Source organism: Klebsiella sp. GG_Kp146 (assembly GCF_040061975.1).
In the GTDB taxonomy this organism is placed as follows: Bacteria; Pseudomonadota; Gammaproteobacteria; order Enterobacterales; family Enterobacteriaceae; genus Klebsiella; species Klebsiella quasipneumoniae.
In genome coordinates this window covers 112601-169703 of the sequence record NZ_JBEAHA010000009.1, presented here as the reverse complement: position 1 = coordinate 169703, position 57103 = coordinate 112601, and the positions used below count along the sequence as shown (strand labels likewise).

General features: G+C 43.1%; 50 protein-coding genes and 5 pseudogenes (1 of these 55 only partly in view). 29 read left to right on the top strand and 26 right to left on the bottom strand.

Annotation, left to right across the window (positions count from 1 at the left end; all coding sequences use genetic code 11):
• Positions 1-643: hypothetical protein (locus ABLU95_RS11385; RefSeq protein ID WP_335807710.1), on the bottom strand; the 643-nt coding region annotated here is incomplete at its 3' end.
• A 689-nt stretch (positions 644-1332) separates the two neighbouring features.
• On the opposite strand from ABLU95_RS11385, the pseudogene ABLU95_RS11380 reads away from it, so the two are divergent.
• The 7 genes and pseudogenes from ABLU95_RS11380 to ABLU95_RS11350 all read left to right on the top strand — a co-directional run.
• Positions 1333-1545, top strand: a pseudogene (locus ABLU95_RS11380) (DDE-type integrase/transposase/recombinase); the annotation flags it as partial.
• 10 nt (positions 1546-1555) lie between these two features.
• Positions 1556-2470 (top strand): annotated as a pseudogene (locus ABLU95_RS11375) (IS66 family transposase); the annotation flags it as partial.
• Between the two features lie 317 nt (positions 2471-2787).
• Positions 2788-3255, top strand: a complete 468-nt coding sequence (locus ABLU95_RS11370; protein ID WP_335272421.1) for a hypothetical protein — start codon at positions 2788-2790, stop codon at positions 3253-3255.
• The gene (locus ABLU95_RS11365; protein ID WP_348879586.1) at positions 3242-3715 is read left to right on the top strand and encodes a ProQ/FinO family protein; all 474 of its coding nucleotides are present in this window, start codon (positions 3242-3244) and stop codon (positions 3713-3715) included. The genes ABLU95_RS11370 and ABLU95_RS11365 overlap by 14 nt, the downstream gene beginning before the upstream one ends.
• An 18-nt stretch (positions 3716-3733) precedes the next feature.
• Positions 3734-3829, top strand: a pseudogene (locus tag ABLU95_RS11360) (IS3 family transposase); the annotation flags it as partial.
• 259 nt (positions 3830-4088) lie between these two features.
• The gene (locus ABLU95_RS11355) at positions 4089-5960 is read left to right on the top strand and encodes an AAA family ATPase (protein WP_335272423.1); all 1872 of its coding nucleotides are present in this window, start codon (positions 4089-4091) and stop codon (positions 5958-5960) included.
• Positions 5957-7684: an ATP-dependent helicase gene (locus ABLU95_RS11350; RefSeq protein ID WP_335272424.1), complete on the top strand. Its 1728-nt coding sequence runs from the start codon at positions 5957-5959 to the stop codon at positions 7682-7684. Before ABLU95_RS11355 ends, ABLU95_RS11350 begins: the two co-directional genes overlap by 4 nt.
• Before the next feature lie 675 nt (positions 7685-8359).
• Here ABLU95_RS11350 and ABLU95_RS11345 read toward each other — a convergent pair.
• Complete coding sequence (locus ABLU95_RS11345; protein WP_348879590.1) at positions 8360-8911, bottom strand: hypothetical protein; 552 nt, start codon at positions 8909-8911, stop codon at positions 8360-8362.
• 98 nt (positions 8912-9009) lie between these two features.
• On the opposite strand from ABLU95_RS11345, the gene ABLU95_RS11340 reads away from it, so the two are divergent.
• Together ABLU95_RS11340 and ABLU95_RS11335 are read left to right on the top strand one after the other, a co-directional pair.
• Positions 9010-9342 carry a helix-turn-helix transcriptional regulator gene (locus ABLU95_RS11340; protein ID WP_335272425.1) on the top strand — a complete coding sequence of 111 codons (333 nt, stop codon included), beginning with the start codon at positions 9010-9012 and terminating at the stop codon, positions 9340-9342.
• A complete protein-coding gene (locus ABLU95_RS11335) occupies positions 9272-9520 on the top strand; it encodes an MbcA/ParS/Xre antitoxin family protein (protein WP_348879583.1) in 249 nt (82 codons plus the stop codon). Before ABLU95_RS11340 ends, ABLU95_RS11335 begins: the two co-directional genes overlap by 71 nt.
• Before the next feature lie 363 nt (positions 9521-9883).
• Here ABLU95_RS11335 and ABLU95_RS11330 read toward each other — a convergent pair whose 3' ends face one another.
• From ABLU95_RS11330 to ABLU95_RS11310, 5 genes are all read right to left on the bottom strand, one after another.
• The gene (locus tag ABLU95_RS11330; protein ID WP_335272427.1) at positions 9884-10276 is read right to left on the bottom strand and encodes a hypothetical protein; all 393 of its coding nucleotides are present in this window, start codon (positions 10274-10276) and stop codon (positions 9884-9886) included.
• Positions 10277-10373: 97 nt separating this feature from the next.
• Positions 10374-11381 (bottom strand): NADP-dependent oxidoreductase, encoded by a 1008-nt coding sequence (locus tag ABLU95_RS11325; RefSeq protein ID WP_335272428.1) that lies wholly within the window; start codon positions 11379-11381, stop codon positions 10374-10376.
• A gap of 101 nt (positions 11382-11482) precedes the next feature.
• Complete coding sequence (locus ABLU95_RS11320) at positions 11483-12301, bottom strand: oxidoreductase (RefSeq protein ID WP_335272429.1); 819 nt, start codon at positions 12299-12301, stop codon at positions 11483-11485.
• A gap of 67 nt (positions 12302-12368) precedes the next feature.
• Positions 12369-13475: an NADH:flavin oxidoreductase gene (locus ABLU95_RS11315; RefSeq protein WP_335272430.1), complete on the bottom strand. Its 1107-nt coding sequence runs from the start codon at positions 13473-13475 to the stop codon at positions 12369-12371.
• Positions 13476-13548: 73 nt separating this feature from the next.
• Complete coding sequence (locus tag ABLU95_RS11310; RefSeq protein ID WP_335272431.1) at positions 13549-14343, bottom strand: SDR family oxidoreductase; 795 nt, start codon at positions 14341-14343, stop codon at positions 13549-13551.
• Positions 14344-14963: 620 nt separating this feature from the next.
• Between ABLU95_RS11310 and ABLU95_RS11305 the strand changes: the two genes are divergently transcribed.
• The gene (locus ABLU95_RS11305) at positions 14964-15563 is read left to right on the top strand and encodes a TetR/AcrR family transcriptional regulator (protein WP_335272432.1); all 600 of its coding nucleotides are present in this window, start codon (positions 14964-14966) and stop codon (positions 15561-15563) included.
• Positions 15564-16391: 828 nt separating this feature from the next.
• On the opposite strand, the gene ABLU95_RS11300 is transcribed toward ABLU95_RS11305, so the two are convergent.
• Both ABLU95_RS11300 and ABLU95_RS11295 read right to left on the bottom strand, forming a co-directional pair.
• A complete protein-coding gene (locus ABLU95_RS11300) occupies positions 16392-17669 on the bottom strand; it encodes an MFS transporter (RefSeq protein WP_348879580.1) in 1278 nt (425 codons plus the stop codon).
• Between the two features lie 79 nt (positions 17670-17748).
• Complete coding sequence (locus tag ABLU95_RS11295; RefSeq protein ID WP_335272434.1) at positions 17749-19056, bottom strand: alpha-glucosidase/alpha-galactosidase; 1308 nt, start codon at positions 19054-19056, stop codon at positions 17749-17751.
• A gap of 200 nt (positions 19057-19256) precedes the next feature.
• On the opposite strand from ABLU95_RS11295, the gene ABLU95_RS11290 reads away from it, so the two are divergent.
• Complete coding sequence (locus ABLU95_RS11290; protein WP_335272435.1) at positions 19257-20087, top strand: AraC family transcriptional regulator; 831 nt, start codon at positions 19257-19259, stop codon at positions 20085-20087.
• A gap of 331 nt (positions 20088-20418) precedes the next feature.
• Here ABLU95_RS11290 and ABLU95_RS11285 read toward each other — a convergent pair whose 3' ends face one another.
• The 9 genes and pseudogenes from ABLU95_RS11285 to ABLU95_RS11245 all read right to left on the bottom strand — a co-directional run bounded on the left by ABLU95_RS11285 (position 20419) and on the right by ABLU95_RS11245 (position 35728).
• On the bottom strand, positions 20419-21417 hold the full coding sequence (locus ABLU95_RS11285; protein ID WP_335272436.1) for a LacI family DNA-binding transcriptional regulator: 999 nt from the start codon (positions 21415-21417) through the stop codon (positions 20419-20421).
• Between the two features lie 352 nt (positions 21418-21769).
• A complete protein-coding gene (locus tag ABLU95_RS11280; protein ID WP_335272437.1) occupies positions 21770-23185 on the bottom strand; it encodes a carbohydrate porin in 1416 nt (471 codons plus the stop codon).
• Positions 23186-23461: 276 nt separating this feature from the next.
• Positions 23462-26215 carry a family 78 glycoside hydrolase catalytic domain gene (locus ABLU95_RS11275; protein WP_348879577.1) on the bottom strand — a complete coding sequence of 918 codons (2754 nt, stop codon included), beginning with the start codon at positions 26213-26215 and terminating at the stop codon, positions 23462-23464.
• 129 nt (positions 26216-26344) lie between these two features.
• Positions 26345-28222 (bottom strand): glucose PTS transporter subunit IIA, encoded by a 1878-nt coding sequence (locus tag ABLU95_RS11270; protein WP_348879575.1) that lies wholly within the window; start codon positions 28220-28222, stop codon positions 26345-26347.
• A gap of 772 nt (positions 28223-28994) precedes the next feature.
• Positions 28995-30092, bottom strand: a pseudogene (locus tag ABLU95_RS11265) (IS3 family transposase); the annotation flags it as partial.
• Positions 30093-30161: 69 nt separating this feature from the next.
• Positions 30162-30491: a hypothetical protein gene (locus tag ABLU95_RS11260; protein WP_114267532.1), complete on the bottom strand. Its 330-nt coding sequence runs from the start codon at positions 30489-30491 to the stop codon at positions 30162-30164.
• On the bottom strand, positions 30488-32440 hold the full coding sequence (locus ABLU95_RS11255) for a hypothetical protein (RefSeq protein WP_348879573.1): 1953 nt from the start codon (positions 32438-32440) through the stop codon (positions 30488-30490). Before ABLU95_RS11255 ends, ABLU95_RS11260 begins: the two co-directional genes overlap by 4 nt.
• Positions 32430-34307 carry a hypothetical protein gene (locus tag ABLU95_RS11250; protein ID WP_136527317.1) on the bottom strand — a complete coding sequence of 626 codons (1878 nt, stop codon included), beginning with the start codon at positions 34305-34307 and terminating at the stop codon, positions 32430-32432. Before ABLU95_RS11250 ends, ABLU95_RS11255 begins: the two co-directional genes overlap by 11 nt.
• Positions 34304-35728: a site-specific integrase gene (locus ABLU95_RS11245; protein WP_348879570.1), complete on the bottom strand. Its 1425-nt coding sequence runs from the start codon at positions 35726-35728 to the stop codon at positions 34304-34306. The genes ABLU95_RS11250 and ABLU95_RS11245 overlap by 4 nt, the downstream gene beginning before the upstream one ends.
• A gap of 76 nt (positions 35729-35804) precedes the next feature.
• On the opposite strand from ABLU95_RS11245, the pseudogene ABLU95_RS11240 reads away from it, so the two are divergent.
• Positions 35805-36089 (top strand): annotated as a pseudogene (locus ABLU95_RS11240) (DNA cytosine methyltransferase); the annotation flags it as partial.
• A gap of 92 nt (positions 36090-36181) precedes the next feature.
• Here ABLU95_RS11240 and ABLU95_RS11235 read toward each other — a convergent pair.
• The gene (locus ABLU95_RS11235) at positions 36182-37384 is read right to left on the bottom strand and encodes a type II restriction endonuclease (RefSeq protein ID WP_348879569.1); all 1203 of its coding nucleotides are present in this window, start codon (positions 37382-37384) and stop codon (positions 36182-36184) included.
• 569 nt (positions 37385-37953) lie between these two features.
• Between ABLU95_RS11235 and ABLU95_RS11230 the strand changes: the two genes are divergently transcribed.
• The gene (locus tag ABLU95_RS11230) at positions 37954-38202 is read left to right on the top strand and encodes a hypothetical protein (RefSeq protein ID WP_348879567.1); all 249 of its coding nucleotides are present in this window, start codon (positions 37954-37956) and stop codon (positions 38200-38202) included.
• A 28-nt stretch (positions 38203-38230) separates the two neighbouring features.
• Positions 38231-38548, top strand: a complete 318-nt coding sequence (locus ABLU95_RS11225; protein ID WP_348879565.1) for a DUF3846 domain-containing protein — start codon at positions 38231-38233, stop codon at positions 38546-38548.
• Positions 38549-38989: 441 nt separating this feature from the next.
• On the opposite strand, the gene ABLU95_RS11220 is transcribed toward ABLU95_RS11225, so the two are convergent.
• The 7 genes from ABLU95_RS11220 to yfaE all read right to left on the bottom strand — a co-directional run bounded on the left by ABLU95_RS11220 (position 38990) and on the right by yfaE (position 42048).
• Complete coding sequence (locus ABLU95_RS11220) at positions 38990-39289, bottom strand: hypothetical protein (RefSeq protein ID WP_348879563.1); 300 nt, start codon at positions 39287-39289, stop codon at positions 38990-38992.
• Positions 39290-39334: 45 nt separating this feature from the next.
• Positions 39335-40027 carry a hypothetical protein gene (locus ABLU95_RS11215; RefSeq protein ID WP_348879561.1) on the bottom strand — a complete coding sequence of 231 codons (693 nt, stop codon included), beginning with the start codon at positions 40025-40027 and terminating at the stop codon, positions 39335-39337.
• 151 nt (positions 40028-40178) lie between these two features.
• The gene (locus ABLU95_RS11210; RefSeq protein ID WP_348879559.1) at positions 40179-40487 is read right to left on the bottom strand and encodes a hypothetical protein; all 309 of its coding nucleotides are present in this window, start codon (positions 40485-40487) and stop codon (positions 40179-40181) included.
• Positions 40488-40502: 15 nt separating this feature from the next.
• Entirely contained in the window at positions 40503-40658 is a 156-nt protein-coding gene (locus ABLU95_RS11205; RefSeq protein ID WP_155765188.1) for a hypothetical protein, read from the bottom strand.
• 178 nt (positions 40659-40836) lie between these two features.
• Positions 40837-41451: an Eac protein gene (locus ABLU95_RS11200; protein ID WP_348879557.1), complete on the bottom strand. Its 615-nt coding sequence runs from the start codon at positions 41449-41451 to the stop codon at positions 40837-40839.
• 45 nt (positions 41452-41496) lie between these two features.
• Positions 41497-41730: a hypothetical protein gene (locus ABLU95_RS11195; RefSeq protein WP_064371307.1), complete on the bottom strand. Its 234-nt coding sequence runs from the start codon at positions 41728-41730 to the stop codon at positions 41497-41499.
• A 45-nt stretch (positions 41731-41775) separates the two neighbouring features.
• Complete coding sequence (gene yfaE / locus ABLU95_RS11190) at positions 41776-42048, bottom strand: class I ribonucleotide reductase maintenance protein YfaE (RefSeq protein WP_085551598.1); 273 nt, start codon at positions 42046-42048, stop codon at positions 41776-41778.
• Positions 42049-42320: 272 nt separating this feature from the next.
• On the opposite strand from yfaE, the gene ABLU95_RS11185 reads away from it, so the two are divergent.
• The 15 genes from ABLU95_RS11185 to ABLU95_RS11115 form a co-directional block, all read left to right on the top strand.
• Positions 42321-42632 (top strand): type II toxin-antitoxin system RelE/ParE family toxin, encoded by a 312-nt coding sequence (locus ABLU95_RS11185; protein WP_064371306.1) that lies wholly within the window; start codon positions 42321-42323, stop codon positions 42630-42632.
• Between the two features lie 9 nt (positions 42633-42641).
• Positions 42642-42962, top strand: a complete 321-nt coding sequence (locus ABLU95_RS11180) for a hypothetical protein (RefSeq protein WP_064371305.1) — start codon at positions 42642-42644, stop codon at positions 42960-42962.
• 30 nt (positions 42963-42992) lie between these two features.
• Entirely contained in the window at positions 42993-43370 is a 378-nt protein-coding gene (locus ABLU95_RS11175) for a hypothetical protein (RefSeq protein WP_085551599.1), read from the top strand.
• Between the two features lie 150 nt (positions 43371-43520).
• A complete protein-coding gene (locus tag ABLU95_RS11170) occupies positions 43521-44321 on the top strand; it encodes a hypothetical protein (RefSeq protein WP_348879554.1) in 801 nt (266 codons plus the stop codon).
• Positions 44322-44552: 231 nt separating this feature from the next.
• Complete coding sequence (locus ABLU95_RS11165; protein WP_348879552.1) at positions 44553-44879, top strand: hypothetical protein; 327 nt, start codon at positions 44553-44555, stop codon at positions 44877-44879.
• 30 nt (positions 44880-44909) lie between these two features.
• Positions 44910-45557 carry a hypothetical protein gene (locus ABLU95_RS11160; RefSeq protein WP_064371301.1) on the top strand — a complete coding sequence of 216 codons (648 nt, stop codon included), beginning with the start codon at positions 44910-44912 and terminating at the stop codon, positions 45555-45557.
• Between the two features lie 62 nt (positions 45558-45619).
• The gene (locus tag ABLU95_RS11155) at positions 45620-45826 is read left to right on the top strand and encodes a hypothetical protein (RefSeq protein WP_348879550.1); all 207 of its coding nucleotides are present in this window, start codon (positions 45620-45622) and stop codon (positions 45824-45826) included.
• A 259-nt stretch (positions 45827-46085) separates the two neighbouring features.
• The gene (locus ABLU95_RS11150) at positions 46086-47330 is read left to right on the top strand and encodes a DNA methyltransferase (RefSeq protein WP_348879549.1); all 1245 of its coding nucleotides are present in this window, start codon (positions 46086-46088) and stop codon (positions 47328-47330) included.
• Between the two features lie 72 nt (positions 47331-47402).
• Complete coding sequence (locus ABLU95_RS11145) at positions 47403-50783, top strand: hypothetical protein (RefSeq protein WP_348879548.1); 3381 nt, start codon at positions 47403-47405, stop codon at positions 50781-50783.
• A gap of 9 nt (positions 50784-50792) precedes the next feature.
• Positions 50793-51152 carry a hypothetical protein gene (locus ABLU95_RS11140; protein WP_348879546.1) on the top strand — a complete coding sequence of 120 codons (360 nt, stop codon included), beginning with the start codon at positions 50793-50795 and terminating at the stop codon, positions 51150-51152.
• Between the two features lie 109 nt (positions 51153-51261).
• Complete coding sequence (locus ABLU95_RS11135; protein ID WP_348879543.1) at positions 51262-52053, top strand: NgrC; 792 nt, start codon at positions 51262-51264, stop codon at positions 52051-52053.
• Positions 52054-53178: 1125 nt separating this feature from the next.
• On the top strand, positions 53179-54276 hold the full coding sequence (locus tag ABLU95_RS11130) for a RepB family plasmid replication initiator protein (protein WP_009654211.1): 1098 nt from the start codon (positions 53179-53181) through the stop codon (positions 54274-54276).
• Between the two features lie 1141 nt (positions 54277-55417).
• Complete coding sequence (locus ABLU95_RS11125; RefSeq protein ID WP_069476705.1) at positions 55418-55822, top strand: hypothetical protein; 405 nt, start codon at positions 55418-55420, stop codon at positions 55820-55822.
• Positions 55823-56498: 676 nt separating this feature from the next.
• Positions 56499-57029: a hypothetical protein gene (locus ABLU95_RS11120; RefSeq protein ID WP_348879540.1), complete on the top strand. Its 531-nt coding sequence runs from the start codon at positions 56499-56501 to the stop codon at positions 57027-57029.
• Positions 57030-57099: 70 nt separating this feature from the next.
• Positions 57100-57103, top strand: partial view of a hypothetical protein gene (locus ABLU95_RS11115; protein WP_009654220.1) — the beginning only. Its footprint extends 200 nt past the window's final position; 4 of the gene's 204 nt are visible here — the first part of the coding sequence; the start codon lies at positions 57100-57102; the stop codon falls past the right edge of the window.

Genomic DNA, 57103 nt, shown 5'->3' with positions numbered 1-57103 from the left:
CTACTGCTTCTACTGCTTCTACTGCTTCTACTGCTTCTACTGCTTCTACTGCTTCTACTGCTTCAGTATCTCCAACAGCCTTATGAATGAAAATGATGTGATCGATGAATGAGGGATTTTCTTTAGCATCATCATTTCGCCTATCCCCATGTAAATTATGAATATGTCCTATTTCATGCAAAACAAGAAATACAAACATTGCTTCCACTAACATATCAAATGCTTTTCTATGTGTTTGATCATGAATCCACCAATATTGATCATTCGCCCACTCGAATTCACCCCCATTTACCCATAGATGCACATTGTCGCGCCAAGGTTCGTAAAACATTTCATTAGGTTCATTCTGGCGACGCTCTGCTCCTAACATCATGGCTGAAGTACGAAAGATTAGTTCCAACATACCTTTGTAAACTAATACGCACTGATGTTTATGAATAGCACCTGCCTGAGCTTGAAAACTATCAATTAAGTAAAAACACGAATAAATGCCTACATATTTAAGGCACAAGTTCTTCCCAATGAAATCTAATTGCTGGTACAGGTAGTCTTCTTCAAATGAGAAGTCAAAAAAATTTTCGCCAGTCCTTGAAAAGATGTTTTGTTGAATATATTCCTCTACCGAACTTTTATGATTTTGCATTGGCAGTGTCCTTAATCACGAATATTGAGCATGATTTCTTACACTTCATCTCAATGTGTAAGTAAAATCATAAACAGCACTACATAACTAAATAGTTGGTCATAATACAGCAACCTTTTTAAAGCTATGTTTTCCTTTTGGCAACAGACTGACCCTTTTCATAATGTGACGAGCCTACTGTATACAGTTTTCACATTGTCTGGCAATGGTTATTTCGGGTTATGGCTGTCATGCAGCGCCTGCCACCGACGTTCAATATGGTCATATAACTTTCAGTTAAGGCCGTCTAATGTCCGCTCCTCGCTCACAGCAGACCTTCAGCGTCACGTGTTTGTCTGCTGTGTGCCAAGAGCTGAATCTGGAGTGCCAGAGGTCCTCTAAAAATTGATGGTTCGTTTTGCAGGGATACTTACAGATTCAGATGATATATATCAGTAATGTAATTTAGGGGTAGAGCATCTAGCTTTTCAGCAGGAATGATGTGTCCTAAGATTGATGAAATTTTTAACGCGAGCAAACGTTATGGCAAAAAAGCTAGAGCAATGGAAAAAATACACTTGCCGTTGAGAAAATTGTAGAAGGCATGAATGCTACATCATCTAACGCACGAAGGCTTCTGAACGATGCCTCTGCTTTGTTTGATTTAGAACGCTATCCCTCTGCTACCTATCTACCGTATTTACCACCTTAAAGGACTGGCGACTGAGCGGTTTCCGCTTCTCCGGCCGGATGCGCCGAACCTGACATGGTCGATGGATTTCATTATGGATGCACTGACCAACGGTCGCAGGATCAAGTGCCTGACCTGCGTGGATGATTTCACGAAGGAGTGTCTGACGATCGCCGCTGCTTTCGGTATTTCAGGTGTTCAGGTCACGCGTATTCTGGACAGCATCGCACTGATTCGGGACTATGGAGCTGAGTCGCTCACTGCTGTCGGGCTGGGTGGATGCATGTTGCCGGCTGCTGTCACCGCTGGAAGAGGCGCTTCGGAACTATGTGCTGACTGACGGCAAGCTCCACGCCGATGACACGCCCGTCCCGGTGCTGTTGCCCGGTAATAAGAAGACGAAGACCGGTCGGTTGTGGACATATGTTCGTGATGACCGCAACGCCGGGTCAGAGCTGGCACCTGCCGTGTGGTTCGCTTACAGCCCGGACAGAAAAGGCATCCATCCGCAGACCCATCTTGCCGGCTTCAGCGGTGTGCTGCAGGCGGATGCGTACGCCGGGTTCAACGAGCTGTACCGCAATGGCCGGATAACGGAAGCCGCCTGCTGGGCTCATGCCCGCCGCAAGATCCACGATGTGCACGTTCGCACGCCATCGGCGCTGACGGAGGAAGCCCTGAAACGTATAGCCGAACTGTATGCCATCGAGGCTGAACTACGGGGAATGCCAGCAGAACAGCGCCTTGGCGAACGTCAGCAGAAAGCTAAACCGCGACTGAAATCCCTGGAAAGCTGGCTGCGTGAAAAGATGAAAACGCTGTCGCGGCACTCAGAGCTGGCGAAGGCGTTCGCATACGCCCTGAACCAGTGGCCGGCCCTGACGTACTATGCCGACTATGGCTGGGCTGAAGCAGACAATAATATCGCTGAAAATGCCTTGCGGATGGTCAGTCTGGGTCGTAAAAAATTCCTGTTCTTCGGCTCTGACCATGGTGGTGAGCGGGGAGCTCTGCTGTACAGCCTGATCGGGACGTGCAAACTGAACAGCGTGGATCCAGAAGGCTATCTCCGTTATGTGCTTGACGTCATAGCCGACTGGCCAGTCAACCGGGTCAGCGAACTGCTACCCTGGCGTATCACACTGCCAACTGAATAACATATCCCCGTCAATACGGCTCACGCTGTACGCTTACGTATCAAGACCTGCTAATGCAACTTCAAGATCACAACACTCATCATTCACAGGTTGATATTCTTCAACATCCCGGTAGATATCCGAATCTGTAGTCTGGAGTAATTCCTTAAAATGTTACAGCATCGAGTGGATACAATGTCTGAGAACGATGCCATTTTCGATAACATAGAGTGTTGTAGTCTACATAGCCCCTCCCATGACGAATCGCCAGTTTGCATTGAACTACCTGTACATTTCCTGTTTTATATCAGCAGATACCCAAACCACAGCGGAACATTATGGAAAAAATCATTCCAACAGCAATTCAGTTTATCAAACTTGGTGAGGCTGGTGAATGGAAGCAGCAGTGTCAGTCAGATGGTACGCTTCGGTTTGGTTATCATGAAACCCCGAACAGTCTCTGCGTTGAGGGACGATGGGAAGATGTTCATGATATATTGCTTAACATCCGTGATAGACAGAAAGTAGTCGCGACCAGTGACGTAAGGCAGATTAAAACTTTTTACAGAGCAGGCACAGAGACAGTATTCATCACCCTTTGGGGCGGTTTTCTTTACTGGTGTCTTCCCACGGGTCAGGTATGTGATACCGATCCGGCAACACTGCAAATATGGTTTGTCCCCGAGCTGCTGGAGAGTGACGCTGATCTGCTGCTCATCAACGGCGCGAAGATGGGCCCGCCTATGAAGCCGGTTAACTTCACGAACCTAGTGGAGCGCTGCGAGGGCTTTTATGGGAAAGCGTAGCGAATACTACCGCCACTCTGCCCATAAGAAGTGGGCAGCACTGGATGCGCGACGAAAGAAGCGGACCGCCCTAAAGGGGGCACCACAAGTTCAGTTCAACATTTATCAGTCAATGACCGCCGAGCAGCTGCTGGACAGCGAGACATTCCGAAAGAAACGCGGACGCACGTTCCTGCGTATCTTGTGGCCGTCACTTTTCAGCCCCCGCAAGCCGCTTAAAATAGGGATTGATGCTGACCTACGGGAAGATCTGGCGCGGCGTGGTCTGGCAGACCTTGTGGAACAATTATCAAATAGCCTTGCGGACTATTGCCACGGCATAAAATATCTGGCGACCGTAGCTCAAGGGGAACAGCGATTTGATCTCGACGGCAACCCAACAGGCCCAATAAAGTCGGGACACAAGGCTTGGGCGCGGCAGATGCTTGCTGCATACAAACGGCAGGACAATCTATTTTAAACAACGCAAACTTTATTTATCTTCGATTACATTGAAGTGTTTTACAACCGGGCCCGCCGCCACAATCATCTCGGCGGCGTCAGTCCGGAGGCCTTCGAACAGGCCTCGTCGTGAGGACAGAATCTGTCAACGGGCATGGGATCAGTCCAGTCTGCTTCGTGCAAAGGGTCAGACCTTTCTATATAAAATTGTATCTCAAAAAATTGGACGCAGGTCAAAGAATGTGTGCTTATTCACTAATGCACGTAGTGATAAGATGACAGTAACTCAAAAATCATAATTTGGCTTGTAATCTGTTTGTCATTCAAGTTGTAAGGATTTCATACTTTGCGTTATTTATTATTTAGAAAAGCATTATAGGATAGGGGCCTTTATGTATCTTGCAGAGCTTACGATAAAGAATTTTCGTAAATTGCGTGAAGCCACGCTGAAATTTCAACCCGGTTTAAATGTTCTGGTCGGCCCAAACAATGTAGGGAAAAGTGCAGTAATCGATGCACTCCGGACGCTTCTTGCAGGTCATGATGAGATTTATCCTCGCCTCGATAGTTCTGATAGGCACCGGCCATATGAGGGCGAGCCAACTGGTGATATCAGTTTTCATTTTATCTTCCGAGATCTTAACCTTGAAGATGAAGCTGACTTTATAGCTGCTCTCAAGCCAAATGGGGACAAGGACATGGAGGCGCACATTCATGTCCAGTATACCGATATGGATAAGACGGGACGATTCAAAGTCCGGCGCTGGTGTGGTGATCATCCAGAAGTTTCGCTTACCTCAGATATGATGGAGAACCTTCGGGGGGTCTATCTCCCACCTCTCCGCGATGCAGCACAGGGCCTTCGACCAAATCGTAACAGTCAACTGGCTCGATTACTCCATCTGCTCACCGATGATGCTGGTCGTGACGCGATAAATGCGGCTTTGAAGCAACTTGACGAAACACTTAAACAAGACAAATCCATTCAGAGTACTCATGACGCGATATCATCCAGACATGATTCCATGATGGGGGCTCAGTTAGCGCAGGAGCTTGCCGTCGGGCTCAGCGTGACTGATTTTCAGCGTCTATCTTCCCGATTGACCCTGACGGCTGAGGCCATGGAGATTGAGAAGAATGGATTGGGCTTCAACAATCTGATCTTCATGGCGGTAGTACTCAGTGAATTGGCTAAAAATACTGATTCTGCATTCAGGGGGTTGATTATTGAGGAACCTGAAGCGCATTTGCATCCTCAACTGCAGCGCGTATTGTTGCACTACCTTGCAGGGATTCCAGCGGGTGAAGGCGAAAAAACTGTACAATTATTTGTCACCAGCCATTCCCCAAATTTTGCCAGTAATTCTAAGCTGGACTCTCTTGTATGCTTGATCGAGAACGAAGGTGGCGTCGAGACCTTCTTCCCACGTGATATCAAATTTGAGAAGGGAAAACGTGAAAAGCTAGAGCGGTATCTGGACGTAACTAGGGCCGAACTGTTTTTTGCACGCCGGGTGATTTTTGTTGAGGGCGCAGCAGAACTCATGTTGATTGACGCGCTTGCTAAGAAGATGAACTTTGATCTCAGGCAATATGGGGTCAGTCTGATTAGTGTTGAGGGACTTAATTTTGACTCCTTTCTCCCGCTTTTTGGAGAGAATGGGCTGCGAATCCCCGTCGCAGTAGTCACCGATGCAGATCCATTTGAAGTAGAAGTTGAAGATGTGGTTGAGGGAGAACAGGCTGAAGAGGAAATTGACGACTTACTTTCTGAAGCTGCCTTCGAGGAAGAAATAGACGCTCCTGACGATGAAGAACCTGCTGGCAATGCTAGGAAAAAGAACAAAGTAAAAAGGAAAGAGGTGTACCCTGCGTTAGGAGATCAGGTACGGTTGTCGGCAAATACCATCAAAATGAAAAATCTTGAGGATGATTTCGTTAAGATTTTTCATGGATTGAAAACCTTAGAATATGATCTGGCACTCATTGAGGCGAACCGTGACCTAATGCTTACTGCATTAGCCGATCCACATCCAAAAATATCTCAAGCTCTGCGTAAGATAGTTGATGCCCAGCCAGATAATACCGCAAAAACTAAAGCGTTGTTCTGCGGTATGTTTGAGCGAAAAGGCAACGGCAATATTCAGAAAGGTCGGTTCGCCCAAGCATTAGCGGAACAGATTTCGAAAGAAAATGATCTTGAAGTTCCGGATTACCTCAAAAGAGCTATTCAGCATGTCTGTAAGGGAGTGGTCAAGCCGTGAAACTATCAAAGGAACAGATAGATATTATTGAAGCGCCGTTAGGGCCAATTGCTGTCACTGCGTGTGCAGGAAGCGGGAAGACAGCGACAGCCATTCGGCGCCTGATCGCCATTCGCCAGAAAATGCAGAACAGTCGCGGTCGCGTTGTGCTGCTGTCTTTCTCCAATGTCGCTGTCAATACCTTCAATGCAGGATATGCGGAACTCGCAGCTAACCTACCGGACGATGCAAATCGTAGAAGAGTGGAAGTCGATACACTTGACGGGTTTTTTACCAAACATGTTTTACGTCCCCATGCCTACAGGACTATGGCTGCGTCTCAGGCTGCATACCTGGTGTCAGGTTCGGAACCTTTTCTTGCTAGGTTTAAATATTGGTGTGAAGGTCATCCTCCCCTGCCATTAAAAGACATAAAATTAATCATACGGGATGGGGATTTCGTTTTTTATTCTGATACAAGAAATTCCCCTGAACTTCTTGATAAAGTTAAGGTTTTAAAGATCATTCATGATCTGGGACGTTTAGGGGCTTATACTCATGAGATTGGTCGGTACTGGGTGTATAGGACCCTGGATTCTCAACCTGCAGTGTTGAGGGCGCTAGCAGCCCGCTATCCGCAAATACTTGTCGATGAGTCTCAGGATTTGGGAACACTTCATAAGGAAATCTTAAAGCTACTCATTGCCGCAGGGGTTCAGGTTTCACTTATCGGGGATGTTAATCAGGGGATTTATGGCTTCGCTGGTGCTGACGGTGAGTTCCTGAATAGCTATGAGGCTCGTGCAGAGGTGATCGGCTACAAACTCACTCGCAATTATCGTTCCCTGCCTCCAATCATAAATATCGCCAACGTTCTTTGCGGGCGTCATGACGAACCAGACCGACTGGAGGAGCAAGGCGGAGCATATTTCATTGGATATAAGGATTCAGAACTTTCAAAATTAACTGACGCCTTCAAGACCCATATTGATGAGTTAGGCATACAATATCACGATTCAGTTATCCTCTGCCGGGGCGCAGACAGAGTCACAGTAATCGCGGGAAAAACACCTCCGCCAGGACAAGGTATAGTCAAGGTGCTAGCAGAGGCATCGCTTTTAAGGGATCAGCATAGTGACTATCATGGATGCTTTAAATTGGTCTGCCGGGCTATCATTAACTTACTGGAGGGTGTACCTCATGGACTCAGTTCCAGACTTCAGGAGTTAACATATGATGACGAGATGAAAGAACTTAAGCGGCTGCTATGGTGTTTCAGTCGCAGCGCGGATGTAGGACTCCCCTCATCAGCCCTAATCGCGAAAACAGACTGGCACTCCAGGCTATTAACGAATGTCAGAGTGCTTCTCGCAGAGATTGAAAAACACTACGGATATAAAGTTGCTGGAAAGGTGGGGACTAAACTCACAAAAAAATTATTATTGGATCAGCCACTGGCCAGTGCAGTTTCGACTCAACGACATGGGCTTAGAGTCGAGACGGTTCACCAGGTTAAGGGGGAATCTATCGACGCAGTTATGTATGTGGCCAAGAAAGCCAATATCAAAGCGCTTCTTTCAGGTACAGGTGATGAAGAGGGACGTATCGGCTATGTCGCAATCACTAGGGCAAAGAACTTGTTTTGGCTGGCTGTACCACAATCATGCTTAAAAGAATTAAGGGAGAATCTCATCAATGCTGGTTTTCAGGAACGGATCAAACCTGCCGTCATTGGTCCTGCCTGAATTGAAATAAACGGAAAAAAAGGCTCATGCTGAGTTTTTATTCGCTATTCCTCTTGGATTGGAGATTTCTTAACTGTCACTTGTCTTTATGTTATTGATTTATATATGGAAGTGTAATTAATTTGCTTTCAGAATTGCTATGATTCGGAACTCCGCTAATAGTGCTCAACGGAGTCTATGACTTTGACTTTTTTTTCGTTCCTTACTGGGGGGATTAACTGTTAATTGTTCATGAAAAGGTTCCCATGTTTCAGTTAATTTGTTTCGATTATTTCTGTGGAATTTAAAATTGCTGAGTCTGAAGCATAAATAAAAATTGTATTCATTTGAATCATAATGCCTGTTAGCCTGATTGGTTCAGGGGTATTTCCGCTGTATGTATTAAGTCATATTTCTCATTATACCCAATAAATATAGTTAAGAGACAGTTAACGTCGTGGTTCTGAACTGGCGTTATATAATTTTCTACCCAGAGAAGCGTACTGTCCGTGAGGTCACCTGAGTAAATATATAAAGCTAGTTCATAACCATCATGGCTTCTGCCCACAAAATTTCAATTAAAATGAAAACTCATCTTCTCTTACATTTGGCTTAAGGTATTATAATTAAATGAGAGAGTAAGTTGTCTTCATTAGAGGGATTTAAAACTAAAAGTCATTATCAATATTTGTTTATCTAGTTATCTGTTTTTTCCATTATTTTTATAAGTGTATTTATTTTTTCATTTATCCTGATGTGTCTTTTTGCTTGCTCGAGAGATAACTTTTGGAACTCCTTTTTTCTGGCTGGGACTTCAATACTCAATTCGTCATAAATCTCTTTAACTCCAGAAATTTTTTCAAGCTCATCTGTGTATTTATGAATAAGGAGCTTCAATGTTAGTTTCATGTTTTCATTATTTTTACATTCGGTTGACGTAGTAGTCTGTACTGTAGTAATTGATGCTTCATCAATTAATTCAACATTAACTATAGCTGTTGTGAAAGCCTGCGTTACAGAATATAAATGTTGATAAACTCCTTTCTGCCTTTTCTTCGTTAACAATCCTCGTTTTACGAGAATTTGCAGTTGATTGTAGGAAAATGCTTTTGCTTTAAAAAGTGTTTTTTGTAATAAAAAACGCTCAATCAGTACGTTAGCTATATCGCTGCTGGTGAAATTATTCCTACCAAGATAAATAATTGCTGAAAATATATACGACTCAGTGTTGGTTACTCGATTCATCATCATGGGTGAAATAAGGCTGTAAACTTAGGATTGCTAAGTATACAACAATGACAGATACTTAGACAATCTAAGTATCAAGGGTTGATGAAGATGAGCAAGTGTCAGAAAAAAATCCGATACCAGAACGGCTTAAGGAGGCCAGAAATAGGGCTGGAATTTCTCAGCGTTCTCTGGGGATCCTTGTTGGTTTTGATCCTTCATCGGCCAGCAGTCGTATGAACCACTATGAGAAAGGACGACATGTCCCGGATATAGATACCCTCAGGCGGATGGCTGCGGAGTTGAATGTACCTTTGAACTACTTTTTCTGTGATGACCAGACGACGGCGGAGCTTGCATTGCTCATATCTCAGATGACAGATGAAGAGCGGGTCAACCTTATCGAGACACTCAAAACGTCATCTGGTGTTAACCATAATGACAAAAAATGATGTGCTTCAGCATGCTACAGCACTTTTTGAAGGTGATGCAGTCACCGTCTTAAGATGGTGTAATGAACCCAACAGGGCATTAAACTGGAAAACCCCTGCTGAATTATTTGATTCAGAAGAGGGGAGAGCGATGGTTACTGCACTCATTATACGAATAGAGCACGGTGTCTGTTCTTAACCCTTGCATCTTCTTGTAGAATATTTTCTCAGGACTGATCTGTAACTTTATGCTTGTATCAAGTATATTTTCTTAAGAGAGTGAGCGCTGGGCTGTTCTCGCTACCATGATGCTTTGGGTAAAATAAGGTCATATCACCGATGGCAGTGTTCACGAAAGAATATTATTTATTTGTCTATGACCAGTTTCACTTCATGTGATTTTTGTCCCGGTTTTCTGTTATCGACAATTTGTCCTTGATCAAAATGCTTATTTCCATTTACCTTGTCTTAACCTGGGAAACTTTCAATGTCAGGACTCAATGGGAGAGTTGTGTAGGGAGAAAAAACTCCCAACAATAATCTCCCTACGCTAACGAAAAAATTATTTACGACGGAATGATATGCCTATTTTTATATGGCTAATGGCCAGAGCTATCTCAATAAATACCGCTACCAAAATGCCCGAATTAGCCCGACCTGTATAAAAATCCATGAGTCCATCAATGGCAATAATCAAGCAGGCTGTGATGAGACCCGAAGACATTGCGTATCGAGCTGGCGAGGGAGGGGAGCTCCTGACCAGCCAGAACATGACACAAAGTCCGGCATAAATAGCTGCTGCTCGTCGGCTAACGAGGCCTGCAGCTTCGCTATATTCCACGCCCCAGCCGGTCAGTGCTTTTTCAGGAAAAAACATCCAGATCAGTGTAAGAACAAAAAAAAGTGCTGACGTGATACCGGACAAGCGACGAAATGAAGAGTTAGGATTTTTCACAGAGCCTCTTTATCGGTTAGGCGTATGTAGTATTAAATAGTGCACTCATTTATCAATTTGATGAAATGAATAGGTTGTAGGAAGTGCCAGATAAAACTCAAGGGCTGACAGGTAGTTCTACAACCACTTTTCCTTTAGCATGTCCAGCCTTAAGGTATGACAGAGCACTGAGCGTCTCATCGAAAGTAAAAACACGATCAATGACTGGTCTTATATGTCCGGCATCCACCAGTGTTGAGATGGCAGCAAGCTTACCTCCATCTGGGTGAACAAAGTGAAAGGTATACTTGACGTCACGACGAGCGGAAAGTTTATGAATTTTACGACTCATTAGCCAGAACAGGGCCTTCATTATAGGATTCATGTTTCTCTCACGAGCAAATTCGCTGTCCAGTGGACCGATAAGTGAAACAATCTGGCCTCCTGGTCTGAGTATTTCAACCGATTTTTCGACACTGTCACCTCGTACGGTTCCCAGCACCATGTCATAGTCTTTGAGAATCGTTTCAAAGTGTTGTGTTTTATAGTCAATTACCTGCTGAGCCCCCAGCGATCTGACAAGGTCAACATTACCGGCACTGGTAGTGGTGGCAACTGAAGCTCCCAGGTATCTTGCCAGTTGGATAGCAAAGGTACCGATACCGCCTGAACCCGCAGGAATAAACACTCTCTGACCTTCACTTACGCCAGCTCGTTCAAACGCCTGCCAGGCGGTCAGGGACACCATAGGCAGTGACGCTGCGTCGGTAAAACTTAATGACTTAGGTTTTAATGCAGCAGCACTTTCCGGCACAGCGGCATATTCTGCCAGTGAACCTTTATTCATATCGAACAGACTTGCGTAAACGGCATCTCCGTTGCGAAACCGCGTGACTTTACTACCGGTTTGCACTACGGTTCCAGCTAGATCGCTGCCCATGACGGCAGGTAATGTAAAATGTAAAACCGGTTTAAACGTCCCCTCAGGGATCATATAGTCAATGGGATTAAGGCCAACGGCATGAATCTTTACCAGGATTTCGTTCTCTTTAATCACCGGGCGGGCTATAGTTTCAAAATCCAGATTGGCTCGTTTGCCATAACTTTTTAGTACAAGTGCTTTCATTTTTTTTTCCTGAGGTTGGCAGGCTTTTCAGAACGTATACATCAGGTTAATGATGTCTGTTACCATTTTTATCTGCTATGGCGTTTATAGTTAAGATCCCGTCATAATCCTAAACTTTTGCGAATTCCAGCATCTAGCAGGGCTGCAGGCATGAAGCGGCGCATAAATGCCAGTTTTGTTGCCGTTTTTCCAGCCGTATAGCGCAACCGGGGCTTGGTGTCCTGTGCGGCATTTACAACTACTTTCGCCACGACATCTGGTTCGTCGGCGGTTTTCATAGCGTCACTTACGGCACGTTTCAGGGTTTTACGTAGAGCCTTATATACATCTAACGGTTCGTCCGGCGGCACATTGTTTGCTTCAAACTGAGTGCGGATGTAAGCGGGTTCAATCACAGACGCGCGGATATTAGCCGTACGGATCTCATGGTCGAGCGCCTCTGTATAAGCTTCTACTGCGTGCTTACTCGCTGCATAGAATGCCATGTAAGGCATCGGCACCAGGCCCAGCACAGAGCCGATGTTAATGATGCGGCCCTTTCCGTGGGCCCGCATATGTGGCAGCACCGCCCGGGTCATTCGTACAACCCCCATGAAGTTGGTGTCAAACAGAGCCTGAACCTGAGATATAGAACTTTCCTCGGCAGCAGCAGGTTCCAAACCAAAACCGGCGTTGTTTACCAGCAGATCAATACTCCCCTCGCGGGCAATAAGCTCGCTGACTATCGCGTCAGCTGATACCGAACTGGTTACGTCCAGAGTCAGCATGCTGAAGCGGAACTTGCCCGCGTTCTCCGGCCGGCGACTGGTTCCATAGACCCGATATCCGGCGTCGGTCAACCTTTCGGCCACAGCTAGTCCGATGCCAGAAGATGCACCGGTAACCAGCGCTACTGGATTGTTTTTTCTATAATTTCTCATGGATTCCACTCTAAAATACTAGCCTGAACTGGCATGTATCATGTTTTTTATCTGTGAGAGAACCTGATTAATTCAGTCCCGCGAGATCTTCGGCGCGGAAGCCGCGCAATTCTTTTGTGTGGCCAGTGCGAACTTTTCGGACCCAGTGCGGATCAGTGAGTAGCGCGCGGCCAACTGCAATCAGATCAAACTCTCTTCGCTCCATCCGGGTATGAAGGTTATCCAGTACTGCCGTACCTGATCCCTGACCGCCGAAAGCGCCAAAGAAATCTTCAGAAAGCCCTACCGACCCCACGCTTATGGTGGCCGCACCGGTTAGCTTTTTCGCCCAGCCAGCGAAGTTGAGTCCCTCGCTACCGTCCACTTCAGGAAACTCCGGTTCCCAGAAGCGGCGCTGCGAGCAGTGCAGGATGTCCACACCAGCCTCAACAAGCGGCCCCAGCCACTCTGTCATTTCCTGCGGAGTTTCCGCCAGGCGAGCGCTAAAGTCCTGCTGCTTCCACTGACTGACGCGGAGAATAAGCGGAAAGTCAGGGCCTACCAACGCGCGTATTGCGCGGACAATCTCGGCAGCAAAACTTGATCGTTCCGCGATTGTTTTTCCTCCAAAGGCATCCGTACGTTGGTTGGTTCCCTGCCAGAAAAATTGGTCAATAAGGTAGCCGTGCGCGCCGTGAAGTTCCACAACGTCAAAGCCCAAACGCTTCGCGTCCGCTGCTGCGTTGGCAAAGGCAGCGATCGTATCAGCAATATCTTCTTCCGACATGACGATGCCACGGGCATCGCCAGGACCGATCAGTCCGGAAGGGCTTTCAACCGGTGCATCTGGTTCCCATTCTCCGCCGCGTGTTGAGCCGGTGTGCCAGATTTGAGGGCCGATACGGCCACCTGCTTCATGCACGCCATCGACTACATTTTTCCAGCCTGCCAGCGCTTGCTCGCCATGAAAGAAAGGGATTCCGGGAAGACTGCGAGAAGCGGGTCGATTTACGACAGTACCTTCGGTCAGGATGAGGCCGACTTCACCTTCCGCCCGACGTCGATAGTATTCGGCGTTAGGTTGCCCCGGAATACCTGCTGGTGCCATGCCTCGGGTCATCGGGGCCATTACGATGCGATTGGGGAGCGTCAGCCCTTTCAGGGTAAATGGGGAAAACAGAACATTCTCGGACATTGGTTATCGCCTATTAAGAGTTATTTTGTAAGATTAGCGTCCCTGTGGCTCATAAGCCTGTCATACGCAGATTTTATTCATCTGTTTTATTTCGGTAGCGCGGGGCCGGGTGTTCCTGCTGAAACTCTGTCAGCATTGTCTTGCGTGCCTGTTCGTACAGGATCCACTGATCTTCATTGTGCAGTGGCGGAATGGTGACAGGTTCGCGGGAGTCATAGCCGACCAGGGCCGCATCCACCATGTCACCGGCATCCATCACACCGCTCAGTGAGTTCACATCAACGCCTGAACGTTCCCAAATTTCAGTGCGTGTTGCGGCCGGCAGGACAGCCTGTACGTAGACGCCACGTGGACCAAGTTCAAAGCTCAGTGCCTGTGAGAGATACAGTACAAATGCCTTGGATGCACCGTAGATAGCCATCCCGAATTCCGGAGCAAGTCCGACCACGGATGCTAGGTTAATGATGTCGCCCCGACCCTCAGCAGCAAACCGACCGGCCGCAGCATGTGCCAGCGTTACTACAGCATTGAGATTAACTGATATGAGGTGGTTAACGTCAGCGATGTCCTGCGCAATAAATGCTCCCGGGATATTCATACCAGCGTTGTTCACCAGCACACCGATACTATTGTCATTGCTGAGTCGGTGTGCCAGTGCCTCCAGAGCAGATGAGTCGGTGAGGTCTGTTGGCAGCACTTCTACCTGAATGCCGTACTGTGCCTCAAGCGTTTCAGCCAGTTTGCTTAGTCGGCCAGCATCTCGGGCCACGAGAACAAGATCATGGCCGCGCTGCGCAAAACGATCCGCGTAAACGGCACCAATGCCCGTTGATGCTCCGGTTATCAGGACTGACATGTTTCCAGCCATTTCATTTCCTCTTTTTTTGAGTGTTATTTAGTTAATGTCTTTTATAGATGATGCATGACATGTATAATAGATGTCAATCATAATTTATCTTGAGATGGCACAGGATGCATTACACAACGGTTGGCTGAAATAGCGGTTTACATGTTTCTGTACTCGCGCTGGGCAGTGGTAACTTAGGAATCGGCAGAGGTTACGGCTGGGAGAAAGAGGAACTTCAAGCAGTATCAGATGAGTACGCCCGTGCGGACGGCAATTTTATTGATACAGCAGACACATACCAGTTGGAGTAATCCGAGGAGATGGTCGGTCAATGTATTGGTTCAGAGCGTGACAGTTTCGTAGTCGCCACTCAGGTGGTAATTGCATGGTTAAGTCATTGAGGCGCATATGCCAGTTTTACTGACGAACAGGTTGCTTAACTTGGGATTGTTAATGCAGTTGATTATGGTACGGCACAGCATCAGATCGCGGGAACTATTCACAGAGTACAGGGGACCGTTGCTGATAATTCTCTCCCCATATGTCCATGTGGAGATAATGCGCGTATTAAATGATAGTATGACCGGTTATACCGGACACTTTTTCTGTGGCCGGATAAGTTCACTCAGTATGGAGGATTAATGGGACGAGTATCAAAAGAACAGATGGAGCGCAACAGGGAAAGTATTATCAATGCGTCAGCAGAGCTTTTCCGTGAACGAGGTCTTGATGGCGTCAGCGTAAGTGACATAATGGCTGCAGTTGGCCTTACACATGGTGGGTTTTATGGCCATTTTAGCTCTAAAGATGAGCTCGAGGCCCACGCCTGCCAACGGGCATTTGATGACACTCAGGCTCTTTTCTCAACAAGTGGTATAGCGACGTTTGACGAGCTCGTTGACTACTATCTTTCAGAAGAACACAGAGATAACATCGGTAACGGGTGTACAGTTTCTGCTCTTGCATCAGACGTGTTGCGCAAACCTCAGGACAAATCGGTCCGGGAAGTTTATACACGCGGTGTTAAAATGATGGCTGCATACATCGCCTCACTGCAGGGAGAACCATCGGATAATTCACTTCCCGACTATCATTTGGTTCAAATGGCTGTGCTGGCAGGTGCATTAATGCTTGCACGTGCAACTGCCGGAGATGAACTTTCTGGCCGCTTCCTGGTTGCAGCTAAAAAATATTTGCAAGATAAAAACTGCAACCGTGATGAACATGGATACGAAATCTAAATAGCGATGGATTGTCGTAATGGGGGTATCAGAAGAAAGCTTATGTTCGCAAAAGTTAATAAATGCGTAAATGAGAATTGTTTATCACCGGATTGCAGAATGAAGTCAGACAGAGCTCTGAGTGATGCTGATGTCTCCAGAAATAATAATGGCTATTTTGTCCTGTGTGTTGTATGCAGTGTTAAGGATTATGTTCAGAGTCGCTTGTCTTCGTCTTTTAATTTCCTGGCAGCAGAACCGACATAGTGTATATCCATTTGGGTTGTTCTGGAACAGCCAGCATTCAGTCGACTTCACTCCACAGTCAGTCTGTTTAGCTCTTTGCCTTTAGTGTAAATATAAATTTCTCTTCAGACAGCCAAAAGATATCGTCATCTTTTATAGCTAGTGTAAGACGCTGGTTATTCCTGATTATAGCTGGGATATATCCGAGGTATGGACAATCAACCTTTTAGACTAGCTGATGATTGCATCTAATTCTGAGAGGAGTCAAGAGCCTTGACCATATTCTTTGTTCTGTGTTTTATACCTGTCATTTCGGCCTGCTAACATCAATTACAACTAACTAAAAAGGTAAGTTGTTAAAGGCCCAGTTGGGGCAAAAAATCTATGGTGGATGCTGTCCCATGAGCGAGGACAAACTAATGGGACATAACAAACTGCTACCACTAGTGTTCACTGGTGCGTATTAATCCAGAAGGTGATGAGTCACTTAGTAACTTGCTCCTCGGATATCCAGCCTGCTGTTGTGTACCTGAGGTCATTGATGCCCCAGGAGCAACACGAATCAATACTCTTTATTGTTAATATAATTTATTTAGAATGAACTTAATCCATTCCAGTATTATATTTTGATGTGGGTAAGTCTTCATGAATATTCCCTTTAATCAAGCCAACGTTTCCGCTCAGAGCAAAGGCTAATATGAATGTAAAAAGTAATGCTATACAGCCAAGGATCATATAGGAGGTTTTGAAACCGTAATTGACGTACATCATTCCTGCAGCATAGGACATTCCGATGGCTGACAGTTGCTTAAAAAAGCAAAAGCCCCACAGATAAATCGAAGCAGAGAGATTAACATTGAACTGGGTAGTTATATATTTAAAAATACCTACAAGAAGGAACGGAACCTCGAACATATGCAGTGTCTTCAGGATTATTACTTCCGTGACAGAGTCTGCAAGAGAAGAACCAATGATTCGTGTCGACATAATCAATCCGGCGATCAGTAGAGCATTTTTTCCGCCAATTCGATTAATTATTAGTGGTGCAAAAAACATAATAAAAGCGTTAAGAAATTCACCTAATGTAGTGACATATCCAAATGCCTGAGTACCGGTATGTCGGTCACGGAAAAAAGAGGTGAAGAAGTTTGCGAATTGCTGATCGAAAACGTCATAGACGCATGCAACCCCGACGATATACATCACCAGGTACCAGAATTTACGCATTGTTAACAACCCCAACGCTGCTTTCAGCTTAACGGGTTTTTGATTCAGTGCCAGGCCATCTGCCACAGCTAGAGTCGCGTTTTGTTCCGGCTTAAACAGATACAGCAAACCGGCCAAAATCAGCGAGAAGCTCGACGCCATCCAGAAGGCGAACTGATTATTAATGGTAAACATATAGCCGACAATGGAGGCACAAATTGCCCAGCCGATACAGCCAAACAGGCGAGCGCGGCCATACTCAAACCGGCTGCGGCGGCTCACTTTCTCAATATAGGCCTCTATTGCTGGCGAGCCACCGCTGCAGACCAGTCCAAGATATATACCACACAAGAGAGCTCCCAGATAAAAATGACTTTTCAGCAGTGGTGAGAACACATAGATAAACAGGGGAGCCAGAAAAAACAGCAGAAAGATAATTATCCACAGCAGATGTTTCTTCAGGCCAAATTTGTCTGTTACAAAGCCGAAAATAGGCTGAAATACCAAGGCGAATAGTGCCATGCTGGCAAAAACCAGACCGGTTTGTTGCTGATCTAGAAAATTGACGTCATGCAACCATATAGGAAAAAAAGGTAGTACTGCCCCCATAATAAAGAAGTAGAAAAAACAGAACGCCCCGAAAATCCAAAAATTCCTGTTCTTCAAGTAATACATTGATCAACATCCTATTGGTAACGGCGCGGAATATTCCGCGCCTTGTGAGTTATAAGGAGGTATCAGGTCAGCAGGACGACTAATGGTAGGCTGGAAGCCAGCTGCCGTGTGCTTCAATAAGCTCGTCACATAGCTTGCGGATGTCATCGATCGACAGCTCTGCGGAAGTATGCGGGTCGAGCAGAGCGGCATGGTATATGGCTTCTCGTTTGCGCGTCACCGCCGCTTCGATGGTCAACAGCTGAGTATTAATGTTGGTACGGTTCAGCGCTGCCAGCTGCTCCGGCAAATTGCCGACGTAGCAAGGCGTTACGCCCTGGCCATCGACCAGACAAGGGACTTCGACGCAGGCTTGGGAAGGTAAGTTGGCGATCAAGCCGGTGTTGAGCACGTTACCGCCAATTTTGTAAGGCCGATCGGTTTCCATCGCTTCGATGATGTAGGACGCGTACTCATGGGTACGGTTGTGAGTCAGGCTGGTGTCATCGGTCAGCGTCACTTTCTGCTGCTGCCATTGGTCAATCTGCTCAATACACCGGCGCGGATATTCATCCAGCGGTATATTGAATCGTTCAATCAGCTCCGGGTAGTTGCGTTTGATCCAGTAAGGCATGTATTCGGCGTTGTGCTCAGACGATTCGGTGACGTAATAGCCGAAAGTTTTCATAATTTCATGGCGGACCATATCATCATGCTTGCCCTGCAGGGCACTGGCCCGGCGTTTGATTTCAGGATATAAATCTTCACCGTGACGACGAATGTCCAGCAGCCAGGCCATGTGGTTAATACCCGCGATATGAAATTGCACGTCGTCGGTTGACATATCCACGCTTTTCAACAGCGTTTCAGCACACACCTGAACGCTGTGGCATAATCCTACCGTTTTCACTTCCGTATGACGCAGCATTGCACCAGTTATTGTGGCCATCGGATTGGTGTAGTTCAGCAGCCAGGCATCCGGGCATACTGCTTCAATATCCTGTGCGAAATCGAATAGCACCGGTATGGTACGCAGTGCGCGGAAGATACCACCAATGCCCAGGGTATCTGCAATAGTTTGTTGAAGACCATACTTTTTCGCGATCGTGAAATCAGTGATGGTGCACGGATCGTAGCCACCAACCTGAATGGCATTTACCACGTAACTGGCGTTTTTCAACGCCGCGCGGCGGTTCTCAACGCCAAGGTAGGGGACAATCTTAGCCCTGCCTGCATTGGTATTGCGGTTGATATTATTCAGCATGGCGAGTGATTCATTGAGGCGTGCGCCATCGATATCGTATAAAGCAATTTCAACTTCTTTCAACGCCGGCGTTGCCATTATGTCTCCGAGCACGTTTCTGGCGAAAATGGTGCTGCCCGCGCCCATAAAAGTTACTTTTATCATGGTAATTCTCCGTTCCTGCTGTTTTTGATAGGGAGAATGTACGCGGTGATGTGGCGAGGTAATATGGTCAAATGTGATATTGGTATGGCGAAAAATGATGTTGCCATAAAAGTGTGAGCCAGCTCAGAATCTGACTGAAACTAGGTGAGTTTTCTGCGAAGATCTCTGATAACGTGGTGTAAAAAGGTAGGGAGTGATTGATGCACAAGACTTTTACACTTAATCATACCGACAATATCGAACTGAATTTGTATCAATACGGTGAGGAGATTTGTCATAAGGGACACAGCTATGGCCCCGCTGTGCGCCAGCATTACCTATTTCATTATGTGATAAGTGGTACCGGCACGTTTTTCAATGATTTTGGTGCTTTTCATGTCGTCGGCGGGGAGGGGTTTCTGATCCATCCCCATGAGGTAACAACCTACTGCGCTGATAATAAGGATCCGTGGCATTATATGTGGCTTGAGGTAGATGGGCTGATTGCTGCCAGAATTTTCGAGGAGTGTCATCTTAGTCGGCAATTTCCTGTTTATCGGCCCTGTCTGAATAAAGACAATTCCAGCCCCAATTGCTATTTGCAGCAAATTATCGAACATGGCGATGAGCACCCACTAAAGGTACAGGGATTATGCTATCTCTTTTTTTCTTCATTAATCAGCAATACGCATGGCGAAAAGGCTTCCCTTCATGATGACAAAACCCGGCATCTTCAAAAGGCAGTCAAAAGAATTGAAAATCGCTATCACGAGCATCTAACAGTTGATGGCCTGGCCGCCTATTGCAATATCAACCGTAGTTACCTTTGCCGATTATTCAAAAGTGCGTACGGTATGGGACCTAAGGAATATTTGCTTAATTTTCGTATGAGTATCGCAGTAAGTCTACTGAAAAACAGTCAAACTGCGATTAAAGTCGTGAGTATTTCCGTAGGCTATGAAAACCAGTTGCAATTTTCTAAGGCATTTAAGAAGGTGCACGGTATTTCTCCTACAAAATGGAGGGAAGTGAACCTAGATGATAACCGTTAGAGTAATGCTCGGCTCTCATCTATTAGAAACTTTTAACTATGAGTAATAAAATTAATTTTCAGTGAATAATAAATATGAATTGCAAAGGTTGGCATAGAAATCTGTAAATGCTACATGGTATGGTGTTGTAAAGATGAAGAGAGTGCTTTCGTCAAATAATATATATTGAAGCTGAAGCAATAAATTATGGTAAGTATGCGAGATGGAGATTTTAATGTCTCGAGGATAATACCAGGGAAGACTAGATCCCCGGTCCAATTATCAATCAGTTAATGGGATGACATCAGCTTAAAATATGTTATATGATGGAAATTCAATATAGTAATAGTTATTATTTTATGTTCTTAACTGAATCTCGAATAACTAATTTTCCTGCTAAAGGAGAGCTGTTATATTGGTTTTGGATGTTCAATATTGAGTTGACTGCGCATTTAAACATTTCGTCAATCGGTACTTCCAGTGTTGTGAGGGCCGGGGAGAAAAAGTCACCGACTTTAGAATTATCGAAGCCAGTCACGGAAATATCTTCGGGTACAGACTTGCCCATTTCCTTTAAGGCTTTAATTGCACCGAGCGCCATGTCGTCATTACCAGCAAGTATAGCTGTAAAGTCTGTTTGTTTTTTTATCAACTCTATAGTGGCTTCATAGCCGCTTTGCATACTCCATGTACCATGAACTATCATATTATCAGGGAGTGTATGACTAAATTCGCGCATTTTTTCCCGATATGCTTTTTGACGAGCATAGTTACTGCGTGATTTTTTCTTACCGGAGATATATGCAATTTTTGTATGTCCCATACTATGTAAGAAATCCATCATTTTGAGGCAACCACTATAATGGTCGATATAAACAGATTTTGCATTTTTATTTTGAAGTTTCTGGTTTAAGGCAACGATAGGTACAGGGCTTGAGCTAACTATTTTTTCTAGTTCACGGGCTGATAAGTATTTTGTGTAGACCATAATGCCTGCGCATTTCATGCCGACCAAAAAATCAATAGCATTGATTTCTTCTTCAGCACTATGTTTTCCATCAGCAAAAATGAGACGGTGATCATGGTTTTCACAATGTTTGGCTGCGTTATATACCAGCGTAGAAAAATAGGGGCCGTCGTAGACTTCATTTGTGATAACCAGGCCTATCATACTCGTTTTTTTAGTCGCCATCTGTTGGGCAAGGAGATTTGGTCGATAACCTGTGTCTTCTATTGCCTTATAAACCTTATCTTTAATTTCTTTTCTGACAACATTTTTTCCGTTCAAAACCCGGGACACTGTTGCTTTGGACACCCCCGCGCTTTTTGCAACATCAAGCATTGTAATCATTACATCCTCACATCGTTGAATCAATCTTTACCAAAAAGATATACATGACCATCCACGTTATAATTTAATGTTTTACAAGCGAATAATCAATAGCTAATAAACTATTTTTTTAACTCTGTGTTTAAATTTGGCTTTAACTTAAGAGTAGATAATAATTAATCGCATTCAAGGGAATATCTTTACTGTTTACAAAAAAAGTGTGATTCATTTTAAATGAAATGTTTTTCAGTTGGGAAAAGTCTGTTTTCATAATTTTAGTAAGCAATTAAATACATGCCCGCTGTAGGGAATGCTATCAAACTTATTTATGTATGAAAACAGACGAAAAGTTATCACAATGAAACATTGTATATTAGAACCAGACTTCCCACATAGCACCGGCGTTAAGCGAATCTAAGCGGGTATCCTTCGTATCATCTATTAGGGCAGTATGTTGGTTATCCACCTGTCCGCCGGTAACATAGAAGCGAAGCATTGGTCTGAAGTCAGGTCCCATTGCAATTGATATATTTTGAGAAAGTGTAAGTTTCCAGCCCTTGTTGGTACCACCTTCATCATATCTTACTTGCTGCCAGCCAGCTTCAAGCCATGTAGAATGTATATCATTCCAATAGTACATTGGACGCAAAATAGCAGCATAGTTTTTACGGCTATCTCCAGGATTTTTGCTGTCGTCATAATCCTGATAAGCCATAAGATATCTGACCATGGCGTGTGAGTTGTAGGTATACATACCGTCGAAACTGATATATGTGGAACGCAAACCATTGGTTTTATAATAAACGCTATTGTCGGCATTATCAGAGTAGCGTGTTATTAGTTGGTTCATGGTATTATCAGTAGTATGACTAAGCACCAATGCTCCTTGCCAGGCTTTTTTTCGTTCATCACTATCTATAGCTTTTGAGTCAAAGCCATAGTTTGCATAAGCAGCGACATCTAGATTACCCAATTTCATTCCATGTATTTTTGATGTCACGGCATAATTACCACTATCTCCTGTGCCAGCTCCCCCTGTGCATGATAAACGTGAAGGATTTTCACCATCCTCTAACACTTTAGGATCACATGTCTCTACAGCAGCTACAGCCGCGACATCAAAAAGAACTCCATTTATATTGAGCTTTTTGATCCCCGCACCTTGTCCATCATGGTTCATCCACATGTAGTCGTTAATTTCCTGCGAAGGTCTTTGATGGAAATCTCTACCAGCCCAAAGATAAGAATCAGGCTGAGATTCAAAGAGATTTGTCACACCTACATATGCTTTTTTTAGATTAAGCTCATCACTCCAGTGCTCAATCATCACATTAGTATCCCAGATTGCGCCGTTTTCACCTTTAAATGTTTTAATTAATGAATATTCACCACCATAACCCTGGTTACCTAAACGACCTATTCCCTGTGACCCGTTATAAGACCCATCTACGGTGACGTATTTTTGATCACCTCCCTGATAATGAGCCCCATACCGTGCGTATACTGAAAATTTAAATCCGTAGGGAATTTCCATTTCCGGAGAAACTTTTTTTGTAACAGTTGAATCTCCAGTAGACGGTACTTGCACATTCGAAGCCGTTTGAGTCGGCTGTGCTACAGTTTCTTGTTTTCTTAAATTGCGTTCGGCTAAAGCTTTATCAACAGCTTGCGATATTAACTGCTCAAGTTGCTGTTGACTTATAGTGATATTGTCCTGTGCTAAAACAGAAAGTGGATATAACGAAAAAATAATAGCCAATTTCAAAGAGGATACTTTATGCATATTCATAGTGGATTCATCTTATTTATTGTGACATAGACTATCCAGAAGTAAAGAGTCTTCGCCACATTGAAGTTTGTCATGTGTAACGTGAGCATGAGTAACCTCCTCCCCACAAATACATTCCCTAATTTTGTATATAGAAAAGGTATGGAGGTTAATATTATAAAATAAATAATGATAATTGTTATATGAGTTACAGTACTCCTGTCAAACTTGATGAAGTTAGGTAATAAAGAGCTGCGGTAGATTATTATCTACCGCATAATAATACATTTCAGGTGATTACATTATTGATGTGAATTTATAATCCCCTGAGCCAGCTAATATCTCAACGTACCCATCTTTTTCATTGATAACTTTCAAGCCGGAAATGTATTTAATTTCCATGTCACTTTCTTTGATAGTATCAATGCTTTTAGCTGGCACATATATATGAGCACTAGTGTTTACTGGTACGCTAATATTAATCTGCCATTTGTTCTCATCTACTTTATAAGATGCATTAATTGGACCGCGAACTGTCGGAACCCTAATAGATGCATACTTCAAACCTGCTGGCACAGGTTTTACCTGAAATTCAGCCCAGGCTGGTTTAAGTGGTTTGATTCCAAACAGAGATTCTGGTATGACGATTGCGGGTGAGGTTCCCCAGGCATGAGAATGACTTACTGTAAAGTCATCTGACTCATTCCATGCTTCCATTGTCGATCCCGAACCCAACTCCATCATATGTCGCCAGTTATGACTATTCTGACGTAGTGTCCCATCAGTATTCATCCCGGTAATTTGGTTTACAGCTTCCTCTGCTTGTCCATGCTCGGCCATTGTTGTCAGCGCAAACAGCGAGCTATAAACACTTCCTTTGAGCATACGCTGATCTGCAAGGTATTTTGCTGCTTGTTGCGACTGTTCCGGTGAGGCTGCACCAAAGGTGGTTACGAATGAATTGGCCTGACTGGAGATATGAAATTCACCATTGATATTATCCTTAAACGCAGCATGTTGAGGATCAAAAAAGTTCTTTTGAATTCCGTCACGTGATTTTTTATACAAATCTGTATACTTATGAAATTCATTTGTTTTATTCAGTACTTCAGATATGTTTGCCAGGGCCTTTGTTCCCGCATAAAAAAATACGTTTGCAACATTGTGTGTGTTTGAAAATTCATATCCATCTCTCAGCTTTTTCGGCCAGTCGACAATATCATGATCAGGTCCCGGACCACCATCTCCGTAATTAGCTGTAACTAATCCTGTTTTTTGATTGAAACCATCTAATAGCTTGGTCGGGATTTTTGATTGTAGTAGCACAAAATTATTTTCAAGCAGTTTATGATCGCCCGTATAGAAGTAGTCGTTCCATGAGTTAAGAATATTATAAACCTTCCACTCCATCGGCCACGTAGAGTTATGCGTTAACCAGTCTACTGAGAATCTGGCAAGGGAATAATCAGTTCCTAGAACATAATTACTTAGTTGTTGAATGTAAGTATCTGCTTCATACGGTGCTCTCTCTCGATTTGGTGAGTCGACATACAAATCGTGATTTAGATATTCAATAGAGTCTCGTGAAAATTTCCATATTTTATTTAGTTGGTCATTCGAAGAATCGAATGCTGCTGCATTCTCATCAAATGGATATTTTAGTCTAAATGTTGTTAGATAATTGTGTAGGTTATCTTCTGTGACGAAGTCAGGCAGGCCTGAAATTTGAGCATATCTGAATACACGAAATCCAAAGTGCTCAATGGTTTGATTCCCATTTTTAAGTGTCCATTCATCTTTATTATTAATCAATGCCGCTGTCTGCCACTTCACATTTTTTTTATCATCCAGAACTTCGCCTGCTTTAATGGTAACGACTTGTCCACCTTCATTCTTGGTATCAATTGTCAGGCTCATACCACCCACAACAGTCAACCCATAATCAAGTAAAAACTGTCCGTTAGCTGTTTTTGTTACACTAACTGGTGCGACGATTTCTTTTTTAAGATTTTCTGCAGGGTATCCAATAAGTTTATTGAATGGAGCTTTTATAGCAGAAGATTGCCATTTGGAATCGTCAAAGTTGATCTCCTGGAATCCTGAAGGATAGTTACTCGCTTTGATATTTTCGATCGGGTATTTGAAACCAACCCATGATATTGCCTCTGCATCATGCACGTCTCCGGCATATGGGAAAGCTGAGTTACCTGCCAATGATTTCCATGACTCATCGGTAGCAATTACCTGTACATCACCGTCGGTGTAATAAATTCGCAATTCGGCCATGAATGATTTATTATCGCCATAGCTGAATGCTGAGGCTGAAACGGCATTATCCTGTCCAGTCTTTATGTTTTTGGTCACGTCAAATGCGTTATAAAATGTTTTACCGTCAAACCCCCGTACAGGACCTAGGCCGACAAATTCACCATTCAAATTGAGTTTGTACACATACTGGCGAGATTCTACAGGATCTGATCCTGTAGCATAGACTATTGCTCGATCTATTTCTTTATTTTTCACCTTGAATTGTTTGCGAAAAAAAGCCCAATTATCTTCAGCTGCTTTATTTTTGTAATCACGTTTTACCCAAATTGGCTGGGCTTGCCAGCTATCTTTTAGTGCTGTGTCAAAATGGCTGATGCTAGAAAACGGACTTACTTCATTTTTTTCGTTCCACGTTTGTACAGCCCAATAGTATCGAGTAGCTGCAGATAAATGAGGCCCGCGGTAAGTAACTCCAGAAGAATCACTTGTATCAATTTTTCCTGAATCCCAGAGCAACTTCTTCGCTATAGGATTTCCACTGGCATCGATGAAATCAGGAGTAGTAGACACCACCATTCGGTACGCTGACTGTACATCATTACGCTGTGTGCTGTTAAGTACCCAGCTCATTGAGAAATTGCTAAGATCTTCAACGAGCAGTGGCTGTTTTTGTAACTCTAGCCGCAATTCAGAGGGCTTAGCTTGAGGTACTGCATATGTATTAAAAGGGAATATCATTGCTAACATAATCGGACTAAAACGATATAATTTATAAATAGGCATGTCAGTAGATCCTTTTATAATAATTAAGGGTAATTGTTTAAAGAATGTCTATGAGAGTCTATCAATTTTATTGTTCTTTTTAAGGGGCGAGTAACTACACACTCGACCCTTATTACGAAAGTAACTTTATCAGGCTAGCGTCATAACTGCCATTCCCTGGTCAATCGTCCCCTCTGCCTTTAATTTATTAACAGTATAGTCATCGCTGTTTACAATAAGGAAAGGAGTTGTCAAGTCATAGCCTGATGCCAGAATTTTCTCTTTATCAAATGAAATGAGAGGCGTGCCAGCTTTGACAATGTCGCCTTGTTTTACCTCGGTGGAAAAAAACTGACCATTCAACTTAACCGTATCCAGCCCAACATGAATTAACAATTCTGCACCGTTATCACAAATTAGTCCGACCGCGTGATGGGTATCTACAGTTGTTGCGACTTGTGCATCGCAGGGAGAAATAACTGTTCCAGAAGATGGTATAAATGCAATGCCATCACCAAGGAGTCCACCAGAAAAACTTTCATCTTTTACCTCCTTAAGAGGTAAAATCGTACCTGTCATAGGACTGTTCAGTGTAAGTTCTGAGGCATTTTTTGCTGTAGTGGGTGCAGTTTTATTTGATTCATATTGTGGATCAGTTTTTTCTTCAGGCTCTTTAAATCCTGCAAAAAATACCAGTAAGAAAGTAACAGTAATAGCTACTACAACACCTGCCAATTCTCCGATAAAAGACATCGGGTTTTCAGTGCTGATGGCGTTCACAATAGTTAGTAAACCAGGCAGACCAGCATAAGCATAATAATAGCTGCCGAAGAAACTCGTGACAGCAGCTCCTATAGCCCCGCCTATACAGCCATAAATGAATGGTTTTTTTAGTTTTAAAGTAACACCATAGATAGCTGGTTCAGTAATCCCGAAGACACCTGTGAGACCAGCTGAATAAGCAACGGTTTTGAATTCTTTCCGCTTCGATTTTACTGCGCAGGCTAAAGCGGCTGCCATCTGTGCTACAACAGCAATCGTTTGAAAAGCCTGGAAGGAGTCGCGACCATACATATCGAAATTGGCCATAACCACGGGAGTAATACCCCAGTGAACACCGAAAATAACGACCACTTGCCATAGTCCACCAATTACTGCAGCAGCCAGTGCTGGTGCAGTGTCAAACATCCAGTTATAGCTTAAAGCGATACCGTTTGCTAGTCCTGAGGTCACAGGTCCAATCAATACAAGAGTGAGTGGAACCATAATTACAACGCAGATTAGGGGCGTAAAGAGAGCCGACACGACTTGCGGAAGCATCTTCTCAACAAATTTTTCGACATACGACAATCCCCATACCAGGAAAAGTGGGGGTAGAACTGAAGATGTGTAGACAGTTTTAGCCAATGGCAGGTACATAAATGTGACCAGATCTCCTTTTGCTATCTTGGCTGCTATAACTGCCCAGTCAGGGTTAATTAAAGCACAACAGCATAACAGTGCGATAAACATATTACATTTGTAATACTTTGATGCCGTCACAGCGATGAAGACAGGGAGGAATGCAAAAGGTGTCCATGAAATAAAGTTAAGAACACTAAAGGCCCCAGTATCCTGAAATGTGGGAATGAAAAACTTCGCTGTTATCAGTATTCCCTGAAGAATACCAGCAGAGGCGAGGATGTAGATTATTGGGGCAAAAACAGAAGACATTGCCGATATGACACTGTCAATTACTCGCTTCTTTTCTCCACCATCTTGAATTTTTGTCGGGTCAATATGACCAGCAAGCGCTTCGTATACATCGGACACATGTGTACCAATCACAACCTGGAACTGTCCACCACTTAGGACAACAGTAATGACACCTGGCAGTTGTTTGATGTTTTCAACTGCGTTTACAGGTGTATCTTTCAAAACGAGTCTAAGTCTAGTCGCGCAGCGGGAATAGCTGACCAGATTTTCCTCTCCGCCTATCTCGCTAAGTATATCGCTAGCAAGTTTTGAATAGTCTCTAATTTTTGCCATTGTGCAGTCCTGAGTTTTGAGAATTCTTGCAACCGGTTTCAAGAATCGCTTTTAAGCATTTATCCTGCAACCGGTTTCAACTTAAAGTGTGCTGGAGCTCGCATATTTCTTAATTCGTGATTCTAAAAATGTTCAGTGTTTGTTGGGCTTCTCTGGGTGCTCATGCACTTTTTTTTGAAAATCGTGGGTTATAGTGCATGAGGAAAAATGCACAAAAAAGTGATTATTGATTCATTTTATGTGAATACATATTCATTCTGGGTGCGTGCGAATGAAGGGGTTATCATTTTGAATTATCGGGTTGGCCTTCTTTCTGAACACAATACCACTCTAAACTGATGTTTCGGGCTATGAGTCATCTCGTAGAGATGCACATCACCATGAACAAGGCCCATACATCGAAGAATAGATCGCAGTTGTCCTGTAACAGGCCGAAAAAGGATCTCTCGTTGGGGACTTCTATGAATTAGGGACGATTCTGAGACCATTTTTTCAACCGGTAAAAGATATTTGCCATTCCGGGAGCGAACAGTGGCATTTGCGGCAAACGCAACAGAAGGATGCAATTCAGCAGTTGAAGAAGGGGTCAATTCTGACTCTGCACAAAAAGATGCGGCAGGAGTTGAAAGAAAAGTTCTGAGGATGGCTCATAAGTTGCGGGAGGTACATTTTCTGCGTAAGGTCTACTGTATCAGTATCTATCGGGGATACGGTTTGCTGATGCTGAGCAATGGACTGACCCCATGCCTGTAGACAAATTCAATCCTAAGGGCGAGGCCTGATTAAAGTCCTCTGGACTGACTCCACCGAGGTGGCTGTGGCGCCGGGACCGGTTGTAGAATATTCAATGTAATAGAAGATATCACCCCGAGCCAGATTCCGGGTTTTGTTGAACTTCTTTCTGAGGCGTTCTTTTTTCAGGGAATTGAAGAACGATTTGGCAAACGAGTTATCCTGGCAATTGCCACGCTGGCTCATGCTCGGAGCAGGTTGTTGACCCGGCAGAAGCATTACCTGTCGTCACTACCGTTCTGGCTACCTTGAACGCTGTGTACGATGGCCGCGCCGTCCTGTTTTCGACGCCCGACGGCTATCATCAACCCGTCGAGAGCCAGTTCGCGTGAGAGAGTGGGCTTTATCAACCAGCCGACCACATTACGGGTGAAGAGATCGATAACCACTGGCAGATATAACCTTTCCTGCCAGGTGCGGATATTAGTGATGTCGGTGCCCCAGACTTGATTGGCCCAGATAACGGTAGACCTCCGTTACATGCGATTAGGAGAGACCGCTAAAGTTCTGCCGACGATGCGACGTGACTCTTTATAGCCGCGTACCGTTTTAATTCAGTTCAGTTGCATGATATGGCCCACCCGGTTTATACCGCAGGTCTCCCGATTTCGTTTAGATCGACATGACCACCCGGTAATCATATACGCCTCTGTTCATTGAATATTAATCGCGGATAAACATCTGCAGACGCAGGTCATCTTTATCACATGCCGGGACTGGGTTGTGCGTCCAGAATAGAACCCGGCCCAGACGAGATTCAGTACTCGACACATCGTCATCACATCCCGCACAGAGTGCTGTTCATTGATAAAGCGGTACTTCAGTTGGGATCAACTGCAAAGTACTGTGCGGCCTTTTCCAGGACATCCCGTTCTTCTTAGGTGCTTTGTAGCGACACCTGTAGTTAGGACCTTGCTTTTTGCTTCCAGTAAAACCCCGGCATGCAGTTCAAGCCCGTAGACACTTGTACTGGGTTTGCAGAAGCGCCCAGATGGCCGAATATTTCGGTATCGGAATAACTGAGCTCCGTTATCTGACGGCCGACCTCTTCCTTAAATTTAGGTTTAAATTGTGACATGTTTCTCCTATGCCCAAACTACAGGAGGATCGTCTGCAGGTGCGGGGACAGTCCAATTATCAGTTATGACTACTGTTTTTTGTTCTTCAAGTTATGTAGTTCGATAATTAGACATATTTCTCTGGCAAGAGAATTATCCAGTTGAGTTTTCAACTCTAAAATTTCAAGCCGTAATTTCTTAATCCTAATGTCATCATTATCTTTATGGTTTTTTTTAAAACTGTCTATTCTTTTGATCAAATCAGCAAAAATAGGCCGTGACTTTTTGATACTGCCCTTAGACTTCCCCGCTTCAAGTGACACTGCGTCATAACTTATTTTTGTACCCACAGGGACAATAATGGGTACATTTTGTATCAATCGTTCTAGAGCAGAGTAATAATCATCAATGTTGTTCATTTTTTTTCACCAGATTTTGAATTAAAAGCACTAAGGAATTTTTCAAACAACTTAAGATCATGCTCCTCAGTTCGGTAGTTTAAGGTGTTTTTGTCAATCTTTTTCAATAGGTTATGTTGTGCTTTAATAACTTGCTCTAGTTTATCTTTTTTTATTATGGCATTTTCACACGTTAAGCAGCTTACTAAAGAGCGAGTTGCTCGTTGTGTACATGCATCTAATGTCGTACATCCTCCTAAGCATGTTTCTGTATATGCCAGTTGTCCTGCCTTAAATAATTTAATGGTTTCTGTTTTGTTTATGGATATGTTGTTCTTTACGTTGTTTTTAATTATACCTCCTTGAGTTCCAAATAAATTGTTATCAGATAATAATATTAAGTTTATGTAATCTAATGCTTGTGTATAGCTTTGTACTTCTTGGTATTCAGCAGCGAAATGTGATTTATCATTTGAGATCAAATCATGAGCAAGTGAACTTCCACGAGAGTAGTATAGTGTCATTTGGGCTGATAAATGTTGTAATTGTCTTCGCAAAGAACTTAACGTCACTAATCCAGATTTTGAAGCATATAAAGCAAGAGAACGTCTGAATTGATGAGTTTGAAGTGGCCAATATTGTCCAATATTAAATTTTGCTTCAGCCTCCCAGTTTCTAAATGGGTCTATTTTCTTCAATTCAGATATATCCTCCTTTGTTATCATAACACGTACCCATGATATTTTTTTCAATTCATCATATGGCGCTAATTCGGCAGGTAAGATTTTTTCGGCCTCTATAATCGGTGGCGCTTTAGATAAGCTAAGATAAGATGTGCGTACAAATAGTGGGATAGTACTAGGTTCGTAAGGAAAGTCTTCAATTTGATTTACAATGAATTGACTAATTTTACCAGCAATGCAAGTCGCATGATAGCCAACTTCATTAGTAACCCATTTGGCTTTTCTCTCCATTAGCTTAGTTGTTCTACCATTTATAATATAATGTGTTTGACCGTTTTTGTGATAAATTTGTGCACAATTCATATTTAAGTTACTTGCTTCATCGATTCTCATGCCCGTGAACATTTGTATTGCTAAGCGACATAAAAACAATATGCTGTTCAGTAAATAGATTACCCCTGCAATATTTTTTCTAGCAGAAAAGTGGTCAAAAAATAAATCTAATTGATGTTTTTTAATGATCTCTACTACATTACTCTCTGGAGAGGCGGGGGGGGGCAAATGATGTGCATATTTAACTTTAAATTTTATGTCTTGAGTGAGGCTCAAAATTGAGTCGATGTTTTTAAATATGATTTTTATATCAGTAGTGATATTCTCTATATATTTTAAATATATTCTTGGAGGGATTGGTGGGAATTGCTTTAAATTACTCCTATAATTTACGATAATAGCGTTCATCTCTGTTAATTTTTTTATATCACAAAATTCGAATGGTTTATATTCAGTCCTAACATCTTTAAACGCTAGCAAAAATCTCCTTACATCATACATTGTTCCTGGCTTTAGGGCTATTAAACAATTATTAAGATGTTTTTTAGATATTAATAATTCGGGGATAGAGATCTTACTCTGCATGCAGTATCGAGCTAAAACATTTAATGTTGAACCAAGATTAGATATATTTTTAACTTGGTATTTCTTTCCTTCTCTAAACCAAATATAAGAAAAAACGAGTTTTTTTAAGTCAGAAATTATATTGTACATGTCTTCCGTTACTTCCCCGCATATCCAATGCTTGAATGAAAGAAGACAAGGGCGGTTTTTTTTATCATATGGACTGAAATTCCATTCATCGTCGGAATATATAGAAATAGTATCTCCAGAAATACTTCTGCTTATAACAAAAGAGGGGGATGGAAATTTGTTTGAAGGGTTTATATAGTCAGGTGAAGACATCTCATTAGTAAGAAAAATATTAGCAGTGAAGTACTGGTTAGTTTTCATTTGTTATCGCACCTATGTTTATCAGCATTTCCAATTTTCCTTCCCAGTATGAATCAAGATTTCCTTCTATATATACTTCGTGTTTTATCTTATCAACTAAGGATGCATTGATTTCAGATATACAATTTAATATTTCTTCAATTCGGAATAATACAGGATCATAAATGTTATGCCAATCGTCATAAGTTCTGGATAGTTCTTGCGTGTTTTCTATACAATATTTACAGCTAAGAATTTTTCGTACATCATTTTCATCCGCATGTATTAAGAAATTACCACAAAATAAGCAACCTTCGGGTTGCTTACAGTCTGGTCTAACTACAAGACCATTAGAGATATTTATAGGTCTATCAGGCTCTTTGCATCCACCAACAGTGGTCGAAGTATTATATTGAGTATCTGTTACTGTGCTTAAACTGGTCAATTTGGTTAGAAAGTTAGAAAGTTCTTTGGTTTGCTTTGTAAAAGTTCCAGAAGTATAATGATTTAATATTGTCCTTTCGGTGTTTTGTAATAGATTTGCTGCTACAGATGGATCTGCGTTATTAATTAGCCATTCTGACTTTAAACATCTCCACTCGCGTGCAGTAATTAGACCTTTTGTATAGCCCAAATCCTGCATTAATGATTTTATGTTTTTGGAAATATAAACAAAATCTTGATGAGAGTCATAACTTTCACCAAATGATGGTATCAAGTAGTCGGAAACACGGTCAAGTAAATAATGACTTCTCAGTTGTAAGTATATTTTAAAAGTCGGTAAGAACTTATTGGTTATTCTAAAGTTGACTTTCTTATTAAATGCTCTAAATTTAATTAAACAAAAATCAATACTTTCTTTGTGAACATTGTAATCATTGTTCCATTTTATATTGAGTAATTGCGCGGGATTCATGCCTGTATTTGCTATTAATAAAAATGCAAATGATGAAATAGCAGCGCGTAGAAAGTCCTGCCTCTGGTAAGAATTTTTATCTCTATCATTTTCGTTCGATTTTTTAAGGGTTAAAATGGAACGACTTATGATTCTCTTTTGAGTTTCTTGGTCATTTATACCAATTTCAGTGAGTTCTCTAGACGTAACCACTCTACCATGCTTGTAATTAAAGCCAGAGTTAACTTTAACTCTCTTGGTTGTTCCATTTTCGTTTAAATCTGTTTGGCACCAGGATCTTATCGGGAATATCCAAACAGTATTTTCATGAATGTTTAAAAATTTAGGTATCTTCAATGCATAAGGATATGTTTTATTATGGATAATAAAATCATACGCACCATTAATAATGGAGTTCAATATTTGAATGCTCTCACTCGCATGTATGTCATCGGGTGGGAGAGTTAATTCTCTATCAATTTGTGATACTTTAACATTTGGAAGATGTTGATGCAGGTTTTCATTAACCATGTTTTTTAGTAAGCTAACTATAATATATAATTTGCTACTTACTGTACTGGCTTTATTTTTCCCATGGGCGACTTGCTCCCAGCAATGATTAGCATATAAATTAATAGCGTCAACACAGCTTTCTTCATTATCTAAACAGCTATGTATTCCTTCGGAATCGCACCATCTTATGAATTGAATAAAGCGTGATAAATTATACGATATTTTTGACTCGCGAACTCCACTAAAAGCCAATTGGCTTAAAATTTCGTTATATAACTTTCTGACAAGATTTCTTCTATTAGTATTTAGGGTGTCTACATATATATTACTACCTTTTATATATGTTTTTTGATAAAACAAGGAGTTTATATAATGGTTTTTTCTATTGAATTTAATGGCAATTATAGTAAGATCTATTAAATCCGTACTTTCATCAAAGGGAAACGATTTTATCAAGGATGTCGAGTTTAAATTTTTCATGGGTACTCCTTCTCGACACGACTTAACAGAATATTTATATACTCTTCATAATTTTCTTGGTGGGACATGTATGTGTTATAATTTATTTTAGAATTTAAATATCTGTCAGTCATTTCAAGAGTAGTATGACCCATTCTTGCTTTAACATACTCTCTGGCGTTATGTAGGCTTTGTTTTCCTTCTTCCACTAATCTCATTTGTGATTCTGATAAGTTCATTCCAAATGTAGCTCGTAGGTCATGAAATCGAAACGTGTATTTATCATTTAATAATTTACACCTCATTATAGGAATGACTCTTTTTGAAATAAATTGCCTTACAGCTTCTCCGTTGTGCATTGTTCTTTCTCCGGGTTGAGTTAAATCAGACTTTAATGATTCTTTGCCAAGATAGTATGGCACACCTCTATTGCTTAGAAAAATATAGTCGTTATACTCGTTGTTTTTTATTTTACTTGCTCTGTTAAGATGCCGTTTACTCAAAATATACACTCTAATTTTGTTATATAGTAATTTAGGGAAGATAAGTATTAAGTTTTTATCTTTTTTATTATCTATGTTAGTCCCATGTCCAATTGCTATATTGTAAAAGTGATCATTAATGTCCATCGATTTTAAAAAGAGAGATTTCCTTAAAGTCAATACTGTTTGTATCCTTGCACCAGTAAGTAGAGCAATTAGATGATTTAATAGCATCTCTGTATTTTGAAGTGTGTGAATTGTTTCAATCAATATTAATTGTTCATGTCTTGTTAAGGGCTGCAGCTTACCTCCATCGATCAACTCGCTTGAAAAAGGGTTGTCATTGATGACGGACTTTATTTTTAAATCGGTTGTATTTTTTTTAACATTAAAAGAAGAACCTCTTGAGTCGTATGTTTTAATGTATAAATCTCTTTCATTCCACAATGGAAATGAAGGTTTAAAATGGTTGTCTTCAATTAAGTAACGATAAAAATTAATCATACAAGAAACTCGCCTCTTTGCTGTGTGAGAGCTTAGTTCATCATTTTGGACAAGAAGGAGTAAGTAATTTCTGTATCTGTATGTCGGGCGCAGTAATTTCATCTTAGGAAAATTGAACATGTTAATATTATTTTCATCGATGAAGTTTTTGAAGTGAGTTAAATCTGACATTATGCTATGATATGTTGAAATTTTATAATTAAAATCAGAATTTGCTTTATCAGTTATGTATAAAATAGCCTCTCGCCAAAGTGAACCATCGTTATTAAGTATTATAGGGAAGTAATTGTAACTATAATTTTTGATTATTTTCCCATTAACTTTAAGAGCAGGAACAGCCTTCCTTGTATAGTGATTCAATGAATCAAGCTCAATGAGTTCTCCATTTGGATCGTTCACATCAGTTAGTGTTGTCATGATGACTTGTCTCAGGGTTTTCTTCCGATTTAGACTCATGGGAACTCCTGCAGATTGATTGTCTTTTTTTATGAATCTACAAAGTATGGTACTTATGCTTGAATCTACAAGTAACAAGGATGGGAGTGAATCGCTTGTTGACCGTGGTTGGGATAGCGAACTCGGTGAAAAGGACTTTAATGACCCGGAAAATATGAGCCGACGTCCTCGCCGTTTAACGCCTCGTGAGTGTGCTCGGCTAATGGGATTTGAGCAGCCAGGGAAAGTAACTTTCCGAATCCCCGTATCCGATACTCAGGCCTATCGGCAGTTCGGAAATTCCGTCATCGTGCCGGTATTCGATGCAGTAGCGAAATTGCTGGAGTCACGGATCATCGAGGCTGTGAAAGCGCGGAAATAAATGTATTAAAAGAGCCCCAAGGGGCTCTTCAACTATCTATGCTGGTATCATCCCATTGCGCATAAGACATTCGCCAGATGTGGGGGGGGATGTCACCAATAGAGTTTTTTGATTTCATCAATAAAGGCAGATAGTGACATTAGCTCACCCCTGATTTCCTCGGGAAAGGCCTTATGCAACCCTACCGGTACAACGAGCCGTATCCCCTCAGACTGCATTTCCCTGAACTGGGCCACAGATACGCCCTGCTGTACGGTGAACAGGTGTACTGTATCAATTCTGTCAGCCTCATTCAGTACCTGCCGCCAGCGGTCCTTGCAGGTGGTTTTAACCCCCAACATGCGTAACCGTTCAACTGGGTAATCAGGATCGTGATAGGCAGCACCGGAAGGAAAGATGAAATCGGGTTTTTTCTTACCTTCGGTGATAGCCTGGGTTTCAAAGCTCGTTGCACCGTGTTCTTTGAAAAGAGATTCAAGATGAAGCTCAAGACTTTTCCCGGCACGAGACTTCCTTCGGTTACTCACTGAGTTAGCAAGCGTAATAAAATCATTCACCGTGGCAAAGCCTTCGGCTATCTGACCCAGCACGTGCAGTTCCTCAACGGCAAGAAAAATTTCAAACTCAATTTTCCTCCTCCGCGTCAGTTGTGAGTCCGGGTTGTCAGTTGTTCTATCGTAATGACATGCGGCAAAACCAATAATTTCCCTTCCGGAAGGGAAGTGGTGGGTCCATTCCGGCGGCAGCTCATACTTAGTTCTGGCAGGAGAGTGCTCGGTAACGAATCCCCCAATTATTTTGTCTCCAGGACCAAATATTGTTTCTCCCGGGATAACTTCACCAATAATTGGTTCAAGAACCTCTTCCTCGGACAGGTCTTTGCAGACCCAGACATCGCAATAACTGGAAGATGTTCCGGGGATATGGTCGAACGCGAGAAGTGCCAGAGCTCCTGTATTCTCCGGATTCTGGATAGGATTTTGTCTACCAAAGCCGGTCAGGCGTTTTTCATCGCGGGTGCCACCGAAAAATTTATTGTTATAGTAAATGGCCCTTACATCGTTAAGGTCAGGGCAATCAGGATGAGATGACACATGCACTTGAAAAAGAGCTTCTGGATTTTTTGAATGTGTATCACTAAGGGAAGGAAACAGCTCATCAATGACTGTCCCTGGCATGTACAGACCAGACTGGTGCGATTTTGTAGCACCGGTATCGTTCGCGGATAAGCGCTTAACGTATACCCAGATACTCTCAGAGCACTTTGTTTGCAACCACTCACCCAGAAGACTCATCTAATCCACCCCACCATAAACACTCACTGTTTATGAGCGATGTTACGGATCCTGAGGTTAGAAGCAAGGCTAAAAGAGGCAGAGTAGGGCTGGGGAGATGGGATGACTAATTGTGAATTTATATATATGTTCAAGAGGTTACACTCATAAAAAGTCGTGAATACTAGCACTAAATGTTTTATAAAATCGCTAATGACATGGGTTTAAATATCATCACCACTTTCACATTATGTTCCTAAATGCACTCACGTCTACATTTAAAAACAAAAAATAACGCTATTTCTTCTTTATAATTCCTCACTGTTTATGAGAGCGGGAATATCTCAAGAATTCAAAGATTATATCCGAAAGAACTAGGGGATTGACGAAGCAACTTTAAATGTAAGAATAGATATGCGCGATGTTCACATCAATGAAAGACTCATAGGAAAGAGCATTAAACTCGTTCCGATAAGTCTACATCATGCGTACTCATTATTATTTATTACAATCAAAACGCGGGATTTTATTGACTAAACATTTATATGTGGAAAAATAGATACATCCCGCATCACTCTAAAAGGTAACATATGAAAATCCGTGACCAGATTACTGCAGAATTGAATTACCAGGCATCTGTAGAAGGAGAGACGGGTAATATAAAAATGTGTCGTATTATTCTGGAGTCTGTGAACAATGTTGTTGTTTACAATACAATGACAAAGGTGGAGAAAGCACCAAACGCTGACTCTAAAACCGACGGAGAGCAGTATTTCCACTATGTTCGGCCTTGGGTTATCCCGTTCATTGAAAAGATGTATATGGCTAAAGACAAATGAGTGCTGCATCGCTAGAAAGGAAGAACTTATGGCATTACTGATTACAGCAGATGATAGTATTCGCAAGCTATCCCCTCAGGACCTTGAAGGTAGCCGTAATAATGACGGTGCATTCTCGCTTGCAGATATGCAACAAATGGTAGGCGGTTACATTCAGGCAGTGAGACTTAATCCAGTTATCGTACATGAAGATAGGCGTTACACCTGGTTAGTTATCAATGAAGAAGGGAAGCTTCTATCCTTGCCAGTTAACAACAATGCGACCCTAATGGCGGTCACTGCTATCAGGCCTGATGATTACATAGTCGGTGATGCATTGATGCTCGAAGAAAGTGAGTTTCAGTAATATTGAAGTTTTAAAGTATTTATGTGGTGCACTGAGATTAAGTTTTCAGTTTAGCCTGTCTATGACAGGCTTTTTTTCAAAGAAAATATCGGAACCGGGCTAAAAGTGAAGTGCAATCAGGTAGAGGAAAGTTACTTTTTTGATTTTCCGCAGCAGAGATGGAGTGCTAAGGTATCAGGCTTAACATCAACCATTGCCAATAAACATTCTTTATGCCCGTATGTGCTACCCCCTGATTTATCGATATACACGACTCCATTTTCTCTCAACCTTTCCCTTCCATAGCGGGCTGCATACGACTCGGACATATTTTCCGAGCAAATCTCGCAAGGCCCTAGGTAGTCACTACCCCGGCCTGTCGTCCTAATGACTTTTACCATCCGACCTGTTGGTACGTTAGAAATCATTTAAATAAACCTCCAGCAAAATCCAAATAGAAGATTAAACGTTTTCCGTAAAAAAATTGTAAAGTAAAAAAACTAAAGCACTAAGCCCAAAAATATAGATCGTGATGATAAAGATTCTGGCGGAAATGGTTGGCGTCATTCTTGCGTTAAATGCACAGATGAAAAGTGCTATTGCCGCTATGATTTTTAAAATATACTCTGGGATCACATTGCTTTCGCCTATAATCTCGGCAACCTGTGAGCTTAACAGGCAAAAAGAGAGAATAACAAGCGGGCTCAACCATTTAATGTTGCGACTTAAATACGAATCTTCTTTTGTGTTTTGCATACTCATTCATACCTTCTTAATTTTATTATCAACCAGATGACTAACGTCAGGTTACTTTTTTAGCTTAGATAGTACATTTTTGAGCGGAGTGTACTTATATGCGATCAATGTCATAAATGAAATCATACCAATAGACAGAATAAAAAGATGGAAACAATTTAAATAAAATTCGAGCCGAATGCTCAATTTTCTCAAGTCTTCAAGTTGCTTGAGCTCGTTACTGACATAATTCATTTCCTGATTACCTGCTAATATCGTCGAACGAAAGAGCGCGTTTTTATCAATGGTTACAAGAGTCGTTTGAGCTTCTTTTGCGATTTCAGAAGCCATCAAATCAACAATCTCACTCTTTGTTAATGTTAACTTATTGAGTTCTGCACCAACCTTCGAAATATCCGCTTCGTTGTTTTTGCTTTCAATAATAGTAATCAGATGCTTAATGTTTGAATTAAGCTCTTCAATGTCACCTTGTTTAACTGTGTTCAACAACATCAGGGACATTTTATTTGACAGTTCGTCCAGTTCTGGATGAACTGCGGTTTCCTCTGAAATCTTCACAGAGGTAGGGCCTCGTTCATTCATCAGATCGGTAATGTGATTCAACTCTCGTGAATCATTAGAGAAAAATGTATCTATGGGTGGCTCATCAATACCGCTGGCAAAGCTACCAGAACTCATGAATACCGTCAGCAGAAGGGCTGGCAGTAGGGCACGGGGCACGTTTGAAAATTTGGGGGGGGTCATAATAGCTTCCTGAACTTTTGGGATCGTAGTCTCTCTATCGTAAAGGCCAATGCTGTGGATTTTCTGTCTTTACTGACCATAAAAAAGGATTTAGCTTTTTTTTTGCAAAAGTCAGTCTTGCGTATGCCGCAACAGATAGGTGCTGATAGAATCAGCACCCCATCATCCGTTCCATTTTTTCCATTTGAGCTAAGTCAGCCAACTCACGACGATCGCGGCGTTCTATGACCAGAGCTTTTTTTTCACTGAAAGTCAGGGCACTGATGTTGGGGACCTTAATTTTCCCACTGCCTTTACAGCTGCTGCAGGCAACATCATATGCACCGTTGAGGATCCTGTGCCGTTCCTCTGGCTCCATATCGTAAAGTTCAGAGCTGGTAAAACCATCCGAAAACGCCGGGTTGTCCATGGTACCGTGGCCTTCACAGTGATGACAAATTGCCCAATAATACTTACCCATTTATGGCTCCCTTAATCAGCTGTTACACCATTCATCGTAAGTTTTTAGTGGTTTTCCGGTAGTGACGTCAATACCGTTACCATTATCTGCACAGGCTAGGTAAATCTGGTATTCACTGTCGTTATCACCACGAGAACGGGTTTGCCAGTTTTCATTTTGTTGAAGTTTCATCACCACCTCTCTTTAGTTATTAGTGTTATCCTACTCCATTTAACTCGCCCATCAACCCCCTAACATCTAGAATTATATTTAATACAAATATAGCGCCATAATAAAATCACTCATGTCTTTCCTTTTTCTATAAAAATAAATGTTGCTTGCTATGTCAGTTTAAGATAATCACAAACACTCACTGAGTGGAAGTCATATCATAATACTGTCCATAGGTTAATTTTTTAAACTCAGGGGGGATAGATACTTCGTTTCTGAATCTATCTTCACTATTCGGAATACAAAATACCAGAGCATTTTTTCTTTCCCGGAGCATACCGCAATTTGTTGTCAGCATGGCTGTTGCATGCTTGTGGAAGGAGGATGGTCCTCCTTGTGCTGTACGCATCACGCCATAGTGGTTAATGATGTAAGATGCCCAACAAGGGTACGAACCGAGGCTTTCATTTGCTGATTTAATGACTGAATCAAGTTTTATATTGTACTCACGACCTTCCTTTGTGTTGCCTTTGCCACGTACAATTACTACCGGTTTATTATTGAATATAGATCGTTCTTTTATCGTGATGGGGCACGGAAACGTAAAATCGGCATCCCAGGCAAAGGCGCGCAATTTATCCCCTTTATCCCCCAAACCGCTTGAATTAATGAATGCAATTGCCCCGACTAACTTGCAGGCGTCATCAAGCACCCTGGAACGTTGTTCGCCGAGTGCATAATAGGATTCAATTAACTCCTTAACCTTTGGACCTTCAACAAGGTAATAATCATAATACTTAGCCTGGTCCGACATAGTGGTCTCTCTCGTGTTGTTGATAGTTGCTGCAATCAAAGAAAGTTACTTTTCTGAGACAGAAAGCCCAAGAACTTCTTTCATCTGTTTCTGTGTCCATATCGTTTTGGTAATGGTCAGTTCTACATCACCGCGATAGGCCGTACCATCAGGCAAGATCACCAGGCTAATTAGTTTTTTACCTGGTTTAGAAATTTCAAACCGGTCTTCACTTCTGTTTACGGTATAACCCTTTAACAGAGCCTCCTGTACGATTTTTTCTATTCCTTTCTTCGCCATAGCCCCCCCCCCCGGGTTTTAAAGCGTAGCAATCAGGGTTTATGATCAAATATCAAGGACTACATCGCCACAGGGACGGCAGCAGCATGGAAGAATTTCATCCGCACCCACGTAAGCCAGGGGGACGCAGTCGTAAGTGACTTCTCCTGATTTTTTCTTGAGCCTGCATGCACCACAAAAACCTGAACGGCATTGTGATTCAACAGGAACCCCCGCCGACTCAAGTTGCTCCAGGATAGAGTTTGCACTATTTTCTGAGGTTATAAGCATTTTGCTTTTTTCAGTAAAGATAGTCTGACAATTGATACAACCTGACATAAGCCGCCCCCTTTATCTTTATCATATTATATCATTTCACCAAGCCACCATAACCCCCTAATTATGCGATGAGTGAAAAATCACCTCGGAAAAGTATTATCATCATAAACATTCAGAAATTATGAAGTCAGAACCAGCCCTGTTGGAAAATCATCAATCATAAATGGCGGATGTTTATGGTAATTAATTTATGAATTTTCACGATCAAACTAAAAATGACCCCTTGATGCAGCGTTTTAATATGCAATCATGTTTTCAACAAAGGAGAAAATATGATTCATTCATTTGAAGAAAAGAACCTTGAGAAGTTATTTAAAAGCGGGAAATCGCAGTCAGGTCTTCCAACGGATATAACTAACAGTCTGAAAAGGGCGCTTGAGGAGCTGCATAATGCGGCAAGCGAAGCTGACCTGATACGCCTGAAGAGCCGCAACTATGAAAAAATCCATCATACCCGGCTGCGTGAACGTGAAAGGGCAGGCGAAATGTCGTCTATCCGGGTTTCATCAAAATACCGCCTGCTCTTTACCTGGGGTGATGGTGGCGCAAGCCGGGTCAAGCTTACCGCTCATGCCCATGCGTAAGGAGTTATGATGAAACAGCCAGAAACGGAAAGTACTCTGGACGAGGTACGGGCGATCGAACTGTTCAAGTCTCTTGGTCGGGAATGCGTACAAACCCGTCTTGATAGCCTTTCGGCTATAGCGATATCACGCTGGGAGGATGCAAAGCCGTTGCCGCCTGATTATTCGGGTACTCCGATCGATTTTCTCACGGATGAGGAGCGCGGAGAAAGGCATCTTATGTTGATAGGACAGATGCTCTGCATAGATGAAAGAGCAGAAGCCCGGGTACGGATCAAACAACGTATAGCCAATCGTCAGATGAGACGCCACCAGCTTTGTGCTGACTGACATTAATCATAGAACGGTCATTAGATTAAAATGTTAGAGAAAATTTACTACCTCGCCCTTATTCTGATTGCGTTTTTTATTACCTGTGGGTTTGTTTTAGCATGGTGCAGACGTAGTCCACTCGCTCTGACTTTAACAGTCAGCGCCCTGGTTATTTGTCTGGCTTTCCATTCCCTTGAAACCTCTGTAGCGGTTGGAATTGAGGAAGTATCGTCCGGCTCCAGGGACTTTACCCAGTGTACGTTCATTGACCAGCAAGGACCCGAAGTAAGCGGCCTTGGTTATCCCATCGTCGTTCTGATGTGTGATGACGGGCAACATGTTATCGACGCCAGGATTTATAGCCAGCAGCTGACGCACTATCAAGTGTGCAGCACTTCAGAAAATGAGGGGACTTTCTGCCCTTAACAGTCAGAGAAAGTAACTTTCAAAATATAAATTGTCTGTAACGGCGTTTAATGGTGCCAAACGGGAAAAGCTCATTTTGAATCTGATAGTCTCACCACTGGATAGAAAATTCAGTGATAGTTAACACTCAAAATTACATAGAGAAAAATCATGGCTTATGAACACAGCAAGTCCCCTCAGAATAATGATGCAGGTAAGAATGAGAAGGGTTGTGATAAAAAAGACCAGGGCAAAGAGTGCAGCATTTTGGCTCCTACGCCGGGAGTAAATAAGATTTTCCTCGACCAGCTTCGTGGTGGGCCTATGGACAAAGCATCGGTGAACTATGAATACCTCTCACCTGATCCTGCTGAAACTGCACAACGTCTTGCTTTAGCTCATTATGTTTCTTCAGGCCTGGACAGAAAGGTCTCTTTCAAACCTCTCAATCTGATTCATATTATGATGGACTATAATTTGGACGCGGATAAAGTTGCGGTGATCGCGGGTGTCGATTCTGCTGATGTCGAATCATGGTTTCACACCGGCCTTGCCCGCGAATCGGACTTATATAACATCGCTAGTGCTATTGGTGTGTCAACGGAATGGATACGCGGCTTTGTATCCGGAGAAGAGGATTCGTTGAAGGCTAATTGTGACGGTCTGGCTAAAGAACTGCAGAAGCTTCCAGATGAAGAAATCACTACTCTGGAAAGAAGCTTCAGGCTCAAGCTTGAACAATGTCAGGCGCTGGATACTCTCATCGAGCTTAATGAACCGCAAGAGAACCAGGAACAATCGCCTGATACGGTTAATCCATTCGATAAGACTGATTCAGAGCTTCTGATCTCGATCTACCGGTCTATGGACGAACCTGAGAGACAAAATCTGTATCGTATCGTCTGTTTACGCAGTAAAGAGCTCAATGCGTTACTGGAGCATCACAGTCAAAATATTTTACCTAATTATTGAATCTGTATGGTTGATGAGCTGGGCATTCGGTTTCATAGGGTGTTCAGTTTCACTCCCCTAAATGGTTTCAACTATTAAAAACACCATAAAGATTGAATGGGTTTATATATAACAGCGAAACAAATCTACACCTGGCAATGCCATTTTTAATGCGATAATATACTCATGCTACTTATTGTTTTTATGGTGATGTACTTATTTAACTCGAAAATAAATGTTCAAGGATTAATTATGGCAATCTCAGACATCAGCAAAGCCGTTTCAGTCAAGGACCAGGACGTTTTCCTCGTTGAAGTTGTAGATGGCAAAACAGTTGTAAAACAAATTACTGAGGATTTTGTAATTATCAGTTCAGGAGATATTCCCTCTAACCGGGAAGAGTTCATGCATTTCAATGAGAAATACTTGGCTCCAAATGGGGTCGGTATCGATATAAACTCACTTTCTGACGACAAAATCGAGAAGTATATAAACGTATTAAAAGAATCCTTATCTAAGGATATGGCGTCTGAGATTACGACTGACTACTCTGGCCCCGCATTCAATTCACTTAATTAAACTACGGCACCAGCAATCAGGGGGGGCGATATGCCATCAGAAAACAGCGTAAAAATCACCTTCACTTTTAACGGTATGGCTCCTCAAAATTGGAAATCTGCTTTAAACAGTCAGAAGAAGGATTCGTGGATTGATCCGCAATCCAGTGGCAGTAAGGTACTTCAAGAAATCCTCCGCAATTCCGGTACCTCGGAAGACCGTACCTGTGGTTACGATGTTCTGTCGTTTTCGTTTCCCTCTCAGCGTGATATTTTGTCGCAACTCCTTGGTCTCTATGCTGTTGCAGACGCCATGGTCCTTCTCATGGCTGCGACGCCTCTTTGTCGCAACGTGTATACCGTTGTAGTCACCACCCACCAGCTGCTTTCAGACGGGAGCTCTATTCTCTCAGAACAAAAAGCCGTACGCAGCCTGTACTTCATGACACAAAACGGCATTTGTATTCAGTCCGACTTTTCAGTGGATCTGGATACTGACAAGTTACCGGGTGCCCGGTTTTTTTCCAGCGGAGATGACCTGGAACAGGCAGGCTTGCAGTACTGGGGGGAGAATGGAGGGGATGCCTGGAGAGCCATTGTTACAACCATGCATGGAAATAAAATGCTCCTCAATGGGGCCGGACAGATACTTGAACTTGGGGATACACCGGAAGAGCGAATTAACGCTGTCAGCAATTAAATTCATTTAAAGGGTGACGTTTATGAACACAACTTTTCTGGGTCAGAGAGAGTTTATCAAGCATGGATGTTTTTTTATTCCTGTTATCTGACGAAAGCTGTTTTGCTGTTAATAATATTGAATGGGCGGAAAAAATCTTATCCAGTGATAATGTTAAATTTCAAAATGGTCGGATGTCTCATGAAGTCGCCCGCGAAGTTATGGAAGAATCTCAAGATGTTTTATTAAACTTTTTGAGTCTGACATTACCGCAAATTTCCACCCGATAATTTATCTACTGGAATCGAAAGAGACTATCGGGCCCCCTGAATTCAGGAGGGGCTCGTAACCATAACCAGAGCTCCTTCAGTCAATACAATCAGAAGTAAATAGTTTTATCAAAATATGAATGCAAACCAACCATAAACAGTTAATGTTTATGTTGGTGTCATCAACAACACACAATAAATTTTCCTTTTTTATAATCTACCCCTGGCGTACAGATCTAAATGTGAGATAATGGGTTTGTGAAATTTACCGGAGTCTTTTATGTCACGTCTGAACATGGATTTAATCGAAGCTATTTATTCTGAATCTGACCGCGAACTCACTAATGATGAGTTGTATCGGGAGGTTCAGTCTCGCCTTGCTATTTCAGATGATGCGTTCAATACAAAAGAAAAATTCGGTACGGCGGGTGTTGCCCATAATAAAATTAAACACCGTATTCGCTGGTTTCAACAAACACTAAAATCCATGAACGTCATCGAACGTTTAAGCTCTGGCCGTTCTCTATGGCGTCACTGCAGGAAAAACAAATCCGGACTTTCCGAAGCGCGGGAAGGGGCACGTCTAGTGGCATTCAGTACGGACCTTGGGGTAGCTATTTTTGGTAACTCTACGATGGCTCTACCAGGAAATACAGAACCGGTTCATCTTTGCCTGACGTCTCCGCCATATCCGCTAAGAAAGCAGCGTGATTATGCCGCCGCCTTCAAAACCGACAGTGACTATATTGATTTCATCGTAGACGCTATTCGCCCGATTGCACGCCAGCTGGTCGACGGTGGTTCTCTCGTACTGAATATCGGTCAGGACATTTTTAATCCGGGTCAGCCTTCACGTTCTCTCTATCCGGAGCGACTGTTACTGTCTTTGTGCGAGAAGCTTGACCTCTACCTTATGGACCGGGTGCCATGGGTCAATATGAGTAAGGCACCTTCGCCGACATATTGGGCTTGCCGCAAAAAAATCCACCTGCTGGCAGGCCATGAAATGATTTTCTGGCTGACCAATAATCCTGATGCTGTCCGCTCCTGCAACCAGCGTGTGTTGCAGCCCCATACTGAGAGGCATAGCGCATTGATCGCCCAGGGCGGAGAGATGCGTACGGCCATGTACGGTGACGGTGCTCATACCCTGAAACCCGGGGCCTTTTCTCACAACACAAACGGGGCTATCCCTAAAAATGTGATTATCAGAGGGCATGCATGTGCAGACACTCGCCGGTTTCATCAGGAGGCTAAGCGCTTAGGGCTGCCGGCACATGGGGCAATGTTCCCGACGGCCATCCCTGACTTTTTCATTCGGTTCCTGACAGACGAAAACGAACTTGTCGTTGATCCTTTCGCCGGGTCTCTCAAAACAGGCCTTGCCGCCGAACGGCTCAACCGCAGGTGGATGTGTTTTGATAGTATTCTCGAATGGTTACGAATTTCGTCCACCGGTTTTTTCTCAGAATTTCCGGGATTTGAGATGAACCCGATTATTGATAACGGTGAGTTATTCGCGTAGCGGCCGTTTTAGGTAAAAAACTCATTATTCATTCTGCCTGTAGCGGAGTGAACAATCACAGGAGATGGCTTTATGCCTGACATTATCCCACACGAACAGCAACCAGAGCGCCTTCAGAAATTCCATTCTCTCCAGGGTGGACAATACTGGCGTGCTAAGCACGCTATTCCTGAAGAACGTATTGAACAGGATGAAGTGCTACTGATTGAGTCGCTCCGCTGGGTCGATAATGCTCTGCACACTGTGATCCTCCGCACCCACCCATCAAAATTCAATAAGGACTTTGTTTACAAATATACCGATGCAGCTGGTCGCAGCTGCAGCACAGCAAAATCGTTCAAAGAGCATCGCTTTCTGTTCAACGACTTTCTGGACAAGTTTGAATTTGCAGATGACGGACAGGATATCCGTAGCCACGAACTTATGGCTGCTCAGAACCGTGTGAGCCAGCTTACTCAGCAAATGACCGAAACCATGGCTGATCCTGATGCTCTGCGAACTGAATTACTCTCGCGCGTAGAAGCTAAGAAGGCTAGTTCATCAGCTGCAGGTAATGATAAAAAACAGCTGCCCATGCTTACGCGTCACTCGCCGTCTACCGAAATAACCACTCTTGGCTCCGCTCTGTCATCTGGTATCGACGAAACAAAGATAGCGCAGCTGCAGCAGGTCGTAGAGTTCAGACATGAAATCGCACAGGCTCAAATCGACTGGATTAAAGAAAAAAATTCTGCGATTTCGAGGGCGGTTCAGGCTATCACACCCTATCTGGAAGAATCAGCAGCAGCTCAACTTGCTGTCGCGGAAGAAAGCCGGGAAACGCTTAACAAGCTGATGGATGGTATTAAATCCCTCGACCTCTACATCGGAAAAGATGTGGTGGTGAACACTATCAAAGAGGGTGATTCAGCACCGGCACACATTCCCTTAACGTTCGTACAGCGCAAGCTGGCCGTCGACGAAGAAACGGCCGTTTTTCTCGATATCGGAGAATGGTTTGATTTTGAAAAGCTGCCACTTTTTTTCCAGGCTTTAAACAACCATCCTGGGCTGGTGGAGCAGATCTTCCCGTCACAGCGCTGCGTGGTATGTATGACCACGACCAGGCGGTATATTGATTATCAGGACCGCTGGGCTAACTGGGAGCTTAATGCAAAAAACCAGACCGTTTTCCTGATGGTTCGGGACGGTGAACGGTTGTTCCAGGTGTACTCCGGAGTAGAATCTCACCTCGGCACTCATACGCTTTTCCCGACCACCGATGAACAGGGAAATATCTTTCGTGGCGTTGACGGTTCGCAGGTTACGTTCAATGACGTGTCCTACACCGATAAGCTTAGAGCCCATGAGATGGTTGCTCTGCACTATTATCGGTTCCTTATCCTGTGCTGTGGGCTCGACCACCGACTTAAGCTCTTTGGCGAGTTCTACGACCCTCAGGACCGCTTTAGTTTCGTCTCTATGGCGTTCCAGGAGAAGTATTGTCGATTTATTCATGACCATGATGGTACGGGTCTTCTGGACGACCCTGATGCGAAAGTGCGTCCCTCTATTGAGGAATATATAACCCAGGCCAATAGCCATTTGCGCTCAGGTTCAAGGGTGTTTTGTGAGTGGAGAGCGGTTTGTACACCAAATACCGCGCCGGGTGTTGTGAAAGTCGACACTGGTTCCAGTTACCGATCCTATTATTTTACCGCCGATTTCATCAATGATGAGGGAATGGCGGTGGCCTGTACCCGCAACAATGAGATTTGCGTGGAGGTACCGGTCAAAAAAGATATCTACCGGCGTAACCGGCGTAATGATGTACGCGAATTTAATGCGAAAGTATCCCTCTCGAATTTTGTGCATGATCCGTGGGATGACGCCAACAGTGTAGGATTCCTCTGTCTGGATGCGGTAAAAGCCGATGATCTGGACTATTACATCCACAGCCGCCCAAGTCGTAAGAATTTTATGTACTACATAAAGCTCTTCAAACGCCTTTCAGCCGTTCTCAGAGCGGAAGAAGAGCAGGAGATGCCCTATCGACAAAAGCTCCTCAGAGCGCTGGTGGATGGCAACATAGGCACTAAAGCCAACCGTGCTGAAATCGTCGACAAGACAGTTATCACTTACCGGGCAGATAAAAAAGGTCAGCCGCTTAGCGAAGGAATTGAAAACGAGAAAAGCTGGAAGGCATTGCTTGGCATGATGGACCTGATCGCCTGGCGCGGTTTGAGCCATAAAGAGGCCGCAGTCGAGATGGCCATCTCCCGGGGTAGCAAACCCTTACGTCTGATAGTCACGACTAATGCCAGACTGGCTTTGTATATTACCCCTACAGCCGAGGAACGTGACGATCGCGTGGAAAAACATAAGTGGGCCATGCTGCTGACCTTTAAAATGTCGGCAAAAGGGTTGAACCTCGATTCCAGCAAGCCTGTTTTGCTAAGCAAAAATAGCGTATGCGAAACAACCCTCTATGAATGGCCGGAGGCCAATGAGTGGAAAGGGCTGAAATCAGTGTTCTCCAGCTTCAACGAAAAACAAAGAGCTTTTGAATACATTGCGACAGGGAAAGAGGACCTGAGAAAACTGTCTCCGGCTAACCCCGCTGAATTTGAGGCCGGGGTACGTGAATGGATGACGGCCTACTGCGAAATTAATGATTACCGCAAAACCGGGGACCAGGTGCAGCAGCCGAGATTGATGATACCGGTTGGTATCTACATTGACCGGGGATACTGGCAGTGTATCTACGTCACTACAGAGAGTGAGGCCGTAGGGTATTTTTATCACAACGCCAGCGAATCCCTGAAAAAGGAACTTTTTCAGGAGTATGTTTCACGCTTTGCGCACCCGGAAGGAAAACTCGAACGGCTTGAAACTCGGGGAAACCGGCTGGCATTGGGCATGACGAATAGAACTCCCGAGATCGGGATGTTCTGTGCCGATCGTAATGTTGAAATGGATAGCGTGAAATATGGTTCTCTGTCTTACAGTGCCTACAGTCAGCTCCAACTGATAGAAAACCGGTTATTTTTCGTCATTGAGGAAGCTGAACGTGGGGTACATCGCCGGATTTATATTGCAGATAACCTCAAAGACGATAATGGCGAGTTTATCATCGATGAACTACTGGGCTCGTCTCATCTACAGGAACAGGAAGCCGTTGATGTATTCGAAGTCAAACTGCCCAAGTCTCTGTCAGAAGGCCCACTCCCGGTGCTGAAATGTGATGGGGAAATATATCGAATTCACCACTGGTTCGATATCTGTCCACAAGGATCGGACGGAACCATTTCATTGAGCAATATCGAAGAGCCGGTACATACGGTCACCAGGCACAGTTTTGATAATAAAGAGTTGGCAATGATGTTTATCCTTAAGGAGGACAGTTCCGTAAGGAAACATACGTCCGGTGATAAATTCAAACCGCCAGCAGGAATTAACGAAAGGTGGTATTAGGGGGGCTTAATGTTTAGCCAGTTCTTTGTTTTAACCAGTATTGTTGTGTGGATTATGCCGGTGATGACCATCGCCGGAGCAATTTTCCGTAAGTACCTGTTAAACCGGAAAGAATGGACATTTCTCGTATTCTTTAGCGTTATCGCTGCATCGTACGTGTCTTATTCCAGCTGGCAGGACAGAAACATGGGCCTGGTACCAATAGGGAAAGAATATTTATCTTGCAAGTTAAAATCGCGTAATGAGCCAGACCTCACAAGTTTCAGTTTCAGGACCGTGACACTTGATTGTGGCGGAGAAGAAAAAATGGCTAAAGAGGAATTGTATGATGCAGCCGTAAAAGCCGCCACGAAATACGGTTACGAGTAAATCATCAAGATCCACTTTTCTCCATTTTAACCCCCTGCAATTTAAATTTCGTTCAATCCACCAGCACAGGTCAAGCCGCACACTATCCTTAACTGCTGGAGAATCCGCAATGAACGCTTTTAACAATCTGTTTAACCGTCACTGTCAAAACACTCTGCTGGGTCATGGTTGGCCTGCCGATCTGGAACTGGACTATTCATTACGTTACTGCCAGGGAGATGGAGTGGCATTTTACGGTGTGCTGCATGACAAAGAAATTTTGACCTTACTGTCTGGTCTGCTGAAAGATAACCACATCTCTGAAAAACTAGCAGAAGAGGTTGCCGAAGTAATAAAAGGCAGTGGCACTACACTCATCCTTGAGCGCAACGGTTATGGCTACCGATATTCGCATGCCAATACAATTCGGACCCTGTTAGAAAATTACCCTGACAACATCGAATATGAAGTCCGCTTTAATGACGTTCTGGAGAGCATAAGGGAAAGTATTGAGCAGATTTGTAACACGCTTGAAAACGACGGTTATAAAATTCATGAAAGCATGACTCCAGCCTGTGAAGGCGAGCTTGTTATGTCACGAGCAACAGCCAATTTCGAAATCATTGTCACCGAAAGCGAAGAGGAGTTCTGGGACACGTCTGATACTTGGGATGATGAATATAAAGATTCGTGTATAGCGGATATTCTTAACGGAAAATGTGTACTGAAGAACCTCGAAATCATAGTGAGAGGGAAATCTACAGGAAAAGTTTACGGGCAACATTATGCCGAACTGGTCCACATTTACGAAAATAGTCCGGTGCGGAACTGGTTTGACCGGGAATGGTTAAGGGTAGCGTTTGAAGAAGCGCGTGGAAATATTGAAGATGCACGTAGTGAACTGAAAAACATCAGGTCATAATTTGTATTCAGGGAGGTGCGCCTATATATGATGTCGCACCTTATTTTAAATATTTCCAAACGAAGAACAAAAATACCTGTCACATTCAGAAAGGAAAATAATTATAGCACTATCCAGTAATTCATAAGGAATTATGGCGTAGAGAATATCCGATGTTTACTGGCTTAAATTTCGCTGAAAAAACTACGGCTGTTAAGTAGATACAGGTATCGGAATGCCCAGAACTTCCGTCATTTCGGCCCCGGTAGGGCAGTGGAACAGCGAAAGGTGATTGCCGCGCTTCGCCTTTCCAACCGGTGACAGCGAACGAAGAAATATCTATTCGTCCCCTATGGACGGTTCCGGTTAACGTCCTCAAAATGGTCAATGTCTCTAGGCTTTCAGGGATCCGCTTGGCCCGCTAATCCAACATTTCGCAGATCCTTTCCGGATCAAACAAGATCTAACCTTTCAGCAAGCCAATCCGTCAGTCAATTAGCCCCTCAGAAGCCCGTAAACGCTCTCTGGACACATTTATCAGAAAAAAGGTATCTACCTACGTAAAAATTTTACGATTAATCCTGTGGCGTTTCAGGGGCATTTTGTCCTAGAGGCGATTATTTTCACGGTTAGCTGTTCTAAAATTCTACCACCAGCATTGCCCGGCAGAGATACAACAGCCATTGTCATTTTATTTATCATATTAATAAATAACAGTTTTTAAAACAAAATGACAGCGCTCGTACGTTGTCTTTTTCCGCTTGTTTGCCGTTGTTTATCCCGATCTGGAATCCAGCTTCGGGAGGTGCAGGGGGTGAATACCCGGAAAGGAGCTATTTTGCTGGTTTTGCGAGCAACCTGGAGGGTCAAGACACTTATCACCGTTATCCACAGGGTATAACCAATAATAGATCCCAATATGATCCAAGATCTAACCCAAATAAAACCTAAGGGATCCCCGCTCCTTCATCCCATTGATTATATGAGAAAAATCGTCACTTTTTTACATCGTTCGTACGGGATTTTGACACCGTTCGTACGTGATTTTGTCATTGGTAGGTTGAAATTAGTCATCGTTTGTATGTATTTTTAACATCGTTGATATGATATTAGGTACTCGTTCGTACGTTTGCACAAGGATAGCCTGTGAAGAAAGTAAACCAAGAAATATCTAAAGATATCAGTGGGAAGGGTGATTTTTCTTTTGAAGTGACAGGACAAACAGGCAAAGTTACTCACTTCGCACCTGGGAACACAGGCACTGTCCAACCCGTTGCGCTGCTAAGACTAGGGGTATTTGTCCCGACTCCCTTGGCTACTGGCAAAACACGTTCCATTGATAAAGTCGTGACTATGGACGTGTCAAACGAGCTCCAGCATATGGAGGTCGCTTCCAGTGAAGGGTACAAGGAGATCTCCCTATCTAGCCCCCGGCTGGATATGAACACCGATTTTCGAGTCTGGCTGGGAATTGTCAGGACGATTCACGATTTTAACGATGTCTCAGTTTCGGGAAGAATAAAATTACCATTCTCAACGTTCCTCAAAAACTGTGGATTTGACCCGGCACGATCGAATAAGCACATGAAAGCGCGTATCGACGCCTCGATGGTTAAGCTAAGAATGGTGACCTTTCAGTTCAGAAACGAAGATTCCACGCTTACTACCGGCCTGATAAACTGGGCACGATATAACATCAAAACAAATGAGATCGAGATAGAAGGTGACCCCCGCATCAAAGAGCTTTACGCGATTGATTATAAGGTTTTTTTGCGGCTTAAGGCACTGGACAGCTTACAACGAAAAGAGTCTGCACAGGCGTTGTATACCTATCTGGCGAGCTTGCCGAAGAACCCGGCTCCAATCAGCATGAAACGATTCCGAGACCGACTGCGGTTAACTTCCCGCGTCTCCGCTCAGAATGAAATTATACGGCGCTCACTTCATGAGCTACATGAGATAGGTTATCTGCAATACCATGAAGAGAAGGTCGGTAGAAACATCAAATTTCATATCCTAAAAAGAAGCCCATCTCTCGGTGCGAAAAAGGAACCTATTCTGGCACCCGCACAAAATGACCCGATCCTGGATGACCCGTTGCTTGAAAAACTGAAAATGATGAAAGCAGCTGGTTTTACCGGCGAAGAGATTGCTGCAGTTCTTGTTTCCATCGATAAGATGAAAAAGATAAACGGCAAGAATAATGATGAAGAGGCTGAAGACGCGGATTTTAGCGAGGAGTGAGACTGCTCAACTAACATAGGGAGACTTGGATTTCTGAAACTACACGGGAAGCGCTTCCCTACCGTTCAGGGATGCCATGAGACTCGTTCATTTTCTGATTGCCTTCCTTCGGACGCAAAAAAACCTGGGGCATACCCCATCTAACTATCAAAACGTCATCGTTCGTACGTTCAAGGTTTCCGGATGCGTGTATCCGGACCTATTGTCATCGTTCGTACGTTAACGTACTTTGCTCGTCAAAAATACTCCCGACAAAAAGGCAAATGCCAGGAACGTTCTGGAAGAAAACAGATTGTATGAATTGATGATTAAATTAATAAAAATCAATTGGATATATTGTCGCGAGCTACATATACACCTTCCCTTCACTCATACTGTCTTCTAAAGACAGTTTCCGCTATCACTAGCGCAACGCAAAAAGTCATCGTTCGTACGTATGAGCGATGACAAAATGGATCAGAATCATTGTTCTACTGAACAGAAAATCTGATAACAGATGTGTGCGGAACTAGTCTCCGGCCTAAACCCTTAACATTCAGCGTTATTTAATTGGTATTGATACTCGTACGGCGGTACTCCCTTACTCAAAAGTAACTTTTCATACTTGCCCGATGCGTTGTCCTGTTTAAAACTCATCAGAGTTTTCCAGACAGCGCGCTTTAGAGATTCAACCTTCCACCACTTAACTGGGACTAAAAGTTACTTTTGGCGATAAGCCCTGTCAGAGCAGCTGATCCCATTTCGTCGTGCATCCGGACGAACATATAAATGAGAGATAGGACTGAGCAAGGCATCGAAGGCCATAAATGAGTCTTCACTTGTACGTCTGGCTTGTCCTGGCCTCAATTGATCACTCAAGGCTTATCACAATCAAAAGTAACTTTTTTAAACTAACCCACCAGATGTAGCACCGGAATGTCGTTGCTCATCACAGGTTGAACAATTTTACAATGTGCTGAAATAATTTTTCGGAACTATGGGACTTTTTTGGAAGGATATAGGAAATAAACTCATTAGATATCAATACTGTATAAATAAACAGTGCGTCGATGATGCAGTAATCGATCTTCAAACTTTCAGTGAGGAAAAGAAATAACTTAAACAGTCCGTTACTGCCAGGAAGTCAGGGAAATGCTTTTAGATGGATGGTTATAATGAGTATTATTTAGATAGTTTAACTTCCGGGCGAGGTAACAAAATGAATAACATGAAACATTTACCACTCAAAGACACCCTTGTTGTGGGTATTCCCGCATTGCTGTTTATGGCGTTGCTTTACTCACTTAAAAGCAACTTTCCAGAGGTAGTCGAGCTTATAGGTACTTTAGTCGTTTTTATCATAACACCAGCCCTGGTTGCTCTGTTGGCAATAATAAGACGGGGAGTTTTCATGTTCTTTGCCGGAGCTCTCGTTACACAGGTGCTTACCGCTTGTCTGGTTTATCTTGTTTCTACCCGGGACATTAGCGAATCACTGGGCCTTGGAGCGTGTGCAATCGTGATTTACGTAATTGGTCTGTCGAAATTTGAAGATATCAACTCATAGGTAAAATAGGCAAATAAGCATAACTCAGCACATTAGTGCTGGCGGGTTTTACTTCCATCAGCACAATTTCATCTCAACATTGTAGCTTCAGTCTCTTCATTCTTTTTATTCTAAAATCACTGAATGTTTATGAAACTAAAAGGATTTTTATTTCTAAATATTAACTTTGGGGGTTTACACAACGTTTAAATCTGTATAATTGTTCCTGTTGATTAGGAAGTAAAAGAAGGTGTAGAACGCTTATGGGGGGGAGAGGAAGCTGTCGGAGAACACGTAGCCTGCGTTGCGTACCTTGCTACGAAAAGAACTGGCACCGGGCCAGAGCAGGGCTCGATTATACTGGTTGGGAAGACGTCTCGGTCGAGGAAGCCAAAGGTACCGGCTATGTCTGTCGATGCAGGCAATGTGGACATGAATACATATCTTACTCATCTGCTGCGCGTCGTGTGCATCAATACCTGATGAGAAGGAAAACAGGCATACCTGACATTCAGGGAAAATAAATTTTCTACAAAGGGTAATTCATCTACATAACTAAGAAATTTATTTGTGCTTCAGGATACAATTTTGTTGTATTCAGGTCTTGCACGGATGTTATGAACAAACTATGTGCCGGTCACAAGATTCTATGTCCTTATATAGTTAATAAGGAATTATATCGGAGCAGCGAAGGTATATGATCCCTACTATTGAACCATTTCTGTATGGAAGGAATATTTCTGATATTTCAGAAAAACATTTCGCGCCCTGGTTTTGCCCTAATGATGAATACCCAGTTCTGGTGCTGGCCTCAACGATCACTGTCCCTGATTCACCCTCACAGGACTGGTTTCTCGGGGAAGAACAATGTGGAGGGTACAGTTGTAACCAGTTCCAGGCTGCGGTGTTACCGCTAAAAATACTCCCAGAAAAAATTGTGGTACTGGAGCAGGTTGCAGGCGAAGTATTTTGTCCAAAATCCCTCGACTATTTTAACTTTGATAGCGATGAGGTTCGACAATGTATCCGTCGGGATTACCAGTCATTTGTTATGTCTGCCGGGTTAACGTGCTCGGATGACAATGCGCTTCTTTTGACACAACCGCTATACCCCCTGGATGCGTCTGAATCAAACCTCAGGGCTTTAACCTCAGATCAGATCAATCTCGACAGACTTAATGTCAGTAATGGATTCGTCCTTTTTGTTGTGGGGGTGAACTGCGACTGAGAGCAAAGAAGGGTAGTCACACAATACACGAACTGCACATCAACCAATAAAAGTAACTTTTGAGGTAAAAATGA

Excerpts from the sequence above, each read along its gene's own strand:
- ABLU95_RS11320 (WP_335272429.1), bottom strand. The coding sequence starts at position 12,301 with ATGAGAAATTATAGAAAAAACAATCCAGTAGCGCTGGTTACCGGTGCA.
- ABLU95_RS11295 (WP_335272434.1), bottom strand. The coding sequence starts at position 19,056 with ATGATAAAAGTAACTTTTATGGGCGCGGGCAGCACCATTTTCGCCAGA.
- ABLU95_RS11205 (WP_155765188.1), bottom strand. The coding sequence starts at position 40,658 with ATGAAACTTCAACAAAATGAAAACTGGCAAACCCGTTCTCGTGGTGAT.
- ABLU95_RS11355 (WP_335272423.1), top strand. The coding sequence starts at position 4,089 with ATGTATCTTGCAGAGCTTACGATAAAGAATTTTCGTAAATTGCGTGAA.
- ABLU95_RS11170 (WP_348879554.1), top strand. The coding sequence starts at position 43,521 with ATGGCTTATGAACACAGCAAGTCCCCTCAGAATAATGATGCAGGTAAG.
- ABLU95_RS11250 (WP_136527317.1), bottom strand. The coding sequence starts at position 34,307 with ATGAAAAATTTAAACTCGACATCCTTGATAAAATCGTTTCCCTTTGAT.
- ABLU95_RS11160 (WP_064371301.1), top strand. The coding sequence starts at position 44,910 with ATGCCATCAGAAAACAGCGTAAAAATCACCTTCACTTTTAACGGTATG.
- ABLU95_RS11370 (WP_335272421.1), top strand. The coding sequence starts at position 2,788 with ATGGAAAAAATCATTCCAACAGCAATTCAGTTTATCAAACTTGGTGAG.
- ABLU95_RS11270 (WP_348879575.1), bottom strand. The coding sequence starts at position 28,222 with ATGGCAAAAATTAGAGACTATTCAAAACTTGCTAGCGATATACTTAGC.
- ABLU95_RS11245 (WP_348879570.1), bottom strand. The coding sequence starts at position 35,728 with ATGAGTCTAAATCGGAAGAAAACCCTGAGACAAGTCATCATGACAACA.
- ABLU95_RS11285 (WP_335272436.1), bottom strand. The coding sequence starts at position 21,417 with ATGATTACAATGCTTGATGTTGCAAAAAGCGCGGGGGTGTCCAAAGCA.
- ABLU95_RS11315 (WP_335272430.1), bottom strand. The coding sequence starts at position 13,475 with ATGTCCGAGAATGTTCTGTTTTCCCCATTTACCCTGAAAGGGCTGACG.
- ABLU95_RS11145 (WP_348879548.1), top strand. The coding sequence starts at position 47,403 with ATGCCTGACATTATCCCACACGAACAGCAACCAGAGCGCCTTCAGAAA.
- ABLU95_RS11290 (WP_335272435.1), top strand. The coding sequence starts at position 19,257 with ATGCACAAGACTTTTACACTTAATCATACCGACAATATCGAACTGAAT.
- yfaE (WP_085551598.1), bottom strand. The coding sequence starts at position 42,048 with ATGTCAGGTTGTATCAATTGTCAGACTATCTTTACTGAAAAAAGCAAA.
- ABLU95_RS11180 (WP_064371305.1), top strand. The coding sequence starts at position 42,642 with ATGAAACAGCCAGAAACGGAAAGTACTCTGGACGAGGTACGGGCGATC.
- ABLU95_RS11230 (WP_348879567.1), top strand. The coding sequence starts at position 37,954 with ATGAAAATCCGTGACCAGATTACTGCAGAATTGAATTACCAGGCATCT.
- ABLU95_RS11120 (WP_348879540.1), top strand. The coding sequence starts at position 56,499 with ATGATCCCTACTATTGAACCATTTCTGTATGGAAGGAATATTTCTGAT.
- ABLU95_RS11140 (WP_348879546.1), top strand. The coding sequence starts at position 50,793 with ATGTTTAGCCAGTTCTTTGTTTTAACCAGTATTGTTGTGTGGATTATG.
- ABLU95_RS11175 (WP_085551599.1), top strand. The coding sequence starts at position 42,993 with ATGTTAGAGAAAATTTACTACCTCGCCCTTATTCTGATTGCGTTTTTT.
- ABLU95_RS11195 (WP_064371307.1), bottom strand. The coding sequence starts at position 41,730 with ATGGCGAAGAAAGGAATAGAAAAAATCGTACAGGAGGCTCTGTTAAAG.
- ABLU95_RS11220 (WP_348879563.1), bottom strand. The coding sequence starts at position 39,289 with ATGAGTATGCAAAACACAAAAGAAGATTCGTATTTAAGTCGCAACATT.
- ABLU95_RS11335 (WP_348879583.1), top strand. The coding sequence starts at position 9,272 with ATGAAGAGCGGGTCAACCTTATCGAGACACTCAAAACGTCATCTGGTG.
- ABLU95_RS11325 (WP_335272428.1), bottom strand. The coding sequence starts at position 11,381 with ATGAAAGCACTTGTACTAAAAAGTTATGGCAAACGAGCCAATCTGGAT.
- ABLU95_RS11255 (WP_348879573.1), bottom strand. The coding sequence starts at position 32,440 with ATGAAAACTAACCAGTACTTCACTGCTAATATTTTTCTTACTAATGAG.
- ABLU95_RS11185 (WP_064371306.1), top strand. The coding sequence starts at position 42,321 with ATGATTCATTCATTTGAAGAAAAGAACCTTGAGAAGTTATTTAAAAGC.
- ABLU95_RS11215 (WP_348879561.1), bottom strand. The coding sequence starts at position 40,027 with ATGACCCCCCCCAAATTTTCAAACGTGCCCCGTGCCCTACTGCCAGCC.
- ABLU95_RS11275 (WP_348879577.1), bottom strand. The coding sequence starts at position 26,215 with ATGCCTATTTATAAATTATATCGTTTTAGTCCGATTATGTTAGCAATG.
- ABLU95_RS11305 (WP_335272432.1), top strand. The coding sequence starts at position 14,964 with ATGGGACGAGTATCAAAAGAACAGATGGAGCGCAACAGGGAAAGTATT.
- ABLU95_RS11345 (WP_348879590.1), bottom strand. The coding sequence starts at position 8,911 with ATGATGAATCGAGTAACCAACACTGAGTCGTATATATTTTCAGCAATT.
- ABLU95_RS11155 (WP_348879550.1), top strand. The coding sequence starts at position 45,620 with ATGGATGTTTTTTTATTCCTGTTATCTGACGAAAGCTGTTTTGCTGTT.
- ABLU95_RS11235 (WP_348879569.1), bottom strand. The coding sequence starts at position 37,384 with ATGAGTCTTCTGGGTGAGTGGTTGCAAACAAAGTGCTCTGAGAGTATC.
- ABLU95_RS11150 (WP_348879549.1), top strand. The coding sequence starts at position 46,086 with ATGTCACGTCTGAACATGGATTTAATCGAAGCTATTTATTCTGAATCT.
- ABLU95_RS11225 (WP_348879565.1), top strand. The coding sequence starts at position 38,231 with ATGGCATTACTGATTACAGCAGATGATAGTATTCGCAAGCTATCCCCT.
- ABLU95_RS11260 (WP_114267532.1), bottom strand. The coding sequence starts at position 30,491 with ATGAACAACATTGATGATTATTACTCTGCTCTAGAACGATTGATACAA.
- ABLU95_RS11365 (WP_348879586.1), top strand. The coding sequence starts at position 3,242 with ATGGGAAAGCGTAGCGAATACTACCGCCACTCTGCCCATAAGAAGTGG.
- ABLU95_RS11210 (WP_348879559.1), bottom strand. The coding sequence starts at position 40,487 with ATGGGTAAGTATTATTGGGCAATTTGTCATCACTGTGAAGGCCACGGT.
- ABLU95_RS11280 (WP_335272437.1), bottom strand. The coding sequence starts at position 23,185 with ATGAATATGCATAAAGTATCCTCTTTGAAATTGGCTATTATTTTTTCG.
- ABLU95_RS11300 (WP_348879580.1), bottom strand. The coding sequence starts at position 17,669 with ATGTATTACTTGAAGAACAGGAATTTTTGGATTTTCGGGGCGTTCTGT.
- ABLU95_RS11310 (WP_335272431.1), bottom strand. The coding sequence starts at position 14,343 with ATGGCTGGAAACATGTCAGTCCTGATAACCGGAGCATCAACGGGCATT.
- ABLU95_RS11165 (WP_348879552.1), top strand. The coding sequence starts at position 44,553 with ATGGCAATCTCAGACATCAGCAAAGCCGTTTCAGTCAAGGACCAGGAC.
- ABLU95_RS11135 (WP_348879543.1), top strand. The coding sequence starts at position 51,262 with ATGAACGCTTTTAACAATCTGTTTAACCGTCACTGTCAAAACACTCTG.
- ABLU95_RS11200 (WP_348879557.1), bottom strand. The coding sequence starts at position 41,451 with ATGTCGGACCAGGCTAAGTATTATGATTATTACCTTGTTGAAGGTCCA.
- ABLU95_RS11125 (WP_069476705.1), top strand. The coding sequence starts at position 55,418 with ATGGATGGTTATAATGAGTATTATTTAGATAGTTTAACTTCCGGGCGA.